51 protein-coding genes (2 of these 51 cut by a window edge) are annotated in these 56,447 nt (G+C 65.1%); 18 read left to right on the top strand and 33 right to left on the bottom strand.

Annotated elements, in window-relative coordinates; translation table 11 throughout:
- Together ilvD and QMX96_RS04085 are read left to right on the top strand one after the other, a co-directional pair.
- Window positions 1-843: the 3' end of a dihydroxy-acid dehydratase gene (ilvD, locus tag QMX96_RS04090; RefSeq protein ID WP_043860003.1), read on the top strand. The gene continues 999 nt to the left of window position 1, outside the view; 843 of the gene's 1,842 nt are visible here — the last part of the coding sequence; its start codon lies beyond the left edge, outside the window; its stop codon occupies window positions 841-843.
- A 333-nt stretch (window positions 844-1,176) separates the two neighbouring features.
- The gene (locus QMX96_RS04085) at window positions 1,177-2,568 is read left to right on the top strand and encodes an L-cystine transporter (RefSeq protein ID WP_058541775.1); all 1,392 of its coding nucleotides are present in this window, start codon (window positions 1,177-1,179) and stop codon (window positions 2,566-2,568) included.
- A gap of 68 nt (window positions 2,569-2,636) precedes the next feature.
- Here QMX96_RS04085 and QMX96_RS04080 read toward each other — a convergent pair whose 3' ends face one another.
- Entirely contained in the window at window positions 2,637-3,155 is a 519-nt protein-coding gene (locus tag QMX96_RS04080) for a dihydrofolate reductase (protein WP_282361206.1), read from the bottom strand.
- A gap of 75 nt (window positions 3,156-3,230) precedes the next feature.
- Between QMX96_RS04080 and QMX96_RS04075 the strand changes: the two genes are divergently transcribed.
- Both QMX96_RS04075 and QMX96_RS04070 read left to right on the top strand, forming a co-directional pair.
- Window positions 3,231-4,610 (top strand): DUF2868 domain-containing protein, encoded by a 1,380-nt coding sequence (locus QMX96_RS04075; RefSeq protein ID WP_088514640.1) that lies wholly within the window; start codon window positions 3,231-3,233, stop codon window positions 4,608-4,610.
- Entirely contained in the window at window positions 4,603-5,967 is a 1,365-nt protein-coding gene (locus QMX96_RS04070) for a DUF3482 domain-containing protein (RefSeq protein ID WP_058541772.1), read from the top strand. The genes QMX96_RS04075 and QMX96_RS04070 overlap by 8 nt, the downstream gene beginning before the upstream one ends.
- Before the next feature lie 78 nt (window positions 5,968-6,045).
- On the opposite strand, the gene QMX96_RS04065 is transcribed toward QMX96_RS04070, so the two are convergent.
- From QMX96_RS04065 to QMX96_RS04040, 6 genes are all read right to left on the bottom strand, one after another.
- Window positions 6,046-7,161, bottom strand: a complete 1,116-nt coding sequence (locus QMX96_RS04065) for a TIGR03364 family FAD-dependent oxidoreductase (RefSeq protein WP_282361205.1) — start codon at window positions 7,159-7,161, stop codon at window positions 6,046-6,048.
- 112 nt (window positions 7,162-7,273) lie between these two features.
- The gene (locus QMX96_RS04060; RefSeq protein ID WP_054915526.1) at window positions 7,274-8,299 is read right to left on the bottom strand and encodes a putative 2-aminoethylphosphonate ABC transporter substrate-binding protein; all 1,026 of its coding nucleotides are present in this window, start codon (window positions 8,297-8,299) and stop codon (window positions 7,274-7,276) included.
- A 39-nt stretch (window positions 8,300-8,338) separates the two neighbouring features.
- Entirely contained in the window at window positions 8,339-10,057 is a 1,719-nt protein-coding gene (locus QMX96_RS04055) for a putative 2-aminoethylphosphonate ABC transporter permease subunit (RefSeq protein ID WP_043863458.1), read from the bottom strand.
- A gap of 1 nt (window position 10,058) precedes the next feature.
- Window positions 10,059-11,123, bottom strand: a complete 1,065-nt coding sequence (locus tag QMX96_RS04050; RefSeq protein ID WP_058541770.1) for a putative 2-aminoethylphosphonate ABC transporter ATP-binding protein — start codon at window positions 11,121-11,123, stop codon at window positions 10,059-10,061.
- 180 nt (window positions 11,124-11,303) lie between these two features.
- Window positions 11,304-12,173, bottom strand: coding sequence for a LysR family transcriptional regulator (locus QMX96_RS04045; RefSeq protein WP_043863456.1), 870 nt, complete (start codon window positions 12,171-12,173; stop codon window positions 11,304-11,306).
- Window positions 12,174-12,181: 8 nt separating this feature from the next.
- The gene (locus tag QMX96_RS04040) at window positions 12,182-14,473 is read right to left on the bottom strand and encodes a heavy metal translocating P-type ATPase (RefSeq protein ID WP_282361204.1); all 2,292 of its coding nucleotides are present in this window, start codon (window positions 14,471-14,473) and stop codon (window positions 12,182-12,184) included.
- Window positions 14,474-14,557: 84 nt separating this feature from the next.
- On the opposite strand from QMX96_RS04040, the gene cadR reads away from it, so the two are divergent.
- Complete coding sequence (gene cadR / locus QMX96_RS04035) at window positions 14,558-15,001, top strand: Cd(II)/Pb(II)-responsive transcriptional regulator (protein ID WP_043863455.1); 444 nt, start codon at window positions 14,558-14,560, stop codon at window positions 14,999-15,001.
- Between the two features lie 93 nt (window positions 15,002-15,094).
- On the opposite strand, the gene QMX96_RS04030 is transcribed toward cadR, so the two are convergent.
- From QMX96_RS04030 to QMX96_RS04020, 3 genes are read right to left on the bottom strand one after another with little or no spacing between them, the layout of a single operon-like run.
- On the bottom strand, window positions 15,095-16,066 hold the full coding sequence (locus QMX96_RS04030; RefSeq protein ID WP_043863454.1) for a thymidylate synthase: 972 nt from the start codon (window positions 16,064-16,066) through the stop codon (window positions 15,095-15,097).
- Between the two features lie 48 nt (window positions 16,067-16,114).
- Window positions 16,115-16,927 (bottom strand): prolipoprotein diacylglyceryl transferase, encoded by an 813-nt coding sequence (gene lgt, locus QMX96_RS04025; RefSeq protein WP_088514634.1) that lies wholly within the window; start codon window positions 16,925-16,927, stop codon window positions 16,115-16,117.
- A 14-nt stretch (window positions 16,928-16,941) separates the two neighbouring features.
- Window positions 16,942-17,724, bottom strand: coding sequence for a sulfite exporter TauE/SafE family protein (locus QMX96_RS04020; RefSeq protein WP_088514633.1), 783 nt, complete (start codon window positions 17,722-17,724; stop codon window positions 16,942-16,944).
- 129 nt (window positions 17,725-17,853) lie between these two features.
- Here QMX96_RS04020 and QMX96_RS04015 point away from each other — a divergent pair, with 129 nt between their 5' ends.
- A complete protein-coding gene (locus QMX96_RS04015) occupies window positions 17,854-18,600 on the top strand; it encodes an NRDE family protein (protein ID WP_054915521.1) in 747 nt (248 codons plus the stop codon).
- Between the two features lie 85 nt (window positions 18,601-18,685).
- Here the strand turns inward: QMX96_RS04015 and ptsP are convergent, their stop codons facing one another.
- The gene (gene ptsP / locus QMX96_RS04010) at window positions 18,686-20,965 is read right to left on the bottom strand and encodes a phosphoenolpyruvate--protein phosphotransferase (protein WP_043863450.1); all 2,280 of its coding nucleotides are present in this window, start codon (window positions 20,963-20,965) and stop codon (window positions 18,686-18,688) included.
- 22 nt (window positions 20,966-20,987) lie between these two features.
- The gene (locus tag QMX96_RS04005) at window positions 20,988-21,467 is read right to left on the bottom strand and encodes an RNA pyrophosphohydrolase (protein ID WP_043863449.1); all 480 of its coding nucleotides are present in this window, start codon (window positions 21,465-21,467) and stop codon (window positions 20,988-20,990) included.
- Window positions 21,468-21,607: 140 nt separating this feature from the next.
- Here QMX96_RS04005 and QMX96_RS04000 point away from each other — a divergent pair, with 140 nt between their 5' ends.
- The gene (locus QMX96_RS04000; RefSeq protein WP_043863448.1) at window positions 21,608-22,264 is read left to right on the top strand and encodes an HAD family hydrolase; all 657 of its coding nucleotides are present in this window, start codon (window positions 21,608-21,610) and stop codon (window positions 22,262-22,264) included.
- Window positions 22,265-22,338: 74 nt separating this feature from the next.
- On the opposite strand, the gene QMX96_RS03995 is transcribed toward QMX96_RS04000, so the two are convergent.
- Both QMX96_RS03995 and ilvA read right to left on the bottom strand, forming a co-directional pair.
- On the bottom strand, window positions 22,339-22,767 hold the full coding sequence (locus tag QMX96_RS03995; protein ID WP_043863447.1) for a DUF2269 family protein: 429 nt from the start codon (window positions 22,765-22,767) through the stop codon (window positions 22,339-22,341).
- Window positions 22,768-22,807: 40 nt separating this feature from the next.
- Window positions 22,808-24,322, bottom strand: a complete 1,515-nt coding sequence (gene ilvA / locus QMX96_RS03990) for a threonine ammonia-lyase, biosynthetic (RefSeq protein WP_054915520.1) — start codon at window positions 24,320-24,322, stop codon at window positions 22,808-22,810.
- Between the two features lie 136 nt (window positions 24,323-24,458).
- Between ilvA and rpiA the strand changes: the two genes are divergently transcribed.
- On the top strand, window positions 24,459-25,130 hold the full coding sequence (gene rpiA / locus QMX96_RS03985; RefSeq protein ID WP_058541765.1) for a ribose-5-phosphate isomerase RpiA: 672 nt from the start codon (window positions 24,459-24,461) through the stop codon (window positions 25,128-25,130).
- 87 nt (window positions 25,131-25,217) lie between these two features.
- On the opposite strand, the gene QMX96_RS03980 is transcribed toward rpiA, so the two are convergent.
- The 4 genes from QMX96_RS03980 to QMX96_RS03965 all read right to left on the bottom strand — a co-directional run bounded on the left by QMX96_RS03980 (window position 25,218) and on the right by QMX96_RS03965 (window position 29,394).
- Entirely contained in the window at window positions 25,218-26,120 is a 903-nt protein-coding gene (locus QMX96_RS03980; protein WP_043863444.1) for an SdiA-regulated domain-containing protein, read from the bottom strand.
- A 77-nt stretch (window positions 26,121-26,197) separates the two neighbouring features.
- Window positions 26,198-27,130, bottom strand: coding sequence for an SdiA-regulated domain-containing protein (locus tag QMX96_RS03975; RefSeq protein ID WP_282361203.1), 933 nt, complete (start codon window positions 27,128-27,130; stop codon window positions 26,198-26,200).
- A gap of 162 nt (window positions 27,131-27,292) precedes the next feature.
- A complete protein-coding gene (locus tag QMX96_RS03970) occupies window positions 27,293-27,958 on the bottom strand; it encodes a fumarylacetoacetate hydrolase family protein (RefSeq protein ID WP_043863442.1) in 666 nt (221 codons plus the stop codon).
- Between the two features lie 38 nt (window positions 27,959-27,996).
- Window positions 27,997-29,394, bottom strand: a complete 1,398-nt coding sequence (locus QMX96_RS03965; protein ID WP_043863441.1) for an FAD-binding oxidoreductase — start codon at window positions 29,392-29,394, stop codon at window positions 27,997-27,999.
- Between the two features lie 172 nt (window positions 29,395-29,566).
- Here QMX96_RS03965 and serA point away from each other — a divergent pair, with 172 nt between their 5' ends.
- A complete protein-coding gene (gene serA, locus QMX96_RS03960; RefSeq protein ID WP_043863440.1) occupies window positions 29,567-30,796 on the top strand; it encodes a phosphoglycerate dehydrogenase in 1,230 nt (409 codons plus the stop codon).
- A gap of 70 nt (window positions 30,797-30,866) precedes the next feature.
- Here serA and QMX96_RS03955 read toward each other — a convergent pair whose 3' ends face one another.
- Window positions 30,867-31,340, bottom strand: coding sequence for a DUF4399 domain-containing protein (locus tag QMX96_RS03955; RefSeq protein ID WP_043863439.1), 474 nt, complete (start codon window positions 31,338-31,340; stop codon window positions 30,867-30,869).
- A 229-nt stretch (window positions 31,341-31,569) separates the two neighbouring features.
- Here QMX96_RS03955 and QMX96_RS03950 point away from each other — a divergent pair, with 229 nt between their 5' ends.
- Window positions 31,570-32,109 carry a transporter substrate-binding domain-containing protein gene (locus QMX96_RS03950; protein WP_043863438.1) on the top strand — a complete coding sequence of 180 codons (540 nt, stop codon included), beginning with the start codon at window positions 31,570-31,572 and terminating at the stop codon, window positions 32,107-32,109.
- On the opposite strand, the gene QMX96_RS03945 is transcribed toward QMX96_RS03950, so the two are convergent.
- Both QMX96_RS03945 and QMX96_RS03940 read right to left on the bottom strand, forming a co-directional pair.
- On the bottom strand, window positions 32,106-32,594 hold the full coding sequence (locus QMX96_RS03945) for a DUF523 domain-containing protein (RefSeq protein WP_229588982.1): 489 nt from the start codon (window positions 32,592-32,594) through the stop codon (window positions 32,106-32,108). The two genes, QMX96_RS03950 and QMX96_RS03945, sit on opposite strands and share 4 nt — an antisense overlap.
- 1 nt (window position 32,595) lies before the next feature.
- A complete protein-coding gene (locus QMX96_RS03940) occupies window positions 32,596-33,228 on the bottom strand; it encodes a 2OG-Fe(II) oxygenase (RefSeq protein ID WP_282361202.1) in 633 nt (210 codons plus the stop codon).
- Between the two features lie 114 nt (window positions 33,229-33,342).
- Between QMX96_RS03940 and QMX96_RS03935 the strand changes: the two genes are divergently transcribed.
- Window positions 33,343-34,092, top strand: coding sequence for a DUF2059 domain-containing protein (locus QMX96_RS03935; RefSeq protein ID WP_043863435.1), 750 nt, complete (start codon window positions 33,343-33,345; stop codon window positions 34,090-34,092).
- Here the strand turns inward: QMX96_RS03935 and QMX96_RS03930 are convergent, their stop codons facing one another.
- Window positions 34,093-35,022: an alpha/beta hydrolase gene (locus QMX96_RS03930; protein ID WP_043863434.1), complete on the bottom strand. Its 930-nt coding sequence runs from the start codon at window positions 35,020-35,022 to the stop codon at window positions 34,093-34,095.
- A 163-nt stretch (window positions 35,023-35,185) separates the two neighbouring features.
- On the opposite strand from QMX96_RS03930, the gene QMX96_RS03925 reads away from it, so the two are divergent.
- A complete protein-coding gene (locus QMX96_RS03925) occupies window positions 35,186-35,743 on the top strand; it encodes a DUF6436 domain-containing protein (protein ID WP_043863433.1) in 558 nt (185 codons plus the stop codon).
- On the opposite strand, the gene QMX96_RS03920 is transcribed toward QMX96_RS03925, so the two are convergent.
- The gene (locus tag QMX96_RS03920; protein WP_282361201.1) at window positions 35,740-36,288 is read right to left on the bottom strand and encodes a sugar O-acetyltransferase; all 549 of its coding nucleotides are present in this window, start codon (window positions 36,286-36,288) and stop codon (window positions 35,740-35,742) included. The two genes, QMX96_RS03925 and QMX96_RS03920, sit on opposite strands and share 4 nt — an antisense overlap.
- Window positions 36,289-36,388: 100 nt before the next feature.
- Here QMX96_RS03920 and QMX96_RS03915 point away from each other — a divergent pair, with 100 nt between their 5' ends.
- Window positions 36,389-38,761 carry a penicillin acylase family protein gene (locus QMX96_RS03915; RefSeq protein ID WP_282361200.1) on the top strand — a complete coding sequence of 791 codons (2,373 nt, stop codon included), beginning with the start codon at window positions 36,389-36,391 and terminating at the stop codon, window positions 38,759-38,761.
- 102 nt (window positions 38,762-38,863) lie between these two features.
- On the opposite strand, the gene QMX96_RS03910 is transcribed toward QMX96_RS03915, so the two are convergent.
- From QMX96_RS03910 to QMX96_RS03880, 7 genes are all read right to left on the bottom strand, one after another.
- Window positions 38,864-39,757, bottom strand: coding sequence for an ABC transporter permease subunit (locus QMX96_RS03910; protein WP_043863430.1), 894 nt, complete (start codon window positions 39,755-39,757; stop codon window positions 38,864-38,866).
- Complete coding sequence (locus QMX96_RS03905) at window positions 39,754-40,635, bottom strand: ABC transporter permease subunit (RefSeq protein WP_173925095.1); 882 nt, start codon at window positions 40,633-40,635, stop codon at window positions 39,754-39,756. The genes QMX96_RS03910 and QMX96_RS03905 overlap by 4 nt, the downstream gene beginning before the upstream one ends.
- A 35-nt stretch (window positions 40,636-40,670) precedes the next feature.
- Window positions 40,671-41,813: a polyamine ABC transporter ATP-binding protein gene (gene potA / locus QMX96_RS03900; protein WP_043863428.1), complete on the bottom strand. Its 1,143-nt coding sequence runs from the start codon at window positions 41,811-41,813 to the stop codon at window positions 40,671-40,673.
- 58 nt (window positions 41,814-41,871) lie between these two features.
- The gene (locus QMX96_RS03895; protein WP_043863427.1) at window positions 41,872-42,966 is read right to left on the bottom strand and encodes a polyamine ABC transporter substrate-binding protein; all 1,095 of its coding nucleotides are present in this window, start codon (window positions 42,964-42,966) and stop codon (window positions 41,872-41,874) included.
- 164 nt (window positions 42,967-43,130) lie between these two features.
- A complete protein-coding gene (locus tag QMX96_RS03890) occupies window positions 43,131-44,228 on the bottom strand; it encodes a polyamine ABC transporter substrate-binding protein (RefSeq protein WP_043863426.1) in 1,098 nt (365 codons plus the stop codon).
- 169 nt (window positions 44,229-44,397) lie between these two features.
- The gene (locus QMX96_RS03885) at window positions 44,398-45,756 is read right to left on the bottom strand and encodes an aspartate aminotransferase family protein (protein WP_282361199.1); all 1,359 of its coding nucleotides are present in this window, start codon (window positions 45,754-45,756) and stop codon (window positions 44,398-44,400) included.
- Between the two features lie 48 nt (window positions 45,757-45,804).
- Window positions 45,805-47,163, bottom strand: a complete 1,359-nt coding sequence (locus QMX96_RS03880; RefSeq protein WP_043863424.1) for a glutamine synthetase family protein — start codon at window positions 47,161-47,163, stop codon at window positions 45,805-45,807.
- 603 nt (window positions 47,164-47,766) lie between these two features.
- On the opposite strand from QMX96_RS03880, the gene QMX96_RS03875 reads away from it, so the two are divergent.
- The gene (locus tag QMX96_RS03875; protein ID WP_043863423.1) at window positions 47,767-49,143 is read left to right on the top strand and encodes a glutamine synthetase family protein; all 1,377 of its coding nucleotides are present in this window, start codon (window positions 47,767-47,769) and stop codon (window positions 49,141-49,143) included.
- A gap of 75 nt (window positions 49,144-49,218) precedes the next feature.
- Here QMX96_RS03875 and argA read toward each other — a convergent pair whose 3' ends face one another.
- Together argA and argE are read right to left on the bottom strand one after the other, a co-directional pair.
- Complete coding sequence (gene argA, locus QMX96_RS03870; RefSeq protein ID WP_043863422.1) at window positions 49,219-50,517, bottom strand: amino-acid N-acetyltransferase; 1,299 nt, start codon at window positions 50,515-50,517, stop codon at window positions 49,219-49,221.
- A gap of 124 nt (window positions 50,518-50,641) precedes the next feature.
- Window positions 50,642-51,799 (bottom strand): acetylornithine deacetylase, encoded by a 1,158-nt coding sequence (gene argE, locus QMX96_RS03865; RefSeq protein WP_258660402.1) that lies wholly within the window; start codon window positions 51,797-51,799, stop codon window positions 50,642-50,644.
- A 120-nt stretch (window positions 51,800-51,919) separates the two neighbouring features.
- On the opposite strand from argE, the gene QMX96_RS03860 reads away from it, so the two are divergent.
- Window positions 51,920-53,287, top strand: coding sequence for a CYTH domain-containing protein (locus tag QMX96_RS03860; protein WP_054915510.1), 1,368 nt, complete (start codon window positions 51,920-51,922; stop codon window positions 53,285-53,287).
- A gap of 3 nt (window positions 53,288-53,290) precedes the next feature.
- On the opposite strand, the gene QMX96_RS03855 is transcribed toward QMX96_RS03860, so the two are convergent.
- Entirely contained in the window at window positions 53,291-53,755 is a 465-nt protein-coding gene (locus QMX96_RS03855; protein WP_043863419.1) for an Lrp/AsnC family transcriptional regulator, read from the bottom strand.
- 126 nt (window positions 53,756-53,881) lie between these two features.
- Between QMX96_RS03855 and QMX96_RS03850 the strand changes: the two genes are divergently transcribed.
- The 3 genes from QMX96_RS03850 to QMX96_RS03840 form a co-directional block, all read left to right on the top strand.
- Entirely contained in the window at window positions 53,882-54,223 is a 342-nt protein-coding gene (locus tag QMX96_RS03850) for a hypothetical protein (RefSeq protein WP_043863418.1), read from the top strand.
- Between the two features lie 89 nt (window positions 54,224-54,312).
- A complete protein-coding gene (locus QMX96_RS03845; protein ID WP_058541757.1) occupies window positions 54,313-56,055 on the top strand; it encodes a GspE/PulE family protein in 1,743 nt (580 codons plus the stop codon).
- 83 nt (window positions 56,056-56,138) lie between these two features.
- Window positions 56,139-56,447, top strand: partial view of an SPFH domain-containing protein gene (locus QMX96_RS03840; RefSeq protein ID WP_043863416.1) — the 5' portion only. Its footprint extends 612 nt past the window's final position; only the first 309 of its 921 coding nucleotides appear in the window; it begins with the start codon at window positions 56,139-56,141; its stop codon lies beyond the right edge, outside the window.

Raw genomic sequence — 56,447 nt, 5'->3', positions numbered from 1 at the left:
CTCGGTTCGCTGGCCCGTGGCGGCCTGCTGCACACCGACCTGCCGACCGTGCACAGCCGCAGCATGGAAGAAGCCATCGCCAAGTGGGACATCACCCAGACCGACGACGAAGCGGTGCACCACTTCTTCAAGGCCGGCCCGGCCGGCATCCCGACCCAGACCGCGTTCAGCCAGTCGACCCGTTGGGAAACCCTGGATGACGACCGCGAGAACGGCTGCATCCGCAGCTTCGAGCACGCCTACTCCAAGGAAGGCGGCCTGGCCGTGCTGTACGGCAACATCGCGCTGGATGGCTGCGTGGTGAAGACCGCAGGCGTCGACGAGTCGATCCATGTGTTCGAAGGCAACGCCAAGATCTTCGAAAGCCAGGACAGCGCGGTACGCGGCATTCTGGCCGACGAAGTGCAGGCCGGCGACATCGTGATCATCCGCTACGAGGGGCCGAAAGGCGGCCCGGGCATGCAGGAGATGCTGTACCCGACCTCTTACCTGAAGTCCAAGGGCCTGGGCAAAGCCTGTGCGCTGCTGACCGACGGGCGCTTCTCGGGCGGCACCTCGGGCCTGTCCATCGGCCATGCTTCGCCGGAAGCGGCAGCAGGGGGCGCGATTGGCCTGGTGCGCGACGGCGACAAGGTGCTGATCGACATTCCCAACCGTTCGATCAACCTGCTGGTCAGCGATGAAGAGCTGGCGGCGCGGCGTGTCGAGCAGGACAAGAAGGGCTGGAAGCCGGTCGAGCAGCGTCCGCGCAAGGTGACCACCGCACTCAAGGCCTACGCCCTGCTCGCCACCAGCGCCGACAAAGGCGCTGTGCGCAACAAGGCGATGCTGGACGGTCTGTAAGGTCTGGCAAAATAAAGAACCGGCGCCCAGGCGCCGGTTTTTTTTGCCTGCGGTGCGGTGTTCGCCGGCAACGCCGGCTCCTACAGACGCCGTGGCCCCCGTAGGAGCCGGCGTTGCCGGCGAAGAGGCCGGTACAGAGGGCGGCAACATCTGCCCCTTACACCCCAGCCCCGCATCTGTTTTCGTCCGTCTTTGCTTGCCGAGGAATATGGTTATTCCAAAACCATCTATCTAAATTCCATTTAGATCTAATTTCGTTGTTTTTCAGGCTGTTAGCATTTCTGTTCGCAATCGCGCACAGACGCGACGCCCCGCCCTTTGTCTGGAGCTTCAATGAACCTGCCGCTGTTTCTCAACCTGCTGGTGTTCGCAGCCTTGCTGCTGGGCCTGGCGCAAACCAGCAAGACCTCCTGGAGCCTTGCCAAGAAAGTGCTGGTCGGCCTGATCGTCGGCGTGCTGTTCGGCAGTGCCCTGCATGCCATCTACGGTGCCGGCAGCCCGGTCCTGAAAAGCACCATCAGTTGGCTCGACCTGGTCGGCAACGGCTATGTGGGCCTGCTGCAGATGATCGTCATGCCGCTGATCTTCGTCTCGATCCTCAGCGCCGTGGCACGCCTGCACAACGCCTCGTCGCTGGGCAAGATCAGTTTCCTGACCATCGGCACCCTGCTGTTCACCACGGCCATCGCCGCGTTGATCGGCATCGGCCTGACCAACCTGTTCGGCCTCAGCGCCGAAGGCCTGGTGGCCGGCGTGCAGGAAACCGCGCGCATGCAGACCATCCAGAGTGACTACGCGGGCAAGGTCGCCGACCTCAACATCCCGCAACTGCTGCTGTCGTTCATCCCCACCAACCCGGTGGGCGACCTGGCCCGGGCCAAGCCGACCTCGATCATCAGCGTGGTGATCTTCGCCGCGTTCCTCGGTGTGGCCGCCTTGCAACTGCTCAAGGACGACGCCGACAAGGGCAACCGTGCGCTGGTGGCCATCGACACCCTGCAGGCCTGGGTGATGCGCCTGGTACGCCTGGTGATGAAGCTCACCCCATATGGCGTGCTGGCGCTGATGACCAAGGTGGTGGCCAGCTCGAACCTGGACGACATTCTCAAGCTGGGCAGTTTCGTGGTGGTGTCGTACATCGGCCTGGGCCTGATGTTCGTGGTGCACGGTGTGCTGCTGGGCCTGGGCGGGGTCAACCCGCTGCGGTTTTTCCGCAAGGTATGGCCGGTGCTGACCTTTGCCTTCACCAGCCGCTCCAGTGCGGCGAGCATTCCGCTGAGCATCGAGGCGCAGACCCGTCGCCTGGGCATCCCTCAGGCGATTGCCAGCTTTGCCGCCTCGTTCGGCGCGACCATCGGCCAGAACGGTTGCGCAGGCCTGTACCCGGCGATGCTGGCGGTGATGGTGGCCCCGGCGGTGGGCATCGACCCGCTCGACCCGCTGTGGATCGCCACGCTGGTGGCCATCGTGACCCTGAGTTCGGCCGGGGTGGCCGGGGTGGGTGGCGGTGCGACCTTCGCCGCGCTGATCGTGCTGCCGGCGATGGGCCTGCCGGTGGAGCTGGTGGCGCTGCTGATCTCGGTCGAGCCGCTGATCGACATGGGCCGCACGGCACTGAACGTGAGTGGTGCGATGGTGGCCGGTACCCTGACCAGCCAGGCCATGGGGCAGACCGACAAGGTGCTGCTGGAGGCCGATGAGCATGCGCAGTTGACGCATAGCTGAAGGCCCCTTCGCCGGCAAGGCCGGCTCCTACAGGGATCGTGTAGGAGCCGGCCTTGCCGGCGAAGACATCAACGCCGCTCCCACACCTCGAAATGATACGCCGGCCTGCCCTCTTCAGCCGCGTTCGCCTGGGTCGAGGTCCTCGCCCACTGCTGCGCATCCACTTCAGGGAACCACGCATCTCCCACCGGGCTGAGCTCGACCCGCGTCAGGTACAGGCGATCCGCCAGCCCGCGTTCCAGCGCCTGCCCGTACAGCTGCGCACCGCCGATCAGCATCAGCTCGTTCACACCGTGCTCCAGCGCCCACTGCTCGGCCCGCACGATGGCCTCATCCAGCGAGCCGAACACCTCGGCGCCCTCCAGCACCAGGCCCGGCTGACGGCTGACCACCAGGTTCAGACGCCCCGGCAACGGGCGCCCCAGCGAATCCCAGGTCTTGCGACCCATGATGATCGGCTTGCCCAGGGTAGTGGACTTGAAGAATTTGAAATCACCTGGCAGATGCCAAGGCATACGGTTGTGGATGCCAATGACGTTGTTCTCGGCGACGGCCGCTATCAGGCATAGAGGTAGTGATGTTTTCATGCGCGGGAGGATAGCAAAGCTCGCCAACCGATGCGTGAGTTATGCTTCGAATCATCTGACCAATGGAAGCTGGGTGTGACTGGACTGACTGACCTGGACAAACGCTGGCTCACCGAAGCCGTGCGCCTGCGTGAAGAACATGCCGGCGCGCTGGAAGACCAGGAAGCCAACCGCCGCGCGCGCCAGCAAGGCGGCGACCTGGCTGCACGCATCGAACACCGCGCCCTGTGGCTGGCCGAACGCGACGGCCTGCGCGCCGCGCTGGGGCGCTGGAAAGCCGGGGCGCGCCTGGCGCTGCTGGCCCTGCTGCTGCTCGCCGTGCTCAGCGGCGCCGGCCTGGCCTTCGCCGGGCTGGGCGACGGCCAGCGCCCGGTCAACGTGTTCTGGGCGCTGGGCAGCCTGCTGGGGCTTAACCTGCTGATGCTGCTGAGCTGGGCTCTGGGCTTTGCCCTGGCCGGCGACCATGGCGCCAGCCTGGGGCGGCTGTGGCTATGGCTGAGCGAAAAGTTCGCCCGCGATGCCAAGGCCGCGCACCTGGCCCCTGCCCTGCTGGTGCTGCTGCAACGCCAGCGCCTCAACCGCTGGCTGCTCGGCCTGCTGGTGCACGGCCTGTGGCTGCTGGCGCTGGCCAGCGCCCTGGTGGTGATGCTGATGCTGCTGGCCACCCGGCGTTATGGCTTTGTGTGGGAAACCACCATCCTCGACCCCGACACCTTTGTCGGCCTGACCCAGGCCCTCGGCACCCTGCCCGCGCTGCTGGGTTTCAGCGTGCCGGACGCGGCCATGATCCGCGCCAGCGGCGCCAGCCAACCGGCGCTGGAGCTGGCACGCCAGTCGTGGGCCGGCTGGATGCTCGGCGTGCTGGTGGTGTACGGCCTGCTGCCGCGGCTGGTGCTCGCGGCCCTGTGCCTGTGGCGCTGGCACAGCGGGCGCCGGCGCCTGGGCCTGGACCTCAACCTGCCCGGCTACAGCGCCCTGCGCGACGTGCTGATGCCCAGCAGTGAACGCCTGGGGGTCAACGACCCTGCCCCGCAGGCCTTGCCCGAAATCACCCGCAGCGAAGGCGACGCACCGGCCGAGGGCGCCTTGCTGGTGGGCCTGGAGCTCGACGACCAGCGCCCCTGGCCGCCCGCCCTGCCAGCCTCGGTGACCAACGCCGGCATCCTCGACAGCCGCGAATCACGCAACAGGCTGCTCGAACAGCTGAGCCGCTTCCCGCCCGCGCGCCTGGCCATCGCCTGCGACCCGCGCCGCTCGCCCGACCGGGGCAGCCTGGCGCTGCTGGCCGAGCTTGCGCGCAGCGCCGGGGCCACGCGCATCTGGCTGTTGCAGGCGCCACCCGGCCAGGCACTGGACGCCGACCGCCTGGGCGACTGGCACCAGGCGCTGGAGCAACTGGGCCTGGCCTACGCCGACAGTGCCCCCCTCAACTGGCTGGAGCATGGCCATGACTAAGCCGTTGAAACTGGCCGTGGTCGGCCACACCAACGTCGGCAAGACCTCGCTGCTGCGCACGCTCACCCGCGACGTGGGTTTCGGCGAAGTCTCGCACCGCCCCAGCACCACCCGGCATGTGGAAGGCGCACGGCTGTCGGTGGAGGGCGAGCCGCTGCTGGAGCTGTACGACACCCCGGGCCTGGAGGATGCCATCGCGCTGCTCGATTACCTGGAGCGTCTCGATCGGCCTGGTGAGCGGCTGGACGGCCCGGCGCGGGTCGAGCGTTTTCTGCAAGGCAACGAGGCGCGCCAGCGCTTCGAGCAGGAGGCCAAGGTGCTGCGCCAGTTGCTGGCCAGTGATGCCGGGCTGTACGTGATCGACGCCCGCGAGCCGGTGCTGGCCAAGTACCGCGATGAACTGGAAGTGCTGGCCGGTTGCGGCAAACCGCTGCTGCCGGTGCTCAACTTCGTGGCCAGCAACGAGCATCGCGAGCCGGACTGGCGCGAGGCCCTGGCACGCCTGGGGCTGCACGCACTGGTGCGCTTCGACAGCGTGGCCCCGCCGCAGGATGGCGAGCAGCGCCTGTACGAAAGCCTGGCCTTGCTGCTGGAGAATGCGCGCCCGGCCTTGCAGCGCCTTATCGATGACCAGCAGGCCCAGCGTGTAGCACGCCAGCACAGCGCCAAGCGCCTGATTGCTGAACTGCTGCTCGATTGCGCGGCGTGCCGGCGTAGCGTGATCGCCAGGCCGGAGGCCGAGGCAGCGGCGATCAGCGAGCTGCATCAGGTGATTCGCCAGCGTGAACAACGCTGCGTCGAGGCGCTGCTCAAGCTGTATGCGTTTCGCAAGGACGACGCCAACACCGGCGAGCTACCGCTGCTGGACGGGCGCTGGGGCGATGACCTGTTCAACCCCGAGACCCTGAAATTGCTGGGCGTGCGCCTGGGCAGCGGGGTTGCCGCGGGCGCGGCGGCCGGTGCCGGGGTCGACCTGCTGGTCGGCGGCATCACCCTGGGGGCGGCCGCACTGGCCGGGGCGATTGCCGGGGGGGCGCTGCAGACGGCACGCAGTTACGGTTCGCGGCTGATGGGCAAGCTGAAGGGCCAGCATGAACTGACGGTGGACGACGGGGTGCTGCGCTTGCTGGCGTTGCGTCAGCGTCAGTTGCTGGCGGCGCTGGAGGGGCGCGGGCATGCGGCGACAGCTCGCATCAAGCTGACGTTGCCCAGCGACAAGGGCTGGCGCGAGGGCAAGTTGCCGGAGGCGCTGAGCAAGGCGCGGGCGCACCCGCAGTGGTCGTCGATGAACCCAGGGGCCAAACTCGGGCAGGCGGAGCGGCAGGAGCAGATCGACAGTCTTGTGCAGGAGCTTTAAGGCCAATCGCGGGTCAAGCCCGCTCCCACAGAGAGTGTGCGATCCCTGTGGGAGCGGGCTTGACCCGCGATGGCGGTCTCAGATCAGACGTGCAACATGCCCCTCCGCCAACGCCGGCCCAACGCTCATCCCCACCCCGCTGTGCATCAGCGCCGCACTCACCCCCGGCGCTACCGCCAGCAGCGAAAACGGCCCCGGCCCACCCGAGCCGTACACCCCCTGCCAGCGCTCCAGCACCTCGATGCGCCCACCCAGCGTCTGCTCGGCCAGCTCGATCATCCAGTTGTCCACCTGCTCGGCATTGAACGGCGACGCATCGCTGCCGTAGGCATGCGAATCGCCGATGATCAGCTCGCCATGGGGCGTCGGGCTGATCAACAGGTGAATGCCGTTTTCCAGCAGGTGCGGGCTGTCGGCCTGCACCTCGGCGCGCAGGGCCTGCGCCTGCGGCAGGTCGGCATACGCCCCGTAATGCAGGCAGCTCAACCCGGTCAGCAGCGAATGCTGCAGGTCCAGGCCGAAGCGTGGCCGGGCGCGCAGCATCTGCAGGCGACATACCTGCGGCTGCAACTGCGACATCGGCTCGGCGAGCAGCGTTTGGTAGTCGTGCCCGCTGCACACCACGATATGCTCGCCGCTGAAGCGACCGGCGGTGGTGGTCAGAAACCCCGGCTCCACCTCGCGCACCAGCGTGGAAAAGTGGAACTCGACGCCCAGTTGCTCGCGCAGGTAGTTGACCAGCGCAGGGATGGCCTCGCGCGAGTACACCTGCTGATCGTCCAGCCCACGCAGGGCGGCGCGATGATGGCGGAACTGGCCATCGTACAGCGCATCGAGCGCGGCGCCCTGCAGCAGTTCGACCGGGTAGCCGTGCTCGAGTGCACGCCCGTTGCAGAAGGCTTCGAGCAGGTCTTGCTCCAGCGCGGTGCGGGCCAGCAGCAGCGAGCCGTTGCGCTTGAGCGCAAAGCCGGCGTGCTCGGCCCAGTGGGCCCAGATGCCGCGGCTGGCCTTGGCCAGTTCGAGCATCTGGCCGGGTGGCTGGCCGCTGACCAGGGCCTGGCCGAAGTTGCGAATGGAGGCGCCCAGCGGGGTGGCGCTGCGTTCGAACACCTTGACCCGCAGGCCGCGCCGGGCTGCGGCGTAGGCGTGGGACAGACCGAGGATGCCGGCGCCGACGATGAGAAAATCTGACATGGGGGTTCCCTTCAGGATTGTGGTGCGGCCATCGCGGGTCAAGCCCGCTCCCACAAGGACGGCGATGATCCCTGTGGGAACGGGCTTGACCCGCGATGAATGCGAAGCGGATTTACTGCTGCGCCACCTTCTCCGACTTGCCGTCATAGCGCTTGCGCCACTCGGCCAGAATGCTGTCGCGGTTCTTCGATGCCCAGCCGAAGTCGTTCTTGATCAGACGCTGCTCGTAATCGGCCGGCAACTCGGTCTGCGGCTTGGCAATGCCCGGCTGCGCCAGCACCGCGAAGTTCTCCTTGTACAGCTCCATCGCCGCCGGGCTCGCCGAGAAGTCGGCCAGGCGCTTGGCCGCGGCTTCATGCTGACTGCCCTTGATCAACGCAGTGGCCTCGATCTCCCAGCCCAGGCCTTCCTTGGGCAGCACGATATCCAGCGGCGCGCCCTGGCGCTTGAGCTGCACCGCCGGGTACTCGAACGAGATGCCGATCGGGAACTCTCCCGCCGCCGCCAGCTTGCACGGCTTGGAACCGGAGTGAACGTACTGGCCGATGTTCTGGTGCAGCTCGTCCATGTACTGCCAGCCCTGCTTCTCGCCGAAGGTCTGCAGCCATGCGCTCACATCCAGAAAACCGGTGCCGGACGAGGCCGGGTTGGGCATCACGATCTTGCCCTTGTACTCGGGCTTGGTCAGGTCCTGCCAGCTCACCGGCTTGCTCAGCCCCTGCTTCTCGGCCTCGATGGTGTTGAAGCAGATGGTCGCCGCCCACACGTCCATGCCCACCCACGCCGGCGGGTTGGCCGCATCGCGGTAGTTGGCGCCGATCTTGTCCAGGTCCTTGGGGGCATAGGTCTGCAGCATGCCCTGCTGGTCGAGGATCGCCAGGCTCGACGCCGCCAGGCCCCACACCGCGTCGGCCTGCGGGCGATCCTTCTCGGCCAGCAGCTTGGCGGTGATGATGCCGGTGGAGTCACGCACCCACTTGATCTCGATATCCGGGTTGGCCTTCTCGAAGGCCTGCTTGTAGGTCTTGAGCTGTTCGGCCTCCAGCGCGGTGTACACGGTGAGCTGGGTGTCGGCGGCCTGGGCCTGCACGGTCACGGCAGCGAGCACGGCAGCGGCAAGAGCAAGTGGCTTGAACATGGTGCGGTTCCTTTGAGCAGTACAGGGTTGGAAGAGCAATCAGTGGCCCGGCGCGCGCTGGCGCCAGGCCTGGGAGCGTTTGAGCAGGCCACGCGAGGCCCACGCCAGCAGCAGTGACACGCCGGCGCTGGTCAGCAGGATCAGGGTGGACATGGCGGCGGCACCGCCGACGTTGCCGGCATCGTCCATGTTCAGTACCGCCACCGCGGCCAGGATGGTGTCGGGGCTGTAGAGGAAGATGGCCGCCGACACGGTGGTCATCGCCGAGACGAACAGGTAGCGGATGATGTCCAGCAGCGCTGGCAGGCAGATCGGCACGGTAACCCGCGCAAAGTGGCGGTACAGCGGGGCCTTGAGCGACAGCGCGGCGGCCTCGAACTCGCTGTCGAGCTGGCGCAGTGCAGTGGTGGCGGTCATCTGCGCGGTGGTCAGATAGTGCGCGATGGTGCACACCACCAGCAGCGTCATACTGCCGTAGAACACATGCAGCGGGTTGCCCGGCAGGTTGAAGAAGAACACGTAGCCCAGCCCCAGCACCAACCCAGGCACGGCCATCGGCACGAAGCTGAGCAGGCGCAGCAGCAGGTTGAGACGGCCTCTGGTCTTCTCCATCAGGTAGGCGCCGCTGAAGATCACCGCGCTGCCGATCAGGGCGGTGCCCAGCGCCATGGTGATGCTGTTGCGGTAGGCCAGCCAGCCGCCGCCGGCGGTGTCGTCGAACTGGTAGTGCTTGAGCGACAGCGACAGGTTGTAGGGCCAGAACTTGACCAGCGAGGAGTACACCGCCATGCCCACCACCAGCAGCAGAATGGCGCACACCAGCAGCACGATGGCCAGGAAGCACGCATCACGCCGGCGGCTGGGGGCCGGCTCGAACACCTGGGCGCGACCGCTCATGGCATCGCCCTGGCGCCGGCGCAGCCAGGCATCCACCGCAAAGCTGAGCAGCGCCGGCACCAGCAGCACCATGCCGATCAGTGCACCACGGCCGAACTGCTGCTGGCCCACCACCGCCTTGTAGGCTTCCAGCGCCAGCACCTGGTAGTCGCCACCCACCACCACCGGCACGCCGAAGTCGGTGATGGTGAGGGTGAACACCAGGCAGAACGCGGCGAACACGGCCTGGCGCGTGGCCGGCCAGGTGATGCTGGTGAACGCGCGGCGTGGCCCGGCGCCCATGCTGGAGGCCGCATCGAACAACCGTGCATCGGCCAGCGACAGTGCCGAGAGCAGGATCATCAGCGCATGCGGGAAGGTGTAGATGGCCTCGCCCAGCACGATGCCCCAGAAGCCATAGATATTGTCGCTGAGCAGCCCGCGCAGCAGGCCCTGGTTACCGAACAGGTACACCAGCGCGATGGCCGGCAGCATCGAAGGCGCCAGCAGCGGCAGCAGCGAGATCCCGCGCCAGATGCGCTTGCCCGGAATCAGCGTGCGTTGCAGCGCATAGGCGAACAGGTAGGCGGTGGGCACCACGATGGCCGCCACGCTCAGCGCGACGGTGAGGCTGTTGCCCAGCAGCCAGTGGAAGTTGGCGCTGGCGAACAGTTCGCGGGCCGCGACCAGCCCGCCGCCCTGCCCGGCATCGCTGCTGAAGCCGCGCCAGAAGATCGCCAGCAACGGCAGCAGCACCGCGACGGTCAGCAGCACCAGCAACAGCCATTTGCCGCCGGTCACGAACAGGCGATCACCCAGCGCGACGCCGCCGGTGGTCTTGGCCTTCGCAGGTGCGATCGGCAGGCTCATCGGCGCGCCCATGTCAGGCAAACACCTGCAGGCTGCGCGGCGGCAAGGCCACCCAGATATCCTGCGAGCCCAGGCGCGGCATCGATTCGGGCGCCACCTCGGCGGTGAGTGCGTGGCCAGGCAGTTGGTTGAACTCGAAACTCATGCGGCAGCGATTGCCAAGGAAGGTGATTTCCCGCACGCGGGCCGGGAACAGGTTTTCTTCATGCACCGGCGGGTTGACGCTGATCGCCTCGGGGCGGCAGAACAACCGGCCACTGTTGGCCGCGCCCGCACCGGGGGCCAGGCGCAGGTTCATGTCACCTACCTGGGCATGGCTGTCGCTGCGCTGCTGGAATGGCAGCCAGTTGCCCTGGCCGACGAACTCGGCCACGAACGGCGTGGCCGGCTTGTCGTAGATGGCCTGCGGGGTGTCGTACTGCTCGACCTGGCCGTTGTTCATCACCGCGATGCGGTCGGCCATGAGCATGGCCTCGTCCTGGTTGTGGGTGACCATCAGGGTGGTGATGCCAAGCTGGCGTTGCAACTGACGCAGCTCGCTGCACAGGTGGTCGCGCACGCGGGCATCGAGGGCCGACATGGGTTCGTCGAGCAGCAGCAAGGAGGGTGCCGGGGCGAGTGCGCGGGCCAGGGCCACACGTTGTTGCTGGCCGCCGGAGAGCTGGCCGGGGTACTTCTTCTCGCTGCCGCGCAGGCCGACCAGGTCGAGCATGTCGGCCACGCGCTGACGGGATTCGTCGCGGCTGCTGGCGGTCAGGCCGTAGGCGATGTTGGCTTCGACGGTGAGGTTGGGGAACAGCGCGTAGGACTGGAACAGAATGCCGTAGTCGCGGGCCTGGGGCGGCAGCTCGGAAATGTCGCGGTCACCGATGTAGAGGGTGCCGCGGTCCTGGCGTTCGAGCCCGGCGATGCAGCGCAGCAGGGTGGTCTTGCCGCAGCCGGAGGGGCCGAGCAGGCACACCAGTTCGCCGGCGGCGATGTCCAGGGACACGTCGTGCAGCGCGGTGAAGGCGCCGAAGCGTTTGTGGATGCCGCGCACTTTCATCTGTGCGCCGGGGGTTGCGAGTGCGTTGTTCATGCCGGAACCTCACTGAACGAGTGAGGGCCATGCTAGGCGGGCAATGCGAAGGTTCTGTGGCGGTGGGGCAAAAGCGGGTGATAGTGGTATAGGCAGATTTTGTAGGGCTGCTGCGCAGCCCATCGCGGGTCAAGCCCGCTCCCACAACGATCTTGTGGGAGCGGGCTTGACCCGCGATGGCTATGGACCAGACGCCGAGACTTCCTGGGCCAGGCCGAGAAAGGCAGCAGGCAACCGCGCCTGGCGCCGTTCCTTGAGGCAGTACAGGTACTCATGCATCACCGGCGCCCCCTCCAGCGCCAGCACCTTCAGCTCCGGGTTATGCGGCACCTCGTGGCGGGCGATGATGCTGATGCCGATGTTGCGCAGCACCGCCTCGCGGATCGATTCGCGGCTGCCGATCTCCAGCAGCGAGCCCACCTTAACCCCCGCCTCATCGAGCATCTGCTCGGTGAGCCGGCGCGTGGTCGAGCCCTGTTCGCGCATCAGCAGGCAATGCCCGCCCAGCGCACTCAGCGGCACCGCCTCACGCGAGGCCAGGGGATGGTTGCGGTGCACTGCCACCACCAGCGGGTCGACGCCCAGCACCCGCCGCACCAGCCGCGCATCCTCCACCAGCTGTGACGAGGCGGCCATGTCCACGCGGTAATCCTCCAGCCACTCCAGCACCTGCTGCGAGTTGCCGATCTCCACCGACAGCTCCACCTGCGGCAGGCGCTCGCGGAAGATCTTCACCAGGTCGAGAATGTAGTACGGCGCCGTGGCCGCAATGCGCAGGCCGCCCTGCCCCTGGCCGCTGTTGCGCAGGAAGAACTCGATATCCGACTCCTGCTGCATCAGCGCCTTGACCATCGGCATCAGCCGCGTGCCGTCGTCGCTCAGGGTCAGGCGGCGACCGCCACGAAAGAACAGCTCGACCCCGTACTGGGCCTCCAGGTTGCGGATCTGCGTGGTCACCGTCGGCTGGCTGAGCCCGAGTTTCTTCGCCGCCAGGGTAATGCTGCCCAGGCGGGCCACCATGTAGAACGCCTTCAACTCGGAACTCAACATACCGCCTCTTACTTTCTGAGCAGGCGCAAGCCGTTGAATACCACCAGCAAGCTCACGCCCATGTCGGCGAACACCGCCATCCACAAGGTCGCCATGCCGGTGAAGGTGATCGCCAGGAAGATCGCCTTGATGCCCAGGGCCAGAACGATGTTCTGCACCAGGATCGCCGCGCTTTGCCGCGAGAGCCTGACGAACGCCGGGATTTTGCGCAAGTCGTCATCCATCAGTGCCACGTCTGCGGTTTCGATGGCGGTGTCGGTACCGGCCGCCGCCATGGCAAACCCGATCTCGGCGCGCGCCAGCGCCGGGGCATCGTTGATGCCGTCGCCGACCATGCCGACCCGATGGCCCTGGGCGTACAGGTCTTCGATGGCCTTGAGCTTGTCGGCCGGCAGCAGGTTGCCGCGAGCCTCATCGATGCCCACCTGCGCGGCGATGGCCTCGACGGTGTGCGGATTGTCGCCGGTGAGCATGACGGTCTTGATACCCAGTGCATGCAACTGCGCAATCGCCTCGCGGCTGCTTTCCTTGACCGTATCGGCCACGGCGAACAGCGCCAGCGGGCCGGAGGCGTCGAGCAGCAGCACCACGGTCTTGCCCTGGCGCTCCAGCTCATCGAGCTGGGCTTCCAGTTCGGGCGAGCACAGGCCCAGTTCCTCGACCAGGCGATGGTTGCCCAGGTGGTACAGCACGCCGTCGATCCTGCCGCCCACGCCACGGCCCATCAGGGCCTGGAACTCGCTGACCTCGGCCAGCGGCTGATCGCCGTACTGCTGTGCGATGGCCATCGACACCGGGTGATCGGAACGAGCGCCCAGGCTCGCGGCGATGTGCTGGGCGCGGCCTTCGAAGCGCGCATCGAGCACGTGGTAGTCGGTTTGCACCGGTTTGCCGTGGGTGATGGTGCCGGTCTTGTCCAGCGCCAGGAAGCTGAGCTTGCGCCCGCCCTCCAGGTACACGCCGCCCTTGATCAGGATGCCCTTGCGCGCTGCGGCGGCCAGGCCGCTGACGATGGTCACCGGGGTCGAGATCACCAGCGCGCACGGGCACGCCACCACCAGCAGCACCAGCGCACGGTAGATCCAGTCGAACCACAGGCCGCCGAAGAACAGCGGTGCCACCACGGCCACCGCCAGTGCCAGCACGAACACCACCGGGGTGTAGATGCGCGAGAACTGGTCGACGAAGCGCTGGGTCGGGGCGCGGGCGCCCTGGGCTTGCTCCACGGCCTTGATGATGCGGGCCAGGGTCGACTGGCCGGCGGCGGCGGTCACGCGGTACTCCAGCGCACCGGACTGGTTGATGGTGCCGGCGAACACCTTGTCGCCGGGGCCCTTCTCCACCGGCAGGCTTTCGCCGGTGATCGGCGCCTGGTCGATGCTGGACTGGCCTTGCAGCACTTCGCCGTCCAGGCCGATACGTTCGCCTGGGCGCACGCGCACGGTGGCGCCAAGGGCCACCTGGCGCACGTCGACCTCCTGCCATTGGCCGTTGGCCTGGCGCACGGTGGCCAGGTCCGGGGCCAGTTGCATCAGGCCGCCGATGGCGTTGCGTGCACGGTCCAGCGAGCGCGCCTCGATCAGTTCGGCCAGGGTGAACAGCACCATCACCATGGCCGCTTCCGGCCACTGGCCGATCAGCACGGCGCCGGTCACGGCGATGCTCATCAGTGCGTTGATGTTCAGGTTGCGGTTCTTCAGGGCAATCCAGCCCTTCTTGTAGGTGCCCAGGCCGCAGCCGAGGATGGCCGCCAGCGCCAGCAGGGCCACGGCCCATTCCGGGGCGGCATTGGTGAAGTGGACGATCTCGGCGGCGAGTGCGGCGACACCGGACAGCGCCAGCGGCCACCAGGCTTTCTTCGGCGCAGCCACTGCGTCGCTGCCGGCCTCGCCCGCATCGTCGAGCGGTTCGGCGTGCATGCCCAGCGAGGTGATCGCCTGCTCGATGCCGCGGGTGTCGGGGTGGGTATGCGTGACGCCGAGGATACGGTTGATCAGGTTGAATTCCAGCTGCTCGACGCCGTCGAGCTTGCCCAGCTTGTTCTGGATCAGGGTCTGCTCGGTCGGGCAGTCCATGGCCTCGATCCGGAAGCGGCTCAGCCGCGCATCGCTGCTGGTGGTTTCACGCAGCTGCACCAGGGCCGGTGCGGCGGCGCCGGAGCAGCAGCTGCCGTGGGCAGGCGCGGCAGGCGCGGGGCTGGCGTGGTCGTGGTCCGCGTGGTCGTGGGCATGATCGTGGCTATGTTCATGCTTGTGATCGTGCGCGTGGCCGACGTGGTCGGGGCTGACAGGCTGGTTCATGTGGTTCATCCCTAAAGGTCCTGTTGCCAAGTGAACACCCTGTAGCCACTATAGGGTCAAGCAACCAACCGAGGTATTTTGCAGATGAAGATCGGAGAGCTGGCCAGGGCCACCGACTGCCCGGTGGAAACCATTCGCTACTACGAGCGTGAAAGCCTCTTGCCAGAGCCTGCGCGCAGCGAGGGCAACTACCGGCTGTATACCCAGGCGCACGTGGAGCGGCTGACCTTCATCCGCAACTGCCGCACGTTGGACATGACCCTGGAAGAGATCCGCAGCCTGCTGCGCCTGCGCGACAGCCCGGAGGACCAGTGCGAAAGCGTGAATGCGCTGATCGACGAGCATATCCAGCACGTGAAGGCGCGCATCGACGGGTTGGTGGCATTGCAGGGGCAGTTGCTGGAGTTGCGCCAGCATTGCCGGGCGCAGGAAACGCAGTGCTCGATCCTGCAGCATCTGGAGGTGAACGGTGCGGTGACAGCCCCGGAGGCGGAGCATTCGCATGTGGGGCGCAGCCATGGGCACTGACTGAGGGCCCTTTCGCCAGCAAGGCTGGCTCCTACAGGGGATCGCGGTGATCCTTGTAGGAGCCAGCCTTGCTGTCGAAGCGGTATGGCGCGCTTAAACCGCCATCGGCGCCGTCATCGGCGCATGGTGCTCGTAGCCTTCCAGGCTGAAGTCGCTCGGCTCGATCTTCTCCAGCCACTCAGGCTCGTACACACCCGTCTTGGCATACTCCGGCACGCGGTCGGAGATCACCAGCTTCGGCGCCGCCAGCGGCTCGCGCTTGAGCTGTTCGGTGAGCATGTCCAGGTGGTTCTCATACACGTGCGCATCACCGATGAAGTAGGTGAACCAGCGCGGCGTGTAGCCGGTCAGGCGGCCCACCAGCGACAGCAGCGCGGCGCCTTCGGTGAGGTTGAACGGCGTGCCCAGGCCCAGGTCGTTGGAGCGGATGTAGAGGGTCAGGGAAATCTCCTTGGTCTCCACGTTCGGGTGAAACTGATAAAGCAGGTGGCACGGCGGCAACGCCATCTCGTCCAGCTGCGCACAGTTCCAGCCATGGAACAGGATGCGGCGGCTGCCCGGGTCGTTGTGGATGGTGTCGATGCACTGGCGAATCTGGTCGATGGCCTTGTACAGCACCACGAACGCCTCGCCCTCTTCTTCTGCCTCGGCAATCTTCACGAAGCCATTGCTCTGCGCCAGCTCGATGGCCGCCGGGTTGCTCAGCGGGATGCGCTTGTAGGCCGGCCACTGGCGCCATTGCACGCCGTAGATCTCGCCCAGGTCGTCATGCCCCTGGCGGAACGGGTTGGCCAGCCACTGGGCGTTCTCGTTGGCGTTCTGGTCCCAGACCTTGCAGCCCAGTTCACGGAATTCGCCGGCGTTCTTCACGCCACGCAGAAAGCCCACCATTTCGCCGATCGCCGACTTGAACGCCAGACGGCGGGTGGTGATGGCCGGGAAACCCTTCTGCAGGTCGAAACGCAGCATGGCGCCCGGCAAGCTGATGGTGCGCACGCCGGTACGGTTGCCCTGCAGGGTGCCGTTCTCGATCACATCACGCACCAGCTCTAGATATTGCTTCATGTCTTACCTGTCTCGATACCGGCAGGGGCCAGGCCCCTGCCGGGAAAATTAAAGCGCGGCGCCCTTGGCACTCGGCGCGCGGCGGTAGGCCAGCCAGATCAGCGCGATACCGGCGACGATCATCGGCACGCACAGCACCTGCCCCATGGTCAGCCAGCCGAAGGCCAGGTAACCCAGCTGCGCATCCGGCACCCGCACGAACTCGACGATGAAGCGGAAGATGCCGTAGAACAGCGCGAACATCCCGGAAACCGCCATGGTCGGGCGCGGTTTACGCGAGTACAGCCACAGAATCAGGAATAGTGCCACACCTTCCAGGGCGAACTGGTACAGCTGCGACGGGTGACGCGGCAATTGCGCCGGGTCGCTGAACGGCGGGAACACCATGGCCCACGGCACGTCGGTGGCCTTGCCCCACAGCTCGGCGTTGATGAAGTTGCCAATGCGCCCGGCACCCAGGCCGATTGGCACCAGCGGCGCAACGAAGTCCATCAGCTCGAAGAACGACTTGTTGTTGCGCTTGCCGAACCACAGCGCCGCCAGCATCACGCCGATGAAGCCGCCATGGAACGACATGCCGCCCTTCCACACCTCGAAGATCAGCGTCGGGTTGGCCAGGTACGCGCTCAGGTCATAGAACAGCACGTAGCCCAGGCGCCCGCCGACGATCACGCCCATGGACAGCCAGAACACCAGGTCGGAGAGTTTCTCGCGGCTCCAGGTGGGGTCGAAGCGGTGCAGCCGGCGCGACGCCAGCAGCCACGCGCCGCCGATGCCGATCAGGTACATCAGGCCGTACCAGTGGATTTTCAGCGGCCCGATGGCCAGTGCCACGGGATCGATCTGCGGGTAAGGCAGCATGGTGACTCCTCTCGTTAAAGCAAAAAGCTCAGGCCTACACAGAACAGCAGTGCGGCGAACAGCCGCTTGAGCAGGCGTGGCGACAGTTTATGCGCTAGGCGCGCACCGAAACGGGCAAAGAACATGCTGGTCAGGGCAATCCCGAGCAGCGCCGGCAAATACACGAAGCCCAGGCTGTTGGGCGGCAGGTGCGCCTCGTCCCAGCCCAGCACGATGAAACTCAGGGCACTGGCCACCGCAATCGGAAAACCACAGGCCGAGGACGTGGCCACCGCCTGCTGCATGGGCAGGCTGCGCCAGGTCAGGAAGGGCACGGTGAGCGAGCCGCCGCCGATGCCGAAGATCGCCGAGGCCCAGCCCACCACGCCGCCGGCGGCGGTCAGGCCAAGCTTGCCGGGTACGCCGCGGCTGGCCTTGGGCTTGAGGTCCAGGGCCATCTGCACGGCCACCACCAGGGCGAACACGCCGATGATCTTCTGCAGGTGCGGGCCCTGGATCAGCGAGGCGGTCTTGGCCCCGACCCCGGCGCCGAGCAGGATGCCCACGGTCATCCACACGAAGATCGGCCACTGCACCGCGCCGCGGCGGTGGTGCTCGAGGATGGCGTTGACCGAGGTGAAGACAATGGTCGCCAGCGACGTGCCGACTGCCAGGTGGGTCAGCACCGAGGCGTCGAAGCCCTGCAGGGTGAAGCTCAGTACCAGCACCGGCACGATGATGATGCCGCCGCCCACGCCGAACAGCCCGGCCAGTACACCTGCACAGGCGCCCAGCACCAGATAGATCACAAATTCCATTGTCGACCCCCAAAATCAGTTCGGCATGGTAACGGAAGGTGGGCCTGTGGCTCTAGTGAAGACACGTTTAGTCGATGGATAGCGAACGCCAGTGTGGGTAGAGTGGCTGAAAACACTGGGAGCGAACCTATGTGTCTGATTGCTTTTGCATGGCGCCCGGGGCATGCCCGGCCGCTGATCGTCGCGGCCAACCGTGACGAGTTCTATGCCCGCCCCAGCCAGGCGCTGGGGGCGTGGGAGGATGCGCCGGGGGTGTATGCCGGACGTGACCTGGAGGCTGGCGGCAGCTGGCTGGGGGTCGGACCGGGCGGGCGCTTTGCGGCGCTGACCAATATTCGGGACCCGCAGCAGGCGCAGGGTGCGCGCTCGCGCGGCGAGCTGGTGGCGGGGTTTCTGCGCGGCGAGCTGGGGGTGGAGGCTTACCTGGACCATGTGGCCAGCCGCAGCAGCCAGTATTCGGGATTCAACCTGCTGGTAGGGGACGCCGGGCAGCTGGGGTACCTGAATGCGCAGGAGGCGGCGCCGGTGCTGCTGGGCGAGGGGGTGTACGGCTTGTCGAATGCCGGGCTGGATACGCCGTGGCCGAAACTGCTGAAGATGCGGGCTGCGCTCGAAGACCAGCTGCAGGACCCGCGACCACAGCGGCTGCTGGCGTTGCTGGGGGATGAGCAGCAGGCCGAAGAGGCCGAGCTGCCGCAGACCGGTGTGGGGCTGGCGACCGAGCGGTTGCTGTCGAGCGTGTTCATTGCCAGCCAGAACTACGGGACGCGGGCGAGTACGGTGTTGATTGTCGAGGCGGATGGCAGCAGGTTGATGGTGGAGCGCAGCTTTGGGCCGTTTGGAGGGCAGCTGGGAGAGGTCACCCTGCAGGTTTGACGCTTTCGCCGGCAAGGCCGGCTCCTACATCGACCTCCTGTAGGAGCCGGCCTTGCCGGCGAAGGGCCGCGAAGCGGTCCCGGCTTCACAGGGTCTTGGAAGCCCCAGGATTGATCATCCGCGACAGCCCCAGGTTCTTCAGCGCCAGTTGCAGCGAGCTGTGGATAACCTGCGGGTTATCGATACCCATCGCCTGCTCCAGCAATTCCCTGGATTTGCTCATGCTGATCTGACGCAGCATCCATTTCACTTTCGGCAGGTTGGTGGCGTTCATCGACAGGCTGTCGAAGCCCATGGCCATCAGCAGCACCGCCGCTGCCGGGTCGCCAGCCATCTCGCCACAGATGCTCACCGGCTTGCCCTCGGCATGCGCCGCGGTCACCACGTGCTGCAAGGCCTGCAGCACCGCAGGGTGCAGGTAGTCATAGAGGTCGGCCACCCGCGGGTTGTTGCGGTCGACCGCCAGCAGGTACTGGGTCAGGTCGTTGGACCCCACCGACAGGAAGTCGACCATGCGCGCCAGCTCGCGGGTCTGGTAGACCGCCGCCGGAATCTCGATCATGACCCCCACAGGCGGCATCGGCACGTCGGTGCCTTCGTCGCGCACCTCGCCCCAGGCGCGGTGGATCAGGTGCAATGCCTCTTCCAGTTCGTGTATCCCGGAGATCATCGGCAGCAGGATGCGCAGGTTGTTCAGGCCTTCGCTGGCCTTGAGCATGGCGCGGGTCTGCACCAGGAAGATCTCCGGGTGGTCCAGCGTCACGCGGATACCGCGCCAACCCAGGAACGGGTTGTCCTCCTTGATCGGGAAGTACGACAGCGCCTTGTCACCCCCGATGTCCAGGCTGCGCATGGTCACCGGCAACGGGTGGAAGGCCGCCAGTTGCTCGCGATAGATCGCCAGCTGCTCCTTTTCGCTGGGGAAGCGCTGGTTGATCATGAACGGCACTTCGGTACGGTACAGCCCCACCCCTTCGGCGCCGCGCTGCTGCGCCCGCGCCACGTCGGCCAGCAGCCCGGTGTTGACCCACAGCGGCATGCGGTAGCCATCGAGCGTCTCGCACGGCAGTTCGCGCAGGGCGTCCAGGCCCTGGGCCAGCTGGCGCTCCTCCTCGACCACTTCGGTGTAGTGCTTGCGCAGCACTTCGCTGGGGTTGGTGTAGACGTCGCCCTTGTAGCCGTCGACGATCATCTGGATGCCGTCGACCTTCGAATACGGCAGATCGACCAGGCCCATCACCGTGGGGATGCCCATGGCACGCGCCAGGATCGCGACGTGGGAGTTGCCCGAGCCGAGAACCGACACCAGCCCCACCAGCTTGCCTTCGGGTACTTCGCCGAGCATGGCCGGGGTCAGCTCTTCGCTGATCAGGATGGTGTTGTCGGGGTACACCAGGGTCAGCTGGCGGGCTTCCTGCAGGTAGGCCAACAGGCGCCGGCCCAGGTCTTTGACATCGGAGGCGCGCTCGCGCAGGTAGGCGTCGTCCATCAGCTCGAAGCGGTTGACGTGCTCGCCCACCACCTGGCGCAAGGCGCCCTGGGCCCACTGGCCGGTCTTGATGACCTCCACCACCTCGCCGCCCAGGGCGACGTCTTCGAGCATCATCAGGTACACGTCGAACAGCGCACGCTCTTCGGGGCGCAGCTGGGTGGCGAGCTTGGCCGAGAGGTTGCGCATGTCGCTGCGCACGCCTTCGAGGGCGTTGTTGAACAGTTTGAGTTCGGCGTCGATGTCGGTGACGGTCTTGTCCGGCACCACGTCCAGGTCGGCCGGCGGCAGCATCACCACCGCCGTGCCCACCGCCGCCCCCGGCGAGCCCGGCACACCGACGAACTTGGCTTCCTGGATACCCTTGCCCTGGCGCCCCAGGCCGCGAATCGAGCCGGTGGCCTCGGCATGGGCGATAACCCCGGCCAGCTGCGCACTCATGGTGACCAGGAAGGCTTCTTCGCCCTCGTCGAACTGGCGACGTTCCTTCTGCTGGATGACCAGCACGCCCACCACGCGGCGGTGGTGGATGATGGGTGCACCGAGGAAGGAGGCAAAACGCTCTTCGCCGGTTTCGGCAAAGTAGCGATAACGCGGGTGATCGGCGGCGTTTTCCAGGTTCAGCGGTTCTTCGCGGGTACCCACCAGGCCCACCAGGCCTTCGTTGGGGGCCATGCTGACCTTGCCGATGGAGCGCTTGTTCAGGCCCTCGGTGGCCATCAGCACGAAGCGGTTGCTCTCCGGGTCGAGCAGGTAGACGGAACACACCTGGCTGCCCATGGCTTCTTTGACGCGTAACACAATGATCCCCAACGCCGTCTTGAGATCCTTGGCGGAGTTAACTTCCTGGACGATCTTGCGCAGCGTATTGAGCATGGCTCGGGGTCGAACTCCGTCGTCAGTCGCGCGCCAGCAGGCGCGGGGCAAGCTCTTTGAGAGCGCGGCGGTAAACCTCGCGCTTGAATGTCACCACCTGGCCCAACGGATACCAATAGCTGACCCAGCGCCACCCATCGAATTCCGGTTTACCGGTCAAATCCATCCGCACCCGCTGCTCGTTGGACACCAGGCGCAGAAGGAACCATTTCTGTTTCTGGCCGATGCACAGCGGTTGGCTGTGGGTACGCACCAGACGTTGGGGTAAACGATAACGCAACCAGCCACGGGTGCAGGCAAGAATTTCAACATCCTGCCGCTCCAGGCCCACTTCTTCATTCAGCTCGCGGTACAGGGCGTCTTCCGGCGTTTCCTCGGGGTTGATCCCGCCTTGTGGAAACTGCCAGGCATCCTGGTTGATCCGTCGAGCCCATAGCACCTGCCCGAGATCATTGGTCAGAATGATCCCGACATTGGGGCGAAAACCATCGGGGTCGATCACGGCAGCAACCTCGCAAACGCATGTCGCCGCATTGTTCCACAAAGCTTGCAACGCCAGCAACGCGCCGCTCCACCTTATGTGCATAGCAGATAAAAGTCCGTATTCTGTGGGCCTTTTCAGATGTTATGCGAGTGACTTCGATGCGCCTGGCTTTATTCGATCTGGACAACACGCTTCTGGGTGGCGACAGCGACCACGCCTGGGGCGATTACCTGTGCGAACGCGGGATTCTCGACCCCATCGCCTACAAGAACCGCAACGATGCGTTCTACCAGGACTACCTGGCCGGCAAGCTGGACCAGGGCGCGTACCTTGAATTCACCCTGGAGATCCTGGCCAGGACCGAAATGGCGCAACTCGACGAATGGCACCGCGACTTCATGCGCGACTGCGTCGAGCCGATCATCCTGCCCCAGGCCCTGGCGCTGCTGCAAAAGCACCGTGACGCAGGCGACAAGCTGGTGATCATCACCGCCACCAACCGCTTCATCACCGGCCCGATTGCCCAGCGCCTGGGCGTGGAGACCCTGCTGGCCACCGAGTGCGAGATGGTCGACGGTCGCTACAGCGGGCGCAGCATCGACGTGCCGTGCTTCCGTGAAGGCAAGGTGACGCGCCTGAACCGCTGGCTCGAAGAGAATGGCTTGAACCTGGACGACAGCTACTTCTATAGCGACTCGATCAACGACCTGCCGCTGCTGGAGCAGGTGGCCAACCCGGTGGCGGTGAACCCGGACCCGACCCTGCGTGCCGAAGCCGAGAAACGCGGCTGGCCGGTGATCAGCCTGCGCGATTGAGGTGTGACCATTCGCCGGCAAGGCCGGCTCCTACAGCGCAACGGGTGTAGGAGCCGGCCTTGCCGGCGAAGGCATCAGACGGGTTTTGCACCCATCAGCCCGGCAATCGCGATGAAGCACACGGCGCAGAACACCGCCAGGCCCAGCGTCACCTTCGGGTTGCCTGCGCCCGGCGCCGTGCGCAGCCGGTTAAGGCGCACACTCAGCCAGAACCAGCAGAACGCCCCCACCGTATAGATCAGGCTGGAGCCCAGCACCCAGGTCTGCCCCAATGGCCAGCCGATCAGGTGCACCAGCCACCAGCCACTGAACGGCATGCTCACCAGGCATACGCCCATCAGCAACCATACGAACAGCAAAGGCCGCTGCAACAGGCGCGTGTGCGCAGTCACGTCACCCTTGCGTCGTGCCAGCCAGACCCACAGCGCCAGGCCCAGGGCACTGCCCAGCAGCACGACCGTGGCCAGTACGTGGGCGATTTTCAGGCTTGTCAGCAATTCCATGTCTTCTTATTCCTCAGGCGTTGCCCAACAGCGTAGCCGTTCAGCCCAGAAACAGCCGGTACGCCGGGTTGTCGGTTTCATCCCAGTACGGGTAGCCGATCTTGGCCAGTGCCGCCGGCACCAGGTGGCGCTCATCATCCGGCACCTGCAGCCCGGCCACCACGCGACCATCGGCCGCGCCATGGTTGCGGTAGTGGAACATCGAGATGTTCCAGCGCCCACCCAGCTTGTTGAGGAAGTTGAACAGCGCCCCCGGCCGCTCCGGGAACTCGAAGCGCAGCACCAGCTCGTCGCTGACCCGCGCAGCGTGCCCGCCCACCATGTGGCGGATGTGCAGCTTGGCCAGCTCGTTGTCGGTCAGGTCCAGTACCGGGAAACCCTGCGCGGTCAGGCTGTGCAGCAGGGCACTGCGCGGGTCGGTGTCGGGGTGGGTCTGCACCCCGACAAAGATGTGCGCCTCGCCGTCGGCGTGGTAGCGGTAGTTGAATTCGGTGATCTGGCGCTTGCCGATGGCCTCGCAGAACGCCTTGAAGCTGCCCGGCTGTTCGGGGATGGTCACTGCGATGATCGCCTCGCGGCCCTCGCCCAGTTCGGCGCGCTCGGCCACATGGCGCAGGCGATCGAAGTTCACGTTGGCACCGGAGTCGATGGCCACCAGGGTCTGCCCGGTCACACCTCGCAGCTCAACGTATTTCTTGATGCCGGCAACGCCCAGCGCGCCGGCAGGTTCGGTGATCGAGCGGGTATCGTCGTAGATGTCCTTGATGGCCGCGCAGATCTCGTCGGTGCTGACGGTGATCACCTCGTCCACATGATCCTTGCAGATGTCGAAGGTGTGCTGGCCGATCTGCGCCACCGCCACGCCATCGGCGAACAGGCCCACCTGCGGCAGCACCACGCGCTCGCCGGCGGCCATGGCGGCCTGCAGGCAGTTGGAGTCGTCCGGCTCGACACCGATCACCTTGATCTCGGGGCGCAGGTATTTGACGTAGGCGGCAATGCCGGCGATCAGGCCGCCGCCGCCCACCGGCACGAAGATCGCGTCCAGCGGCCCGGGGTGCTGGCGCAGGATCTCCATGGCCACGGTGCCCTGCCCGGCGATGGTGTGCGGGTCGTCATAGGGGTGGATATAGACGAAGCCCTTTTCGTCCACCAGCTTGAGCGAGTAGGCCAGCGCCTCGGGGAACGAATCGCCATGCAGCACCACCTTGGCGCCCCGCGAGCGCACGCCTTCGACCTTGATCTCGGGGGTGGTCTTGGGCATCACGATGGTGGCCTTGATCCCCAGTTCACGGGCGGCCAGCGCCAGGCCCTGGGCATGGTTGCCGGCCGAGGCGGTGACCACGCCCCGCGCCAGTTCCTCGGCGCTCAACTGCGCCAGCTTGTTGTAGGCGCCGCGGATCTTGAACGAGAACACCGGCTGCAGGTCTTCGCGCTTGAGCAGCACGTGGTTGCCCAGGCGCTTGCTGAGCTGGCCGGCCGGTTGCAGCGGGGTTTCGACGGCGACGTCATAGACGCGCGAGGTGAGGATCTTCTTGACGTACTGTTCGAGCATCGGGAACGCATCACTGGGCAGCTGGGCGGGGCCTCGGAGTCTACCGCAGCGCCTGGTCGGGCGACCACAGCCAGTCTGTGGTTTTAGCCGCTATACTACGCGCCCTCACGATACCCCTGCCCGCTCCGGAGCCCGCATGACCCAGGACCAACTCAAACAGGCTGTCGCCCAGGCCGCTGTCGATTTCATTCTGCCCAAGCTCGATGACAAGAGCATCGTTGGCGTCGGCACCGGTTCGACCGCCAACTGCTTCATCGACGCCCTGGCGCTGCACAAGGGTGCGTTCGATGGTGCGGTCGCCAGCTCCGAGGCCACGGCTGCACGCCTGAAGGGCCACGGCATTCCGGTGTACGAGCTGAACACGGTCAGCGACCTGGAGTTCTATGTGGACGGTGCCGACGAGAGCGACGAGCGCCTGAACCTGATCAAGGGCGGTGGCGCAGCCCTGACCCGCGAGAAGATCGTCGCGGCCGTGGCCAAGACCTTCATCTGCATTGCCGACGCGAGCAAGCTGGTGCCGGTACTGGGCGCCTTCCCGCTGCCGGTCGAGGTGATCCCGATGGCGCGCAGCCATGTGGCACGTCAGCTGGTGAAACTGGGCGGCGACCCGGTGTACCGCGAAGGCGTGGTGACCGACAACGGCAACATCATCCTGGACGTGTTCAACCTGCAGATCACCAACCCGGTGGAGCTGGAAACCCAGATCAACGCGATCGTGGGCGTGGTGACCAACGGCCTGTTCGCGGCGCGCCCGGCGGACCTGCTGCTGCTGGGGACCGCGGACGGCGTGAAGACCCTGACCAAGTAAGCTTGCGGGGCGGCCTCATCGCGGGCCAAGCCCGCTCCCACAGGTTCGGTGTGATCTTGTGGGAGCGGGCTTGACCCGCAATACAGCCTACTCGGTCTTCCTGAATACGTAGAACAGGTTCGGCTCGCTCACCACATACAGCGTCCCGGCATCGTCCAGCGCAATCCCCTCGGCCTGCGGCACGCTCGCCTTCAACCCGGCAGACCCCTTGCGCAGCGACAGGCTGCTGATCGGCTTGCCCTTCACGTCCAGCTCCAGCACCAGTTGCGATTCGTCCGACAGGGCCAGCAGATGCCCGCTGCGCTCGTCGAACTGCAAGCTCGACAGGTCTCTCACGAACAACCGCGAATCACGCTTGCGGTCCTGCACCACGTGCACCGCATAGGGCTGCTCCGGATTGTCATGGGGAAACCCGTGCACCTCGTAGATCAGCATCGGGTCGCGCTCCTTGGCCACGAACAGGCGCTTGCCGCCCGAGTCGTAGGCCAGCCCTTCGAAACCCTTGTTGCCGTTCAGGCCGATGCCCAGGGTAAGCTGCTCGGCATCCTTGGCATCCAGGAACGCGGTATCGGGCGCCACATGCACCCGGATCAGGCGCTGCTCGCGCTCGTCGGTGATCACGAAACTGCCCGGCCCCACATACTCCACCGCCTCGGGGTCGCCGAAACCGGTCAGGGGGATGCGCCGCACGATGCGCCCCTCCAGCGACAGCTCGATCAGCTCGGGGTTCTTGTTGGTGACCGTGTACAGGCTGTTGCGGTCCGGGTCGAAGGTCAGCGCCGAAATATCCGCCTGCAGCCCCTCGACCGGACGTGCCTCGACCACCACCTGGTAGCGGCTCAGCCCCATGCCCTGCTCGGCCGGCTGCCACCAGGCCTTGAGGTCGAACCAGGCACGCTCGAACACGCGGTGCTGCTGCCCCGCCACGCCCAGGGCGGCAAGGGCCAGCAGACTGAAAACAAGAAAGACCAGGGGCAGGTAACGACGCATTCGGGAAGACTCGGCAGGGTTCGGGCGTCATCTAACCATAGCCAACTGAATCGAAGCTTAATGCCACTATGCGGGAGTCACTGCTTGCGAAAGCGGTAGAACAGGTTCGGCTCACTGACGATGTACAGGGTGCCCTGGTCGTCCATGGCCACGCCCTCGGCGCGAGGGATGCGCTTTTTCAGGCCGTTGAAACCGCCGAGCAGGGTCATGAAGCTGACCTGCTCGCCCCGCTCGTCCAGCTCCAGCAGCATGTTCGAGTCGGCCGACAGCACCAGCATGTGCCCGGTACGCGGGTCGACCCCCAGCGCCGAGAGGTTGCGCAGGTCCAGCTCGTCACTGGGCAGCGGCTGCTTGTCGCCGGTCAGCGGCGAACGGCCATCGGTGCGCCAGGTGAACAGCCGCGGCGGACGCTCCTCGCCCAGCACGAGGCGCTGGTTGCGCGGGTCCCAGGCAATCGCCTCGAAGGCCTTGTTCTGATTGGCCGAAGGGCCCAGGTCGTATTGCGTGAAATCCTTGATGTTCAGTGCCTGGGTGCTGTCGTCCAGGCTGACGATGGTCATGGTGTGATCACGCTCGTCGACAATGGCCAACCGCCCGTCCGCCAGCACCGCAACCCCCTCGGGGTTGCTCCAGCCGTGAAGTGGCAGCTTGCGCAGCACATCGCCGCCCAGGGTCAGCTCGACCAGGAACGGGTTCTTGCCCATGACGGCGAACAGGGTCTTGCGCTGGGGGTCGTAGGCCACGTCGGAGGCCTCGTCGTCCTCCATGCCCGGCAGCACCTTGGCGTCGATATCGACCGTATAGCCCGGCAGCCAGATACTGGCCTGCTGTTCGCTCACCGACTCGAAACGCTCCTGCAGCCACAGCAGGCCACGGTCGTCCCAGTGCATGGCGATGGCCACGCCATAGCCGATCACCGCAGCCGTCACCAGCCAGGTAGACCAGCGCAACAGGAGACGACGCTTGCGCACAGGAGGGAGCGAACCGCTGGAAGGATAAGGTGTGGCCATCAGGTATTCCCGTTGTTTTTTTAGCCTGGCACGCAACACGCAGGCACGTTCACAAGGTTGATTCGCGGGGATTATCCGGATCATTTGTGAAAAAAACGGCAACGCCCGATCAAAGGCCGGGGAAAAGGTGGCAGTCGGCTATCGACTGCCACCCGGGGCAGGTCAGCGAACGCTGCCCTCGAAACGGCTCACACCGGGCAGTTCCAGCACCAGCTCATCGCCAGCGCTCAGCGGCCCGACGCCGGCCGGCGTACCGGTGAGGATCACGTCACCCGCCTGCAGCGCGAACTGCGAGGCCATGTGCTGGATCATCGGCACGATCGGGTTGAGCATCAGCGCGCTGTTGCCGTCCTGGCGCACCTCGCCGTTGATGCTCAGGCGAATGCCGATATCGGCCAGGTCCTCGAATGTGCTGCCAACCACGAAGGGCGTCAGCACGCAGGCGCCGTCGAAGCACTTGGCGCGCTCCCAGGGCAGGCCCTTTTCCTTGAGCTGCGCCTGCAGGTCACGCAGGGTCAGGTCCAGTGCCGGGGCGAAGCCGGAGATGGCGTCGAGCACTTCTTCTTCGGTAGGCGCCGGCGACAGCGACTTGCCCAGCAGCACCGCGATTTCCGCCTCGTAGTGCACCGAGCCACGCTCGGCCGGGATCTTGAACCCGCCTTCCAGCGATACCACGCAACTGCCCGGCTTGATGAACAGCAGCGGCTCGGTCGGAATCGGGTTGTCCAGCTCTTTGGCGTGCTCGGCGTAGTTGCGACCGATGCACACCACCTTGCCCACCGGCAGATGAGTACGCGTGCCGTCTACATACTGGTGCTGATAGTTCATTGCCGACTCCTGGAACGATGTTATTGGCGCTGCGGGGTTCACTCGACGGCGAAGATCTTGCCCGGGTTCATGATCCCGTTGGGGTCGAACACCGCCTTCACTGCCTTCATGTACTCGATCTCGACCGGCGAACGGCTGTAGGTCAGGTAGTCACGCTTGGTCATGCCCACGCCGTGTTCGGCCGAAATCGAGCCGTTGTACTTCTCTACCGTCTCGAACACCTGCTTGTTGACCACCGCGCAACGGGAGAAGAACTCGTCCTTGCTCATGTCGTCGGGCTTGAGGATGTTCAGGTGCAGGTTGCCGTCGCCGATGTGGCCGTACCACACCACCTCGAAGTCGGGGTAGCGTTCGGCGACGATCGCGTCGATATCCTTGAGGAACGCCGGCACCTTCGACACGGTTACCGAAATGTCGTTCTTGTACGGGGTCCAGTGCGAGATGGTCTCGGAGATGTACTCGCGCAGCTTCCACAGGTTCTGCAGTTGCTGCTGGCTCTGGCTCATCACGCCGTCCAGTACCCAGCCCTGCTCGACGCAGTGCTCGAAGGTGGCCAGGGCTTCGTTGGCCACTTCCTCGGTGCTGGCTTCGAATTCCAGCAGCGCGTAGAACGGGCAATCGGTCTCGAACGGCGCAGGCACGTCGCCGCGGCCCAGCACCTTGGCCAGGGCCTTGTCGGAAAGAAATTCGAAGGCGGTCAGGTCGAGCTTGCCACGGAAGGCGTGCAGCACCGGCATGATGGAGTCGAAATCAGGCGTGCCCAGCACCATCGCGGTGAGGTTGTTGGGTGCCCGGTCCAGGCGCATGGTGGCCTCGACCACGAAGCCCAGGGTACCTTCGGCGCCGATGAACAGCTGGCGCAGGTCGTAGCCGGTGGCGTTCTTGATCAGGTCCTTGTTCAGCTCGAGCAGGTCGCCCTTGCCGGTCACGACCTTGAGGCCAGCTACCCAGTTGCGGGTCATGCCGTAGCGAATCACCTTGATACCGCCGGCATTGGTGCCGATATTGCCGCCAATCTGGCTGGAACCTGCCGACGCGAAGTCGACCGGGTAGTACAGGCCCTTGTCCTCGGCAAAATTCTGCAGCTGCTCGGTGATCACGCCAGGCTGGCATACCACGCTGCGGTCGAATTCGTTGAAGTCGAGAATCTGGTTCATGTAGTCGAACGCCACCACCACTTCGCCATTGGCGGCTACTGCGGCAGCCGACAGGCCGGTGCGCCCGCCCGACGGCACCAGGGCGACCTGGCGCTGGTTGGCCCAGCGCACGATGGCCTGAACCTGTTCGGTGCTCTTGGGGAACACGATGGCCAGAGGGGCTGGAGCAAAATGCTTGGTCCAGTCCTTGCCGTACGCATCAAGTGAAGCAGCGTCGGTCAGGACCTTTCCAGGCTCAACCAGGGTCATCAGCTCATCCAACAGCGCACGATCGGTCATCTACAGAACTCTCGAACAATTCATGGTCACCCTGAGCACGTTTCACGTGCCAGGGATGGGCGTAAACAGGGGTGCCTATGCTAGCATACGCACCCCCGCAGATCGTGCCGAAAGCCGATGCTGCGAGCGCTTCTTTCCCTGCCATTTTTCTCCGGGACACAGGTTTACGCAGATGAGCAAGACTTCTCTCGATAAGAGCAAGATCAAGTTCCTTCTCCTCGAAGGCGTCCACCAATCCGCCGTGGACGTCCTCAAGGCCGCCGGGTACAGCAACATCGAATACCTCACCGGCTCCCTGCCGGACGCGCAACTGAAGGAAAAGATCGCCGATGCCCACTTCATCGGCATTCGCTCTCGCACCCAGCTGACCGAAGAGGTCTTCGACTGCGCCAAGAAACTGGTCGCTGTCGGCTGTTTCTGCATCGGCACCAACCAGGTCGACCTGGACGCCGCTCGCGAGCGCGGCATCGCCGTGTTCAACGCGCCTTACTCCAACACCCGTTCGGTTGCCGAGCTGGTACTGGCCGAAGCGATCCTGCTGCTGCGCGGCATCCCCGAGAAGAACGCTTCCTGCCACCGTGGCGGCTGGATCAAGAGCGCGGCCAACTCCTTCGAGATCCGTGGCAAGAAGCTGGGCATCGTCGGCTACGGCTCGATCGGCACCCAGCTGTCGGTACTGGCCGAAAGCCTGGGCATGCAGGTGTTCTTCTTCGACCCGCTGACCAAGCTGCCGCTGGGCAACGCGACCCAGGTCGCCAGCCTGCACGAGCTGCTGGGCCTGGCCGACATCGTCTCGCTGCACGTTCCTGAGCTGCCATCCACCCAGTGGATGATCGGCGAGAAGGAAATCCGCGCGATGAAAAAGGGCGCGATCCTGATCAACGCCGCCCGTGGCACCGTGGTCGAGCTGGACCACCTGGCCGCCGCGATCAAGGACAAGCACCTGATCGGCGCCGCCATCGACGTGTTCCCGGTAGAGCCGCGCTCCAACGACGAGCAGTTCGAAAGCCCGCTGCGTGGCCTGGACAACGTGATCCTGACCCCGCACATCGGTGGTTCCACCGCCGAGGCCCAGGCCAACATCGGCCTGGAAGTGGCCGAGAAGCTGGTCAAGTACAGCGACAACGGTACCTCCGTGTCGTCGGTCAACTTCCCTGAAGTGGCCCTGCCGGCGCACCCGGGCAAGCACCGCCTGCTGCACATCCACCAGAACATTCCGGGCGTGCTCAGCGAGATCAACAAGGTGTTCGCGGAAAACTCGATCAACATCTCCGGTCAGTTCCTGCAGACCAACGAGAAGGTCGGCTACGTGGTGATCGACGTCGATGCCGAGTACTCGGACCTGGCGCAAGAGAAGCTGCAGCACATCAACGGCACCATCCGTTCGCGCGTGCTGTTCTAAACGCTTCGCCGGCAACACCGATACAAATGAAAAAGGCGACCCTCGGGTCGCCTTTTTTCATGCCCGCGATTTACTTCACGGTCACGGTGATCTTCTTCGATTCCACGCTTGGCTTGAACGGCACGTGGAACTTGTCGCCCAGCACCAGTTGCAGGGTGTGCTTGCCAGGGGCCAGGGTCAGCTGGGTTTCGGTCTGCGCCTTGCCAAAGTGCAGTACCTGCGGGCCGGCGGGCAGCGGCTGGCCGTTTTCCGGCATCAGGCTGGTGGGCAGCACCTGGTCGGCAGCCGGCGCCTTGTCGACGTCCACCAGCAGGTGATGATGGCCGCTATGCGGGGTGGCGTCGCCGGCCGGCTTGAGTTCCATGCCTTCGATGCCAAACTTGACGGTGAAGGTCTTGTCGACGGTGGCGCCATCGGCCGGGGAAACGATGAATACCTTGGCATCCTTGGGTGGTGCCTGGCTCACCAGGCCTTCGGCGGCGGCCAGCGCGGACACGCCCATCAACAAACCAGCGACGGCAGCACGCGAAAATAGGCTCTTCATTCACTTCTCCTGTGATTTACTTCGGTAACCCTTACCCCTGAATACCAGGGCAACGGTTCATTACGATAGATCAATTGCGCCAAGGCAAGCTTTAAAAAACGCCACGGAAAAATCTTCCCTGGCATCTAACATCCTCGGCCAAGTGCGGTCCTAGACACTGTTCGACCGCGACACACACAAAAAGTCGCGGCGACCGGACTCACTGCCAAAGACCAGGAAAGGGGCTTAGATGCGTTTGACTATTGGGGTACTGCTCACGGCCCTGCTGACCCCGTTGGCCCATGCCGAGCTGATCGACGAGGTCAACGATCGAAATGAACTGCGTATCGCGATCAGCGCCGATTCCTCGACCAATATCCGCAAGCAAGGCCAGTGGACCGGCTTCGAGATCGGGCTGGGCCAGGCGCTGGCCAAGGAGCTGGATGTAGGGGTGGAGTTCGTGCCCGTCGACCATGACGAGTTGCTGGACGGTGTGGAAAGCGGCCGTTACGACATCGCCCTGGACCAGATCACCGCCAGCCCCGAGCTCAAGCAGCGCCTGGGTGTCAGCGAACCCTATACCGACGGCGACGACGACAAACGCTATGTGATGCCCTTCCAGAAGGACAACCCGGCCTTCGAGAAAGCCTTGAACGCCGCCCTGCAGCGCATCAAGGACAACGGGCGCATGACCGAGCTGGCGCAGCAGGCGGCGCGGCCCGCTGTCGAGCCCCAGGCCCAGACCCACACCGAGGCGGCGGATGCTGCCGTGGACACCGACGCACCTTAGGCGTCGAGGGCATCCAGGGCCTGCACGGCCGCGTCCAGCTCCAGTTCGCTGAACACCTGCACCCCGGCCCGGCGCAACAGCGCCGTGGTCACGCCCTCACCTTCCACCCTGGTGCCGCTGAACGTACCGTCATAGGTCAGCCGGTTGCCACAGGACGGGCTGCCCGACTTGAGCACGGCCACCCTTATGGCGTGGCGCTGCACCAGTGCCAGCGCCAGGTGTGCGCCCTGCACGAACGGCGCGGTCACGTCCTCGCCGGCTACCGTCACCACCCGGGCCTGGCCCTCCAGCACCGCACTGCCCTGCCCACCGGGAATTTCCGCAGGTGGCCGCGGGGTCGGCAGGCCGCCGGCGACCTCGGGGCACAACGGCACCACGCGACCCTCCCGCTGCCAGCCCTGGAGCACATCCGGATGCCCGCTGGCGCGACCGTCATAGCGCACCGGCTGCCCCAGCAGGCAGGCGCTGACCAGAACCTTGTGCATGCTAGAAGGGCTCGTTGCCGCGCCGACGGAACCAGCCGGTGAGCGACAACCGCTCGCGGTTGGCCGGCAGCACTTCGTGGGGGATCTCGCCGGAGAGGAACACCACCAGGCAACCGCCGGTCGGCTGCACATCGTGTTCCACATTGTCCTTGAGGGTCATGCGCAACTGCCCGCCATGTTCGGGCAGCCAGTCTTCGTTGAGGTAGATCACCGCCGAGACCATGCGCCGGTCGTCGTCGCGAAAGCGGTCCAGGTGCTTGCGGTAGAAGCCGCCGGGCGGGTACAGGGCGAAGTGGCACTCGAAGTCTTCCAGGCCCAGGAACAGGCCGCGGTTCATCGCTTCGCGCAGGCCGTCCATCAACCCCAGGTACTGGTCGCAGGCGTCCGAGTCACCGGGTTCGAGCCACTGGATATGGTCGTTGCGAATACCTTCGCGCACTTCCTGCGCGGGCCCTCGCCCGACCCCCGCAGGGGCCAGTTCGCCCTCGGCGGCGCGGCGGCGGCCCTCGGCCGCCAGTGCCCGCGTCAGCGGGGCCGGCAGGAACAGGTCGTGCTGCGACCAGCCACGGGTGGCCAGGTCGTCGACGATGCGCGACAGCAAGGGGTGATCAAGGGATATCTGCATGCCGCGCATAGTATCGAGCCGCCAGCAAAACCGACAGCGCCACTTGGCCGAGAGTGTGCATTGGCGTCTCGACAAAGCCCCGCCGGGCCACGGACAATAGCGGCCTGCCGACAGGAGTCCTGAATGCGCCGTTTGTTTTTTCTGCTGTTGATGATCTGCACCACGCCTGTCCTGGCAGATACCCACGACCAACTGTACAAGGTTGCCGGGTGGCCGGAGCAGCGCGCCCACTTCACCGATGCCCTCGATGCCGCCCAGCAGCGCTATCGCAGCAGCCTGCCGCCTGCAGTCTTCCAGGCCCTGGTGAACAACAGCAACCAGCGTTTCGAACCCACCGCCGTCGACCGCCGCGCCGAAGCCCAGTTGCGCGCCAACCTCAGCGACCCCAAGCCTGCGCTGGCGTTTTTTCAATCCCCCCTGGGGCGCAAGATCGTGGCGGCCGAGCTGCTGGCCACCCGCCGTGACCAGTTGGCCAAGAATGCCAAGGGCCTGCCCAAGATCGAGGCCAGCGACAGCCGCCTGCTGATCATCGGCCACCTGGCCCAGGCCCTGCCGGCCCGCGAGGCCGGTGCCGAGGTCAGCCTGGCGATTGCCGGGGTGGCGGCCGACAGCCTGAGCCAGATGATCCCCGGCCTGCTCGGTGGCAGCCAGGCCCAGGGCCTGCTCGACGGGCAGCGCCAGCGCCTGATGCAGCAGATCGAGGCCGACCTGAACAACACCCTGCTGTATGTGTATCGCGGGCTGTCGGATGCCGAACTCGACGCCTTTGCAAGCTTTGCCGAATCGCCCGAAGGCAAGGCGTACTATGCCGCCGCCCTGGCCGCAATCCGGGCTGGCCTGGCGGTCGGTCAGAGCACCTCCGACCTGCAGTGATCAGCCCAGGCGCTGGCCGATGAAGGCAAAGTAGTCTCGGCGTATTGCCGGCAGCTCGTTGACCAGGTGGTGGCGGGCTTCGGGCATCAGCAGAATCTGCGGTTCGGCGAACTTGGCCTTGAGCACCTCAAGGTTGTACGGCCAGTCCACAGTCATGTCGGCCTGCCCCTGCACGATCAGCGGCTGGCGCGGGCTGCATGGCGCCACCTCGATACGCTTGACCCACGCCATCAGCGCCCCGACCCAGGCAGTGGGCAGGCGCCGCGGCTGCAGCGGGTCGGCCTGCAGGAACGGCAAAAAGGTAGGGTCGTTGCTGTTGTCGCTGAAGCGCCGCTCGATGCCGGTGACGAAGTGGCGCAGCACCTGATAGCTGAATTTCGACCAGCGCCACGCACGCGGGCGTACCAGCGGCGCCAGCAGGATCACCTGGCCCTGGGCCGGGCTGTGCGCGCCGTGATGCAGCAGGTGGTCGACCAGGATGGCGCCGCCGGTGCTCTGCCCACACAGGTGCCAGGGTTGCGGCAGGTTCAGCGCCTGGCCCTGCTCGAACAGCGCCTGCAGCACGTCCTGATACACCGCAAAGTCATCGATGCTGGCGCGCTCGCCACTGGACAGCCCATGACCCGGCAGGTCGCAGGCGATGACCGCGAACTGCCGGGCCAGAGCCCATTCGATGGCGTGGCGGTAGAGGCCCATGTGGTCGTAGAAACCGTGCAGCAATACCAGCGTCGCCACAGGCGCGGCGGGCAGCCAGACCTGGGCGACCAGCTCGAAGCCTGCGGTGTCGAAACGCCCCAGCCAGCTGTCGACGCCGGGAATGTCCAGGCTGTAGAAATGCCGGTACGCCTGCGCCTGGGTCGACAACGGCTGACGCGCGGCCAGCGGTTGCAGGCTGGCACGCAGGGAGTCGGGCTGGAATGACGCGGGCATGGAAGTTACCAACAACGGGGCAAAGGATTGACCTGTGATATTCATCTGTTGCGAACGGCGTGGCAAGCTGGGGGACTTTTTTGTTGCCTGTGCCGCCCCCTCGCCCGTAGGCGCCGGCCTTGCCGGCGAAAAGATACACCCCTTTCCAGAATTGGTACCCCCGATGCCCCGCCACCTGCTCACCGGACTCACCCTGCTCCTCTGCGCCGCCGGCCTGTGGTGGGCCTACGACAGCTTCCAGGGCCGCTACCTGCGCCCCTTCGACAACCACACCGCACTGTTCGCCGGCGACACTCTGCGCCTGCCAGAAGACATCGCCGGCCCCGGCCCCGTCCGCCTGGTGCACTTCTGGGACCCGGCCTGCCCCTGCAACGTCGGCAACCAGCAGCACCTGGCCGAGCTGACCGAGCACTTCGCCGCCCAGGGTGTGGAGTTCTACGTGGTGCAAAAGCCCGGTACCCACGGCCAACTGCCCGCCACCCTCGGCGCGCTCAAGCCACTGGCCGATCTGCCCGGCGCCGAGCACCTGCCGGCAAGCCCTGCGGTAGCGATCTGGGACCGCAACGGCCAGCTCGCCTACTTCGGCCCCTACAGCGAGGGTGCCACGTGCAATTCGAGCAACAGCTTCATCGAGCCCATTCTGCTGGCCCTCACCCAGGGCCGCAGCGTGAACGCCACCCACACCCTGGCGGTGGGCTGCTATTGCCCCTGGGCCGGCTAGCGTACCCGTGCCGGATTGCCCATCGCTGTCGCCCCCGCCGGCACATCGCGGGTCACCACTGCGCCCGCGCCGACGATCGCATCATCACCAATGCTCACCCCTGGCAGAATCAGCGCACCGGCACCGATCCACACGTTGCTGCCGATGTTCACCGGGCGCCCGCTCTCCAGCCCCGAACGGCGGATGGCCGGATCGCGCGGATGGTCGGCGGTGAGGATCTGCACACCGGGGCCGATCTGGCAGTCGTCGCCGATGTGCACCTGCACCACGTCGAGGATCACGCAGTTGAAGTTGACGAACACGTTGGCGCCCAGCGTGATGTTGTAGCCGTAGTCGCAATGAAACGGCGGCCGGATCACCGCGCCTGCCCCCACCTTGGCGAAGTGCTCGACCAGCAGGGCATGACGCTGCTCGTTGAGCAGTTCGGGGGAATGGTTGTAGCGGTACATCCAGTGCTTGTTGGCAATCTGCTCGGCCTGCAGCTCGGGACAGCCGGCATGATAGAGCTGGCCGGCGAGCATTTTCTGCTTTTCACTGAGGTTCATCGGACCGTGGCTTCCTGGGATGGGTTAAGTTGCAGGGTCTATCCTGTGCCGAACATCTGACCGGCCAGGGCAAGGAACGATCCTCGCACAAGGAGCCCCGATGAAACGCAGCCTTACCCTTCTTGCGGTGCTCATCGCCGCCGTCGCCGGCGGCGGCTACTGGTATGCCCACAGCAAGCTGCCGCAACGCACCGGCGAAGTCACCGTGGCCGGCCTGCAGGCGCCGGTGAGCGTGCGCTACGACCAGCGCGGCGTACCGCACATCCAGGCGCAGAACGAAACCGACCTGTACCGCGCACTGGGCTACGTGCACGCCCAGGACCGCCTGTTCCAGATGGAAATCACCCGGCGCCTGGCCAATGGCGAACTGGCCGAGGTACTGGGCCCCAGGCTGGTGGAGACCGACACCCTGTTCCGCAGCCTGCGCATTGCCGAGCAGGCGCGCAGCATGGTCGCCCGCCAAGACAGGCAATCCCCGGCCTGGCTGGCCCTGCAAGCCTACCTGGAGGGCGTGAACGCCTGGCAGGACTCGCACCCCAGGCCCGTGGAGTTCGATGTGCTGGGCATCACACCGCGCCCGTTCACCGCCGAGGACACCCTGAGCATCGCAGGGTTCATGGCCTACAGCTTCGCCGCCGCGTTTCGTACCGAGCCGCTGCTGACCTACGTGCGCGATCACCTGGGCAAGTACTACCTCAGCGACTTCGACCTGGGTTGGGACCCCGAAGGCGCGGTGCAGACCCCGCCACACCTGGCCGCTGCCGACTGGCGCAGCCTGGGCCGCATCGCCCAGGTCAGCCACCAGGCGCTGGGCGATGCGGGCCTGCCGCAATTCGAGGGCAGCAACGCCTGGGCCGTCAGCGGCAGGCTCACCGCCAGTGGCAAGCCGCTGCTGGCGGGCGACCCGCATATTCGCTTCTCGGTGCCGTCGGTGTGGTACGAGGCCGAACTGTCGGCGCCGGGCTTTCACCTGTACGGCTACCACCAGGCGCTGAACCCGTTCGCCTCGCTGGGACACAACCGCGAGTTCGGCTGGAGCCTGACCATGTTCCAGAACGACGACCTCGACCTGATCGCCGAGCAGGTCAACCCGGACAATCCCGAACAGGTGAAGATCCACGGCCAGTGGCACGACCTCACCTCCACCCAGCAGCAGGTCCGGATCAAGGGGGAAGACCCGCTCACCCTCACCCTGCGCCGCTCGCCGCACGGGCCGATCATCAACCCCGCCGTCAGTGGGCATGAAAACGGCACGCCGATCGCGATGTGGTGGGCATTCCTGGAAACCGAGAACCCGATCCTGGAAGCCTTCTACGACATCAACCGCGCCAACACCCTGGACAGGATGCGTGCGGCCGCCGCCAAGATCCACGCCCCCGGCCTCAACCTGGTATGGGCCAACGCACAGGGCGACATCGGCTGGTGGGCGGCAGCGCAGTTGCCGATCCGCCCGGACGGGGTAAACCCGGCGTTCATTCTCGACGGCAGCACGGCCCAGGCCGACAAGCTCGGCTTCTACCCGTTCAGCGCCAACCCGCAGCAGGAGAACCCCGCCGCGGGCTACATCGTCTCGGCCAACTTCCAGCCGGTGTCGCCCACCGGCATGGTCATCCCCGGCTACTACAACCCGCCGGACCGCGGCCGCCAGCTCAACAACAACCTGGCCTCGCCCGGCGTGAAGTGGGACCTGCACAACAGCCAGGCGTTGCAGCTGGACACGGCCACCGCCTATGGCCCGCACCTGCTCACACCGCTGCTGTCGGTGCTGCGCCAGGTGGTCACCGACGTACACGAGCGCGAGCTGGTCGAGCAACTGGCCGCGTGGCGCGGCGACTACCCGGTGGAATCGACCAGCGCCACGCTGTTCAACCAGCTGCTGTACGAATTCGCCCGCGCCGCCACTCATGACGAGCTCGGTGACGAATGGTTCGAGACGCTGCTGTCGACGCGCATGGTGGATACCTTGCTGCCGCGCCTGGCCGCGGACGTGGATTCGCAGTGGTGGGCGCGCAAGGGCAGCAACGCGCACAGTGACCGCGAAACGGTGGTCAAGCTGGCCTGGGACAACACCCTGGCGCACCTGCGCACCACCCTGGGCAAGGACCCGGCGAACTGGCAGTGGGGCAAGGCGCACACGTTGACCCACGGGCACCCGCTGGGTGCGCAGAAGCCGCTGAACCTGCTGTTCAACATGGGGCCATTCGCGGCGCCGGGCGCGCATGAGGTACCGAACAACCTGTCATCCAGAATCGGCCCGGCACCGTGGCCGGTGACCTACGGGCCATCGACGCGGCGCGTGATCGATTTCGCCGATGCGGGGGCGGCGCTGAGCATCAACCCGCTCGGGCAGAGCGGCGTGGTGTTCGACAGGCACTATGCCGATCAGGCGCAGGACTATATCGACGGCAGGTATCAGCGGGCGCTGATGGGGTTGGCGGGGGAGACCGAGGGGACGTTGCGGCTGGTGCCCTAGGGCTGCTGTGCAGCCCATCGCAGGTCACGCCCGCTCCCACAGGGGTCTGCGGTGTTCGCAAAACCTGTGGGGGCGGGCGTGACCCGCGATGGCTTTTTCAGATCAGGCCGAGACCTGCGCCGCAGTGGCGCGGCGCACGTCCGGCTGCTTCCACGAATCCGCGGCGCTTTCTTCGATGGCTTGCTGGATCGCGCGCTTGCGACGCTCTTCGGCACGGCGGCTGAAGTACCAGACCATGAAGGTCACCAGCGACACGCTGAGCAGGATCAGGCTGGCCACCGCGTTGATCTCCGGCTTCACGCCCAGGCGCACCGCCGAGAACACTTCCATCGGCAAGGTGGTCGAACCCGGCCCGGACACGAAGCTGGCCAGCACCAGGTCGTCCAGCGACAGTGCGAACGACATCATGCCGCCCGCCGCCAGCGACGGCGCGATCATCGGGATGGTGATCAGGAAGAACACCTTCCACGGCCGCGCGCCCAGGTCCATGGCCGCCTCTTCGATGGACAGGTCCAGCTCGCGCAGGCGGGCCGACACCACCACCGCCACATAGGCGGCGCAGAACGTGGTGTGAGCGATCCAGATGGTGACGATGCCGCGCTCCTGCGGCCAGCCGATCATCTGCGCCATGGCCACGAACAGCAGCAACAGCGACAGACCGGTGATCACCTCAGGCATTACCAGCGGTGCGGTGACCAGGCCACCGAACAGCGTGCGCCCCTTGAAGCGGGTCACGCGGGTCAGTACGAACGCCGCCAGGGTACCCAGCGCCACCGCGGCCACCGCGGTGTAGCAGGCGATCTCCAGCGAGCGCATCACCGAGCCCATCAGCTGGGTGTTGTCGAGCAGGCCCACGTACCACTTCACCGACCAGCCCCCCCACACCGTCACCAGCTTGGAGGCGTTGAACGAGTAGATCACCAGGATCAGCATGGGCAGGTAGATGAACAGCAGGCCTACCACCAACATCAGTTTGGAGAAACTGAAACGCTTCATGCCCTGCCCTCCATCTCTTTGGCCTGGCTGCGGTTGAACAGCAGGATGGGCACGATCAGGATTGCCAGCATCACCACCGCCAGGGCGGAAGCCACCGGCCAGTCACGGTTGTTGAAGAATTCCTGCCACAGCACCTTGCCGATCATCAGGGTTTCCGGGCCGCCCAGCAGCTCGGGGATCACGAACTCGCCCACCACCGGGATGAACACCAGCATGCAGCCGGCCACGATGCCGTTCTTGGACAGCGGCACGGTGATTTTCCAGAAGCTGTTGAAGGTGCTCGAACCCAGGTCGGACGCCGCTTCCAGCAGGCTCTGGTCGTGTTTGACCAGGTTGGCGTAGAGCGGCAGGATCATGAACGGCAGGTACGAATAGACCACGCCGATATACACCGCCAGGTTGGTGTTGAGGATCTGCAGCGGCTGATCGATCAGCCCCAGCCACATCAGGAAGGCATTGAGCAGCCCGTTGTTGCTGAGGATGCCCATCCACGCATACACGCGGATCAGGATCGCCGTCCAGGTCGGCATCATGATCAGCAGCAGCAACACGGTCTGCATTTCCTTGCGCGCGTTGGCGATGGCGTAGGCCATCGGGTAGCCGATCGCCAGGCACAGGATCGTGCTGATCAGGGCCATCTTCAACGAGCCCAGGTAGGCCGCGATGTACAGCTCGTCCTCGGTCAACAGGCCATAGTTGGCCAGGTTGAGTACCAGCTGCACCTTGTCTTCGAGGTAGGTGAAGATCTCGGTGTACGGCGGGATCGCCACGTCGGCTTCGGCAAAGCTGATCTTCAGCACGATGAAGAACGGCAGCATGAAGAACAGGAACAGCCACAGGAACGGCACCCCGATCACCAGGTGACGCCCTTCGGGTATCAATCGCTGAAACGCTCGCTTGAGCTTGCGCGCTGTCATGACCGCAGGACCACGCCGCTGTCGTCTTCCCACCACACGTAGACCTGGTCATCCCAGGTCGGCCGGGTGCCCTGGCGCTCGGCGTTGGCGACGAACGACTGCACGATCTTGCCGCCTGGCAGCTCCACGTAGAACACCGAATGGCCACCCAGGTAGGCGATGTCATGCACCTTGCCGTGGGACCAGTTGAACTCGAAGCTCGGCTGCTCGGTGGTCACCAGCAGTTTTTCCGGACGCAGCGCATAGGTGATGCGCTTGTCTTCGACCGAGGTGGTCACACCGTGGCCCACGTAGATCTTGCGCTCGAGCTCGGGGCTGGCGATCAGCGCGTGGCCCTCGGCGTCCTCGACCACTTCGCCTTCGAACAGGTTGACGTTGCCGATGAACTCGCACACCAGGCGGCTGGTGGGGGTTTCGTAGATATCGATGGGGCTGCCGATCTGGGCAATCCAGCCCAGGTGCATGATCGCGATGCGCTGGGCCATGGTCATGGCCTCTTCCTGGTCGTGGGTCACCATCACGCAGGTCACGCCCACGCGCTCGATGATCTCCACCAGTTCCAGCTGCATCTGCGAACGCAGTTTCTTGTCCAGCGCGCCCATCGGCTCGTCGAGCAGCAGCAGCTTGGGCCGCTTGGCCAGCGAACGGGCCAGGGCCACACGCTGACGCTGGCCACCGGAGAGCTGGTGCGGCTTGCGCTTGGCGTACTGGGTCATGTGCACCAGCTTGAGCATCTCGGCCACCCGCGCCTCGATCTCGTCCTTGCTCATGCGGTCCTGCTTGAGGCCGAAGGCGATGTTGTCGGCCACGCTCATGTGCGGGAACAGCGCGTAGGACTGGAACATCATGTTGATCGGCCGCTCGTAGGGCGGCATATCGGTGATGTCCACGCCATCGAGGAAGATCCGCCCTTCGGTCGGGCGCTCGAACCCTGCCAGCATGCGCAGCAAGGTGGACTTGCCCGAGCCGGAGCCACCGAGCAGCGCGAAGATCTCGCCCTTCTTGATCTCCAGGGACACATCGTCCACCGCTACGGTTTCGTCGAACTTCTTTGTAACCCGGTCGATCTTGACCAGCACCTGTTTAGGTTGCTGATCGCCTTCTAGGGCTTTCTTATAGGCACCGGAGGCAACTGCCATGTGTGAAACTCCCAACAAGATTTTGGTGCCCGCCCCTGCCGTGACGGGCCCTGGATAGTTACTTGCCCGACTTGATCTTGGTCCAGCTTCGGGTCATCAAACGTTGCACTTTGGGGGGTAACTCTGAGTTGACGTACAGCTTGTCCAGCACCTCTTGCGGTGGGTAAACCGCTGCGTCGGTTCGCACGCTCTGGTCCATGAGTTCGCCAGCCTTGGGGTTCGGGTTGGCGTAACCGACGTAATCGCTGACCTGGGCGATGACCTCAGGCTTGAGCAGATAGTTGATGAAGGCGTGGGCCTCTTTGACGTTCTTGGCGTCCTTGGGAATCGCCAGCATGTCGAACCAGAGGTTGCCGCCTTCCTTGGGGATCGCGTAGGCGATTTCCACGCCCTTGCCCGCCTCTTCGGCGCGGGACTTGGCCTGGAACACGTCGCCGGAGAAGCCGGCGGCCACGCAGATGTCGCCGTTGGCCAGGTCCGAGATGTACTTGGACGAGTGGAAGTAGGTCACGTAGGGACGTATGGCCAGCAGCTTCTTCTCGGCGTCGGCGTAGTCCTTGGGGTTGGTGCTGTTGGGGTCGCGGCCCATGTAGTTGAGCACCGCCGGCAGCATCTCGTCGGCCGAGTCGAGGAACGCCACGCCGCACTTGGAGAGTTTCTTGATGTTTTCCGGCTCGAACAGCACGGCCCATGAATCGATGGTGTCGGTGCCCAGCGCGGCCTTGACCTTCTCGACGTTGTAGCCGATGCCATTGGTGCCCCACAGGTAGGGGACCGCGTACTGGTTGCCCGGGTCGTTCTTCTCCAGGCGCTTCATCAGGGCCGGGTCGAGATTGGAATAGTTGGGCAGCAGCGTCTTGTCGAGCTTCTGGAACGCGCCCGCCTTGATCTGCTTGCCGAGGAAATGGTTGGACGGCACCACCACGTCATAGCCGGTGCGACCGGCCAGCAGCTTGCCTTCCAGGGTTTCGTTGGAATCGAAGACGTCCTGCACCGGCTTGATGCCGGTCTCCTTTTCGAAGTCCGCAAGGGTGGTCTGGCCGATGTAGTCCGACCAGTTGTAGATATGCACCGTGGGCGCCGCCTGGACACTGATCGCCAGCGTCAGGCTCGCTGTGGCCAGGACGGCCTTGCGAAAATGTGAAGTAGACAAGTGGGAGGTCCTCTACAAAAGTGCCCGAGTCGTTTGGCAAATACGCCTGCGGTACCGGCAAACCGGCGCGCAACTTACCTTCGATACACCCATCGAGCAAAAAGAATTTGCCCTCGAGCCCCGTTCAGGCACTGTTTTTCAGTGCCTGACGGGAAAAACCGGATTTATTTGCCCGATTTGATCTTGGTCCAGCTGCGGGTGATCAGGCGCAGGGTGCCTGCATCCAGGTCGCTGATCGCGTACAGGTGCTTCTTCACTTCATCCGACGGGTAGATGCTCGGGTCGCCGGAGATGTCCTTGTCCACCAGAGCGGTGGCTGCCTTGTTGCCGTTCGGGAAGCGCACGGCGTTGGTGATCTCGGCCATGACTTCCGGCTGCATCAGGAAGTCCATGAACTTGTAGGCTGCTTCGACATTGGTGGCGTCCTTGGGAATCGCGACCATGTCATAGAAGGTGCCGGCGCCTTCTTTCGGAATGCTGTAGGCCAGCTTGACCTTGTCGCCCGCTTCGTGGGCACGGGCCTTGGACTGCTCCAGGTCACCCGAGTAACCCACGGCCACGCAGATGTTGCCGTTGGCCAGGTCCGAGATGTACTTGGAGGAATGGAAGTACGCCACCGATGGGCGAATGCTCAGGAACAGGTCTTCGGCGGCCTTCAGGTCTGCCTTGTCCTTGCTGTTGGTCGGCTTGCCCAGGTAATGCAGGGCCGCCGGGATCATTTCGGTCGGTGCGTCGAGGAAACTCACGCCGCAGCTCTTGAGCTTGGCGATGTTTTCCGGCTTGAACACCACGTCCCACGAGTCGATCTTGTCGACGCCCAGCGCGGCCTTGACCTTCTCGGGGTTGTAGCCGATGCCGATGCTGCCCCACATGTACGGGAAGGCATGCTTGTTGCCCTGGTCACTGGCATCGCCCACGGCCTTGAGCAGGTCTTCGTCGAGGTTCTTCCAGTTCGGCAGCTTGGACTTGTCCAGCTCCTGGTACACACCGGCCTTGATCTGCTTGGCCAGGAAGTTGTTGGACGGTACCACCACGTCGTAGCCCGACTTGCCGGCCAGCAGCTTGGCTTCCAGGGTTTCGTTGCTGTCGAACACGTCGTAGACCACCTTGATGCCCGACTGCTTCTCGAACTTGGCGATGGTGTCCGGCGCAATGTAGTCGGACCAGTTGTAGACGTGCAGCACCTTGTCGTCCGCCTGAACAGCACCGGCCATCAACCCCGCGAGGGTAGCGGCCAACAGCGTCTTGCCCATTTTCTTCATGCGTAATGCTCCAGAATTTTTTATAGAAACCATCTGTTCAGCGACCGACTCGTTCGGCGCAAGCGCTGGGCGACTGAAACAGTCGCTAGTCTGGCAAGATCCACGGCGCGGTTTCAACCAGAGTGCGCCGCAGATCGCCATTCAACCCAAGGCTGAGCCTAGCACCTGCTCACTTCAACGCTTCGAGCGTCAGGTCCAGGCATTTGCGTGCCTTTTCCACCAGCTCGTCGATCTCCTCGCAGGTGATGACCAGCGGCGGCGCGATGATCATGGTGTCGCCCACGGCGCGCATGATCAGCCCGTTGTCGAAGCAGAACTGGCGGCAGATCATGCCTACGCCCTTGCCCTCGTAACGGGTGCGGGTCGTCTTGTCCTTGACCAGTTCGATCGCGCCGAGCATGCCCAGGCCACGGACCTCGCCCACCAGCGGATGATCGTTCAGCTCACGCAGACGTTTCTGCAAATACGGTGCCGTTTCTGCCTGAACGCGCTCGATGATTTTCTCGTCGCGCAGGATCCGCAGGTTTTCCAGGGCCACTGCTGCTGCCACCGGGTGGCCGCTGTAGGTGAAGCCGTGGTTGAAGTCGCCGCCTTCACTGAGCACGGCCGCCACTTCGTCCCGCACGATCACGCCGCCCATGGGGATGTAGCCCGAAGTCAGGCCCTTGGCGATGGTCATCAGGTCGGGCTTGAGGCCGTAGTAGTCGGTACCGAACCACTGGCCGGTACGACCGAAACCGCAGATCACCTCATCGGCAATGAACAGGATTTCGTACTTGGCGAGGATTTCCTTGATCTTCGGCCAGTAGGTTTCTGGTGGGATGATCACCCCGCCAGCACCTTGGATCGGCTCGGCGATAAAGGCGGCGACGTTGTCTTCGCCGACCTCGAGGATCTTCTTCTCCAGTTGCTCGGCGGCCCATACGCCGAACGCGTCCGGGGTCATGTCGCCGCCTTCGCCGAACCAGTACGGCTGCGCAATATGCACGATGCCCGGCAGCGTACCGCCCTGCTCGTGCATGCCGCTCATGCCGCCCAGGGCAGCGCCGGCCACGGTGGAGCCGTGATAGCCGTTGACCCGACCGATGATCACCTGCTTCTGCGGCTTGCCCTTGAGCGCCCAGTAATGGCGGACCATGCGCAGGTTGGTGTCGTTGCCTTCGGAGCCGGAGCCGGTGAAGAACACATGGCTCATGCCCGCAGGGGCCACCTCGGTGATCGCCCGGGCCAGCTCCAGCGCCGGCGGGTGGGCGGTCTGGAAGAACAGGTTGTAGTACGGCAGCTCGCGCATCTGGCTGGCTGCCGCCTCGGCCAGTTCTTCACGGCCGTAGCCGACGGCCACGCACCACAGCCCGGCCATGCCGTCGAGGATCTTGTTGCCCTCGCTGTCCCACAGGTGCACGCCCTTGGCCTTGGTGATGATCCGCGGGCCTTTTTCCTTCAGCTGCTTGTAGTCGCTGAACGGCGCCAGGTGATGATCACGACTCAGGTCTTGCCACTCGCGGGTTTGCGGGTTCTTGACGCTCATGTGCTTCTCCGATGACTGACGGCCGCGCTCCTGCGGCCCCGGGGTTTATCAGACCGCGAACAGCAGGAACTCGCGTTCCCAGGAGCTGATCACGCGTTTGAAATTTTCATGCTCGGCGCGTTTGGTGGCGACGTAGCCTGCGATGAATTTCTTGCCCAGGTACGGCTCCAGCGCGCTGCAGTTCTCCATGCGTTCAAGGGCGTCCTCGATGGTCAGCGGCAGGCGCAGGTTGCGCCGCTCGTAACCGCGACCCTTGACCGGCGCGCTGGGGTTGATGCCTTCGACCATGCCGATGTAGCCGCACAACAGGCTGGCGGCAATCGCCAGGTAAGGGTTGGCGTCGGCGCCGGGCAGGCGGTTTTCCACACGCCGGTTCTGCGGGCCGGCATCCGGCACGCGCAGGCCCACGGTGCGGTTCTCCTCGCCCCACTCCACGTTCACCGGCGCCGAGGTGTCGGGCAGGAAGCGGCGGAACGAGTTGACGTTGGGGGCAAACAGCGGCAGCACCGACGGGATGAACTTCTGCAGGCCACCGACGTGGTGCAGGAACAGCTGGCTCATGCTGCCGTCTTCGTTGGAGAAGATGTTCTTGCCGGTGTTCACGTCGATGATGCTCTGGTGCAGGTGCATCGCACTGCCCGGCTCGCCGGTCATGGGCTTGGCCATGAAGGTGGCGGCGACGTTGTGCTTGAGCGCGGCCTCGCGCATGGTGCGCTTGAACACCAGGATCTGGTCGGCCAGCGACAGCGCGTTGCCGTGACGGAAGTTGATTTCCATCTGCGCGGTGCCGTCCTCGTGGATCAGCGTGTCCAGGTCCAGGTGCTGCAGTTCGCACCAGTCGTAGACGTCCTCGAACAGCGGGTCGAATTCGTTGGCGGCCTCGATGGAGAACGACTGGCGACCGGTTTCGGGGCGACCGGAGCGACCGATGGGCGGCTGCAGCGGGAAGTCCGGGTCCTCGCAGCGCTTGGTCAGGTAGAACTCCATCTCCGGCGCCACGATCGGCTGCCAGCCTTTGTCGGCGTAGAGCTTCAAGACCTTCTTGAGCACGTTGCGCGGCGACAGCTCGACCGGGTTGCCCTGCTTGTCGTAGGTGTCGTGGATCACCTGCGCGGTGGGCTCGATGGCCCATGGCACCAGGAATACCGCGTTCTCGTCGGGGCGGCAGATCATGTCGATGTCGGCCGGATCGAGCAGCTCGTAATAGATGTCATCGTCGACGTAGTCGCCGGTCACCGTCTGCAACAGCACACTTTCGGGCAGACGCATGCCCTTTTCGGCAATGAACTTGTTGGTGGGGGAGATCTTGCCGCGCGTGATACCGGTGAGGTCGCTGATCAGACACTCGACTTCGGTGATCTTGTGCTCTTTCAACCAATCGGTGAGCTGGTCGAGGTTGTTACTCATAAATACCTCAGGAGGTAAATGTCTGGACTGACGTCAGGACGCCCAGGCTGGGCCGTCCTGCTCATTCTGGATGCCGCACGACGCTAAAGCAAAGCACCTGCCACGGGGCGAACGCGCAGGGCAATACCCGCTGGGCCGCCTGGCCGGCTATAGTGGTGGCAGTCGATTACAGAAGAGGGTGCGATACCGGGCATGCAGCCCAGGCCGTCAATTATTGCGGCCAGGTGGCGGCGCACGGCCACGCGGTATCTGCCGTGGGTGCGGCGGGCGTGCAGACCGATCCGCGCGGTGCGGCCGGTGACGCCGATTGTCGGCTGGCGAGACATGTAACCCCCGGTATTATTGCTGTTATGGGTTGCAACCGAGCTTAGCCTTGTTCATTTTTTTACACAACACCCCTGTAAAAAATAGAATACGGCCCGCTCAAAGTCGCTGTCTCGCTACCAAAGCAGGCCTTGTCGACGCCCTCATTTGCAGCAAAAATGCCGCTTCAGCGCCGTTTTAGGGCATGATGGGGCTGGCTTGACTTCAGCAGGGCTTTCGCGTTGACTGAACCTGCAAGCCCCCATTGATTGATATTTTTAACAACAAAGGTGTTGCATCATGTCGGTACCCCCGCGTGCCGTTCAGCTTAACGAAGCGAACGCGTTCCTTAAGGAACATCCTGAGGTTCTCTACGTTGACCTTCTGATTGCAGATATGAATGGTGTGGTGCGTGGAAAGCGCATCGAACGCACGAGCCTGCACAAGGTTTACGAGAAAGGCATCAACCTGCCGGCCTCCCTCTTCGCCCTGGACATCAACGGTTCCACCGTCGAAAGCACCGGCCTGGGCCTGGACATCGGCGATGCCGACCGTATCTGCTATCCCATCCCCGGCACCCTCTCCAACGAGCCCTGGCAGAAGCGCCCTACCGCGCAGCTGCTGATGACCATGCACGAACTCGAGGGCGAGCCGTTCTTCGCCGACCCGCGTGAAGTGCTGCGCCAGGTGGTGAGCAAGTTCGACGACCTGGGCCTGACCATCTGCGCCGCGTTCGAGCTGGAGTTCTACCTGATCGACCAGGAGAACGTGAACGGCCGTCCGCAGCCGCCGCGCTCGCCGATCTCGGGCAAGCGTCCGATCTCCACCCAGGTGTACCTGATCGACGACCTCGACGAGTACGTCGACTGCCTGCAGGACATTCTGGAAGGTGCCAAGGAACAAGGCATCCCGGCTGATGCCATCGTCAAGGAAAGTGCCCCGGCGCAGTTCGAAGTGAACCTGCACCACGTGGCCGACCCGATCAAGGCCTGCGACTACGCGGTACTGCTCAAGCGTCTGATCAAGAACATCGCCTACGACCATGAGATGGACACCACCTTCATGGCCAAGCCGTACCCTGGCCAGGCGGGCAATGGTCTGCACGTGCATATCTCGGTGCTGGACAAGGATGGCAAGAACATCTTTACCAGCGAGGATCCCGAGCAGAACGCCGCATTGCGTCACGCGATCGGCGGTGTGCTCGAGACCCTGCCGGCGTCGATGGCGTTCCTGTGCCCGAACGTCAACTCGTACCGCCGTTTTGGTGCCCAGTTCTACGTGCCCAACTCCCCGACCTGGGGCCTGGACAACCGTACCGTGGCCTTGCGCGTACCGACCGGCACGCCGGACGCCGTGCGCCTGGAGCACCGTGTGGCCGGTGCCGACGCCAACCCGTACCTGCTGATGGCAGCCGTACTGGCGGGCGTGCACCACGGTCTGACCAACAAGGTCGAACCGGGCCCGGCGATGGTGGGCAACTCCTACGAGCAGAACGAGCAGAGCCTGCCGAACAACCTGCGTGATGCACTGCGCGAGCTGGACGACAGCGAGATCATGGCCAAGTACATCGATCCGAAGTACATCGATATCTTCGTGGCCTGCAAGGAAAGCGAGCTGGAGGAGTTCGAACACTCCATCTCCGACCTTGAGTACAACTGGTACCTGCACACCGTGTAAGGTCCATTCGCCGGCAAGGCCGGCTCCTACAGGGTCGATGTGACCGTGTAGGAGCCGGCCTCGCCGGCGAAGCCCTTAAAGCGCCTTCTCGAAGATCTTCGAATTGCGCTGGTAGTTGTACAGCGAAGCCCGCGCCGCAGGCAGCCGCTCCACCTCGCTGGGCACGAAGCCGCGTTCGCGGAACCAGTGCGCCGTGCGCGTCGTCAGCACGAACAAGGTCTTCAAGCCCATCTCCCGCGCCCGCGTCTCGATGCGCTCCAGCAACTCGTCGCCACGCCCGCCATGCCGGTATTCCGGGTTCACCGCCAGGCACGCCAACTCGCCCGCCTCCGAATCGGCGATCGGGTACAGCGCCGCGCAGGCAATGATCATCCCCTCGCGCTCCACCACACTGAACTGCTCGATCTCGCGCTCCAGCACCTCGCGCGAACGCCGCACCAGGATGCCCTGCTCTTCCAGCGGGCTGATCAGGTCCAGCAGGCCGCCGACATCCTCGATGGCCGCCTCGCGCACCTTCTCGAACTGTTCCTGAGCCACCAGCGTGCCGCCACCGTCGCGGGTGAACAGCTCGGTGAGCAGCGCACCGTCCTCGGCATAGCTGACGATGTGGCTGCGCGCCACACCGCCACGGCAGGCTTCGGCGGCCGCGTCCAGCAGCTCGCCCTGATAGTCCGAGCCCAGGCGCTGCAGATGCGCCGGCACCTGCTGCGGGCGCAGCTCACGCACCAGCCTGCCGCTCTCATCCATCAGCCCGCGCTCGGCGCCGAACAGCAGCAGCTTGTCGGCCCCCAGCTCGATGGCCGCACGGGTGGCGACGTCTTCGCAGGCCAGGTTGAAGATCTCGCCGGTGGGCGAATAGCCCAGCGGCGACAGCAGCACGATGGAGCGCTCGTCGAGCAGGCGATTGATGCCCTTGCGATCGACCCGGCGCACCTCGCCGGTGTGGTGATAATCGACGCCTTCGAGCACGCCGATGGGGCGCGCCGTGACCAGGTTGCCGGCGGCCACGCGCAGGCGCGAACCCTGCATCGGCGACGCGGCCATGTCCATCGACAGGCGCGCCTCGATGGCGATGCGCAGGTGGCCGACCGCGTCGATCACGCATTCCAGGGTGGCCGCATCGGTGATGCGCAGGCCGTGATGGTAGTGCGCGCTCAGGCCGCGGGCGGCCAGGCGGCTTTCGATCTGCGGGCGCGAACCGTGCACCAGCACCAGGCGCACGCCCAGGCTGTGCAGCAGCACCAGGTCGTGGACGATATTGCCGAAGTTGGGGTGCTCGACCCCGTCACCGGGCAGCATGACCACGAAGGTGCAGTCGCGGTGGGCATTGATGTAAGGCGAAGCATGACGCAGCCAATTGACGTATTCGGGCATAACCAGAGCCTGTAGAAACCTGTGGAAAAAAGGACAAGAACGGAAAAGCACACAGCGCTCGAAGGGTTATCGTCGCAACAGGTCTGGCGTCACGCGCATTCTCCTTGGGTAAAAACGGTTGAAATCAGCGGGCAATTACCGGGTTGAGGCAATAATGCCCGATCAACTCACGCAATAGACGCACGGTAGGCTCCAGGCGTGACATTTCGAGGTACTCGCCCGGCTGGTGGGCACAGCTGATGTCGCCGGGGCCCAGCACCAGGGTTTCGCAGCCCAGACGTTGAAGATAAGGCGCCTCGGTACCAAAGGCCACCGCCTCGGCCGTATGCCCGGTAAGACGCTCGGCCACGCGCACCAGTTCGGCGTCGGCGGCCTGCTCGAACGGCGGCACCTCGGGAAACAGCGGCGCGTAGTCGATCTTCACCTGGTGCTGTTCGGCCAGCGGCGCCAGCTTGCTGCGGATCGCCGCACGCAGCACTTCGGGGTCCATCCCCGGCAGTGGGCGCAGGTCGAATTCCAGGGCGCACTGCCCGCAGATACGGTTGGGGTTGTCGCCACCGTGGATGCAGCCGAAGTTCATGGTCGGCTGCGGCACGCTGAACTGGGCGTTGCTGTACTGCTGCTGCCATTGCCGGCGCAGGCCCATCAGCTCGCCCATCACCGCATGCATCGCCTCCGAGGCGCTGTGGCCCAGGCTCGGGTCGGACGAATGACCGCTGCGCCCGAGGATATCGATGCGCTCCATCATCACCCCCTTGTGCAGGCGGATCGGGCGCAGCCCGGTCGGCTCGCCGATCACCGCTGCACGGCCCAGCGGGCGGGCGGCATCGGCCAGGGCGCGGGCGCCGGACATCGAACTTTCCTCGTCGCAGGTGGCCAGGATCAGCAACGGCTGCCTGAACGGCTGCTCGAGCAGCGGGCGTACCGCTTCGATCACCAGGGCGAAGAAGCCCTTCATGTCGCAACTGCCAAGGCCCACCCAGCGCCCGTCAACCTCGGTCAGCTTGAGCGGATCGGTCTGCCACAGCTGCGGGTCATAGGGCACCGTGTCGCTGTGCCCGGCCAGCACCAGGCCACCGGGGCCGCTGCCGTAGCTGGCCAGCAGGTTGAACTTGCCCGGCGTCACCTCCTGCAGCTCGCAGGCAAAACCCAGGTCACCCAGCCAGGTGGCCAGCAGGTCGATCACCGCGCGGTTGGACTGGTCCAGGCTCGGCTGGGTGCAACTGACCGACGGCGTGGCGATCAGGGCGGCGAACTGGTCTTTGAGCGGCGGCAAAGGCATGCGCATTCTCCTCGGTACGAGGCCCATCATAGGGCTATCGGGCACCTGGAATAAACCGTCAGCGGCCGACTCCTGTACACTGCACGGCCAAGACGCACCCAGTCATCGAGCCTGCCAGCAATGAACAAAGAAACCGAACTCAAACTGCGGGTCAGCCGCGAGACCCTCGCTGCCCTGCGCGAACACCCGTTGCTGAAGAAGCGCAACAAGTCCGGCTGGCAGCAGCGCGAGCTGCTCAATCAATATTTCGATACCCCAGAACGCGACCTGGCCGCGGCCAAGGTGGCCCTGCGCCTGCGCCGTGACGGCGACGTGGTGATCCAGACCCTCAAGGCCCGTGGCCACAGCACCGCCGGGCTGTCGGTACGCAACGAGCACGAATGGCAGCTGCCCAAGGCCAAGCTCGACCTCAAGAAGCTCGACGAGCAGGTATGGCCGGCCGAGCTGGCCGACCTGGACAAGAAAACCATCAAGCCGCTGTTCAGTACCGACTTCACCCGCGAGTACGCCGAAATCGCCTGGGGCCGTGGCAAGGCCAAGGTGGTCATCGAGGCTGCGCTGGACCTGGGCCATGTAGTGGCCGGCAAGCAGAAGGAAGCCATCTGCGAGCTTGAGCTGGAACTGCGTGAAGGCGACCCGGCCGCACTGCTGGAACTGGCCGCCGAGCTGGCCGCCAGCCTGCCGCTGATGCCGTGCGACATCAGCAAGGCCGAACGCGGCTACCGCCTGCTCGACCCCTCGAGCTTCGCCGTGAGCCTGCCGCCTGCTGAACTGAACGCCGAGATGCCGCTGGACGATGCCTTCGCGGCACTGGCCTGGCATCTGCTGGGCAGCAGCCAGCGCCTGGCCGAGCAGTACCTGTTCAACGGACACTGGCGCCTGCTGCAGGACTGGGTCCAGAGCCTGGCCGAACTGCGCGCCCTGCTCGGCAGCCTGGGCCAGGCCGCGCCGCGCCCGACCACCAGCGCCCTGCGTGCCAGCCTCGACGCCCTGCTCGAGGACTGGCGCCCGCTGGTGCTGGCCGGCAACGACGACGAAGACGTGCGCCGCGCGGCGCCCGAGCAGTTTGCCGAAGAACTGCTCGACACCCGCTGGGGCCAGTTCTCGCTGGACACCTCGCGCTGGCTGCTGGCCCGTGGCTGGACCGTCGAGCGCAACAAGCGTGGCGACCGCCAGGGCGCTGCGCAACTGGGCAACTGGCTCAAGGTGCTGCTGTCGGACGAAGCCAACGCGCTGCAACTGCCGCTGTACCACCGCCAGCCTGAAGACCTGGCCGAACAGCTGCCGCGCATCGAGCGCCTGCTGGCCTGGCTGCACCATGCACGCCAGGTGCTGGAAAGCCCCGACCTGGACCGCCTGTTCGGCGAGCTGAACAAGCTGCACGAACTGGCCAGCCTGCCAATCAGCGACGACGTGCTCGAAGCCCGTGTGCATCAGGCCATGGCGGTGTTCCAGAGCCGCGGCTGGAAGCACCTGCTGCGCAAGTGACGGCTACACCGGCAAGCTGGTCGTGGACTTGATTTCGGACAAGGCCACGATCGAGTTGACCTCCTGGATCCCCGGCACCATCGACAGCTTTTCGAAGAAGAACCGTTCGTAGGCTTCGATGTCCGGGGTGACGATGCGCAGCAGGAAGTCCACTGCGCCCATCAGCACATAGCATTCCAGCACCTCGGGAAACTCGCGGATCGCCTCGGTGAATTCGGCGAAGTTGGTCCGCCCGTGGGCGTTGAGTTTGACCTCGGCGAAAATCTGCGTGTTCAGGCCGATCTTCTTGCGATCGAGCAGGGTCACCTGCCCGCGAATCACCCCCTCCTCCTTGAGCCGCTGGATCCGCCGCCAGCACGGCGACTGCGACAGGCCGACCCGTTCGGCAATCTGTGCGCTGGACAGCGACGCATCCTCCTGCAGCAGAGCCAGGATACGTCGGTCGTAGGCGTCCAGTTGGCTTTGCATGTTTTATCCCCTCAAGGCGCCATTAATGAATTGAACAATGCGCAGATTGCGCAGATCGCTCGATCATAGAGAAAAAATACCCGGTTGAAGATGTAAAAATTCCTCCATCGAAACCGGAGATTTCCCATGAGCGCCCACGAACGGCTGGACAGCCCCGTCACCCCGCTGCGCAGCGATGTCTGGGCCGCCAATGCTGCGCACAGCAGCGTGCGCTACAGCCTGCAGGTGGAAGCCGAGCCGGACAGCCTGTGCCGCGTGCTCAACCTGTTTGCCCTGCAGTTCCTTACCCCGCACCAGGTACAGATGCAGCAGCAGGACGACCTGTTGAACCTGGAGATCGGCGTAGCCGGCCTGAGCTGGCACCGCGCCGAACTGATTGCACAGAAAATGCGCAACCTGATCTGTGTCGCCCAGGTCAGCGTCGAGCCCCTGGCGGCCTCGCGCATGCCGTTGCAGCAGGCACGCTGAACAGAAAAATCCGGCAACCCTTGCGACAGGCCCTGTGGTCCGCTGGCAGCTAGCCTTGGCTGGCCGCCCGACCTTCGCAAGGAAGCCCCATGCCTGCCACGCCGCCCGATCGCTGGCTCGACCTCGACACCCTGCTCGCCGAACTGCTCGCCCAGCAACGCATCAGCCCCGCCTGTGCGCGCCCCTGGCCGCAGGCCGCCAATGAACCCACACATCCGCTGGAGCGCATCGCCCGACGCGGCCTGAACGACCTGCAACGCCCCGGCCATACCCTGGACCTCGATGCCCTGGGCGAATGGCTGGGCCGCCAGGCCGGCCAGCGCCATGTGCGCATCGACCCCCTGGCACTGCAGGCAGCCAGCCTCGGCGGGCTGATGTCGGCCGCATTCGCGCGGCGTCACCAGATTCTGGCCATCGCGGTGGATGCCCACACGGTGACCGTCGCCAGCGCCCAGCCCTACGTACGCAGCTGGGAGCGCGACCTTGGGCAGGTGCTGCAACGCAGGGTGCAGCGGGTGCTGGCCAGCCCGGTGCAGATCCGTGAGCTGAGCCAGGCGGTGTTTCGCCTGGCCCACTCGGTCAGTGGTGCCAGCCAGCAGGCCGTGCCCGGGCCCGACGGCGCCAGCCTCGAGGCACTGCTCGACCTGGGCAACAGCGCAGGCGACGTCGATGCCAACGAGACGCACATCGTCGGCATCGTCGACTGGCTGTTGCAGTACGCCTTCGAGCAGCGCGCCAGCGATATCCACATCGAGCCGCGCCGCGACCAGGGCCACCTGCGCCTGCGCATCGACGGCCTGCTGCACCCGGCCTACCAGTTCCCGCCGGCAGTGACCCTGGCGGTGGTCAGCCGGCTCAAGAGCCTGGGGCGCATGAACGTCGCGGAAAAGCGCCGCCCGCAGGATGGCCGCATCAAGGCCCGCTCGGCCGCCGGCGCCGAGGTCGAACTGCGCCTGGCCACCCTGCCCACCGCGTTCGGCGAGAAACTGGTACTGCGTATCTTCGACCCGCACCTGCTGCACCAGGACTTCACCCAGCTGGGCCTGGACGGCGAGGCGCTGCAGCACTGGCAGGCGATGCTGCGCCAGCCCCACGGCATCATCCTGGTGACCGGGCCGACCGGCTCGGGCAAGACCAGCACCCTGTACGCCACCCTCAAGCAACTGGCCACGCCACAGGTCAACCTGTGCACCCTCGAAGACCCGATCGAACAGCTCGAGCCGGCCTTCAACCAGATGCAGGTGCAGCCCGGCATCGACCTGGGCTTTGCCAACGGTGTGCGTGCGCTGCTGCGCCAGGACCCGGACATCATCATGATCGGCGAGATCCGCGATGCCGACACCGCGCAGGTGGCGATCCAGGCCGCGCTCACCGGCCACCTGGTGCTCTCGACCCTGCACACCAACGATGCCTGCGGCGCCGTCGGGCGCCTGCTGGAACTGGGCATCGCGCCGTACCTGATCCGTGCCACGCTGGTCGGCGTGCTGGCCCAGCGCCTGGTGCGCACGCTGTGCCCGGCGTGCAAGGTGGCGCAGCCGCTCGACATGGCGCACTGGCGCGAACTCGACCCGCAGGCGCCGCTGCCCACCGCTACCTGCCAGGCTGAAGGCTGCCGCGATTGCCGGTACACCGGTTACCGGGGCCGCACCGGCCTGTTCGAGCTGCTGCCTGTGAGCCCACGGCTGCGCGAGCAGCTGTCGGGCGACGTCGACCTGGCAAACCTGCGCCGCCAGGCCCGGGCCGAGGGGCTGGGCAGCCTGCGCACCAGCGGCGCGCAAAAAGTCGCCGCAGGGCTGACTACACTGACAGAAGTGATTCGCGTTACTGCATGAAATGAAATGATCCGGCGCTGGCCTGCACAGCTGACCACATGCCAAGCTTGCGCACTTTCAGTCCTGCTGACCAAGGAAACGTCATGCAAATCGGAATGGTAATGCTGTTATTCGTGGGCCTGGCCCTGGCGCTGGTGTTCATGGGGTTCAAGGTGGTGCCGCAGGGTTTCCAGTGGACCGTGGAACGCTTTGGCCGCTACACCACCACCCTCAAGCCGGGCCTCAACATCATCGTGCCGGTGATGGACCGCATCGGGCGCAAGATCAACATGATGGAAAGCGTGCTGGACATCCCGCCGCAGGAAGTCATCACCGCCGACAACGCCACCGTGCAGATCGATGCGGTGTGCTTCTTCCAGGTGGTCAACACGGCGCAGGCCGCCTACGAGGTC

This window comes from Pseudomonas sp. PS01300 (assembly GCF_029960155.1).
In the GTDB taxonomy this organism is placed as follows: Bacteria; Pseudomonadota; Gammaproteobacteria; order Pseudomonadales; family Pseudomonadaceae; genus Aquipseudomonas; species Aquipseudomonas palmensis.
This window is presented reverse-complemented; position numbering and strand designations above follow the sequence as displayed.

Coding starts and splice junctions, on each gene's coding strand:
- QMX96_RS03975 (WP_282361203.1), bottom strand. CDS start 27,130: ATGGCCACACCTTATCCTTCCAGCGGTTCGCTCCCTCCTGTGCGCAAG.
- QMX96_RS03860 (WP_054915510.1), top strand. CDS start 51,920: ATGAACAAAGAAACCGAACTCAAACTGCGGGTCAGCCGCGAGACCCTC.
- QMX96_RS03940 (WP_282361202.1), bottom strand. CDS start 33,228: ATGCGCGGCATGCAGATATCCCTTGATCACCCCTTGCTGTCGCGCATC.
- QMX96_RS03920 (WP_282361201.1), bottom strand. CDS start 36,288: ATGAACCTCAGTGAAAAGCAGAAAATGCTCGCCGGCCAGCTCTATCAT.
- QMX96_RS03880 (WP_043863424.1), bottom strand. CDS start 47,163: ATGAGTAACAACCTCGACCAGCTCACCGATTGGTTGAAAGAGCACAAG.
- QMX96_RS03980 (WP_043863444.1), bottom strand. CDS start 26,120: ATGCGTCGTTACCTGCCCCTGGTCTTTCTTGTTTTCAGTCTGCTGGCC.
- ptsP (WP_043863450.1), bottom strand. CDS start 20,965: ATGCTCAATACGCTGCGCAAGATCGTCCAGGAAGTTAACTCCGCCAAG.
- QMX96_RS03925 (WP_043863433.1), top strand. CDS start 35,186: ATGCCCCGCCACCTGCTCACCGGACTCACCCTGCTCCTCTGCGCCGCC.
- argE (WP_258660402.1), bottom strand. CDS start 51,799: ATGCCTTTGCCGCCGCTCAAAGACCAGTTCGCCGCCCTGATCGCCACG.
- QMX96_RS04080 (WP_282361206.1), bottom strand. CDS start 3,155: ATGAAAACATCACTACCTCTATGCCTGATAGCGGCCGTCGCCGAGAAC.
- QMX96_RS03875 (WP_043863423.1), top strand. CDS start 47,767: ATGTCGGTACCCCCGCGTGCCGTTCAGCTTAACGAAGCGAACGCGTTC.
- QMX96_RS04085 (WP_058541775.1), top strand. CDS start 1,177: ATGAACCTGCCGCTGTTTCTCAACCTGCTGGTGTTCGCAGCCTTGCTG.
- QMX96_RS04070 (WP_058541772.1), top strand. CDS start 4,603: ATGACTAAGCCGTTGAAACTGGCCGTGGTCGGCCACACCAACGTCGGC.
- QMX96_RS03910 (WP_043863430.1), bottom strand. CDS start 39,757: ATGAAGCGTTTCAGTTTCTCCAAACTGATGTTGGTGGTAGGCCTGCTG.
- QMX96_RS03890 (WP_043863426.1), bottom strand. CDS start 44,228: ATGAAGAAAATGGGCAAGACGCTGTTGGCCGCTACCCTCGCGGGGTTG.
- rpiA (WP_058541765.1), top strand. CDS start 24,459: ATGACCCAGGACCAACTCAAACAGGCTGTCGCCCAGGCCGCTGTCGAT.
- potA (WP_043863428.1), bottom strand. CDS start 41,813: ATGGCAGTTGCCTCCGGTGCCTATAAGAAAGCCCTAGAAGGCGATCAG.
- lgt (WP_088514634.1), bottom strand. CDS start 16,927: ATGCTGCCTTACCCGCAGATCGATCCCGTGGCACTGGCCATCGGGCCG.
- QMX96_RS03850 (WP_043863418.1), top strand. CDS start 53,882: ATGAGCGCCCACGAACGGCTGGACAGCCCCGTCACCCCGCTGCGCAGC.
- QMX96_RS03915 (WP_282361200.1), top strand. CDS start 36,389: ATGAAACGCAGCCTTACCCTTCTTGCGGTGCTCATCGCCGCCGTCGCC.
- QMX96_RS03995 (WP_043863447.1), bottom strand. CDS start 22,767: ATGGAATTGCTGACAAGCCTGAAAATCGCCCACGTACTGGCCACGGTC.
- QMX96_RS04060 (WP_054915526.1), bottom strand. CDS start 8,299: ATGTTCAAGCCACTTGCTCTTGCCGCTGCCGTGCTCGCTGCCGTGACC.
- QMX96_RS04045 (WP_043863456.1), bottom strand. CDS start 12,173: ATGTTGAGTTCCGAGTTGAAGGCGTTCTACATGGTGGCCCGCCTGGGC.
- QMX96_RS03935 (WP_043863435.1), top strand. CDS start 33,343: ATGCGCCGTTTGTTTTTTCTGCTGTTGATGATCTGCACCACGCCTGTC.
- QMX96_RS03845 (WP_058541757.1), top strand. CDS start 54,313: ATGCCTGCCACGCCGCCCGATCGCTGGCTCGACCTCGACACCCTGCTC.
- QMX96_RS03945 (WP_229588982.1), bottom strand. CDS start 32,594: ATGCACAAGGTTCTGGTCAGCGCCTGCCTGCTGGGGCAGCCGGTGCGC.
- ilvA (WP_054915520.1), bottom strand. CDS start 24,322: ATGCTCGAACAGTACGTCAAGAAGATCCTCACCTCGCGCGTCTATGAC.
- serA (WP_043863440.1), top strand. CDS start 29,567: ATGAGCAAGACTTCTCTCGATAAGAGCAAGATCAAGTTCCTTCTCCTC.
- QMX96_RS03930 (WP_043863434.1), bottom strand. CDS start 35,022: ATGCCCGCGTCATTCCAGCCCGACTCCCTGCGTGCCAGCCTGCAACCG.
- QMX96_RS04000 (WP_043863448.1), top strand. CDS start 21,608: ATGCGCCTGGCTTTATTCGATCTGGACAACACGCTTCTGGGTGGCGAC.
- QMX96_RS03965 (WP_043863441.1), bottom strand. CDS start 29,394: ATGACCGATCGTGCGCTGTTGGATGAGCTGATGACCCTGGTTGAGCCT.
- QMX96_RS04065 (WP_282361205.1), bottom strand. CDS start 7,161: ATGTCAGATTTTCTCATCGTCGGCGCCGGCATCCTCGGTCTGTCCCAC.
- QMX96_RS03885 (WP_282361199.1), bottom strand. CDS start 45,756: ATGAGCGTCAAGAACCCGCAAACCCGCGAGTGGCAAGACCTGAGTCGT.
- QMX96_RS04040 (WP_282361204.1), bottom strand. CDS start 14,473: ATGAACCAGCCTGTCAGCCCCGACCACGTCGGCCACGCGCACGATCAC.
- QMX96_RS04055 (WP_043863458.1), bottom strand. CDS start 10,057: ATGGGCGCGCCGATGAGCCTGCCGATCGCACCTGCGAAGGCCAAGACC.
- QMX96_RS04030 (WP_043863454.1), bottom strand. CDS start 16,066: ATGAAGCAATATCTAGAGCTGGTGCGTGATGTGATCGAGAACGGCACC.
- QMX96_RS04050 (WP_058541770.1), bottom strand. CDS start 11,123: ATGAACAACGCACTCGCAACCCCCGGCGCACAGATGAAAGTGCGCGGC.
- QMX96_RS04015 (WP_054915521.1), top strand. CDS start 17,854: ATGTGTCTGATTGCTTTTGCATGGCGCCCGGGGCATGCCCGGCCGCTG.
- QMX96_RS03955 (WP_043863439.1), bottom strand. CDS start 31,340: ATGAAGAGCCTATTTTCGCGTGCTGCCGTCGCTGGTTTGTTGATGGGC.
- cadR (WP_043863455.1), top strand. CDS start 14,558: ATGAAGATCGGAGAGCTGGCCAGGGCCACCGACTGCCCGGTGGAAACC.
- QMX96_RS03855 (WP_043863419.1), bottom strand. CDS start 53,755: ATGCAAAGCCAACTGGACGCCTACGACCGACGTATCCTGGCTCTGCTG.
- argA (WP_043863422.1), bottom strand. CDS start 50,517: ATGCCCGAATACGTCAATTGGCTGCGTCATGCTTCGCCTTACATCAAT.
- QMX96_RS03950 (WP_043863438.1), top strand. CDS start 31,570: ATGCGTTTGACTATTGGGGTACTGCTCACGGCCCTGCTGACCCCGTTG.
- QMX96_RS04020 (WP_088514633.1), bottom strand. CDS start 17,724: ATGGAATTTGTGATCTATCTGGTGCTGGGCGCCTGTGCAGGTGTACTG.
- QMX96_RS03970 (WP_043863442.1), bottom strand. CDS start 27,958: ATGAACTATCAGCACCAGTATGTAGACGGCACGCGTACTCATCTGCCG.